Below are 56,301 nucleotides of genomic sequence, written 5' to 3'. Positions count from 1 at the left end.
TCGCCGTCACCGGAAACGAAAACTCCGCGCCCGGGACGCACCTGGATGAGGCCCAGGGCCTCAAGGACGGACAGCGCCTCGCGCAGGGATGCCCGGCTCACCCCGAACCGTTCCGACAGGTCGCGTTGCGAGGGCAGTTGGGATCCCGGTCCAAGCTCCCCATCGGCGATCATCTGGTGCAGGCGGGCGGCGATGGAGCGCGGGACCGGTTCCCGGTTCTCGGCCAGACGCAGCCCCGAGGCGAGCGGACCTGACGGCGACAGGCTCGCCGCGTTCTGCCTCTTGCGCACCATGAGCCCCACCTACGTCAAACGCGCCTAACGGTCGCTCGAACAGGCTTGACGTTGCCGCCGGCTCCCGACATCGTCAAGTGGTCTGGCCGGTCTGACCAGCTACGCCCCGGGCCCGGAGGGAATTCTATGCGCACAGTTTTGAGAGGTGTCCTCGCTGCCGCGACGCTCGTGGTCGGGCTCGGCGCCGCCCAGGCGCAGACCATCAAGGTCGGCGCCAATATCGGCAACGTTCCGTGGGAATTCCAGAACGACAAGGGCGAGACAGTCGGCTTCGAGATCGACCTCATGAAGGAGGTCGGGAAGCGGCTTGGCCAGAACGTCGAGTTCGTGAACATCCCCTTCAACGGCTTGTTCGCGGCCGTGCAGTCCGGCCAGATCGACGCCGCCGTCTCGTCGATCACCATCACCAAGAAGCGCCTTGAGAGCGTATCCTTCGCGCAGCCCTACTACGACAGCGATCAGTCGCTGACCGTGACCAAGGCGTCCGGGGCCAAGAGCATGGCCGACATGGCGGGCAAGACTGTGGGCGTCGATACGGGATCCACCGGCGACATGTGGGCCACGGAGAATCAGGCCAAGACGAAGATCAAGGAGATCCGTCGGTACGAGGGCCTCAATCCCGCCATGCTCGACCTGGCGGCCGGTCGCATCGACGGCTACATCTCGGACATCCCGGCGCTGCTCTATTACGTCAAGGACAAGCCGCAGTTCGCCGTGATCGAGCGGATCAAGACCACCGAGCAGTACTCGGTGATGTTCGCCAAGAACTCGTCCCTGCTTCCCAAGGCGAACGACGCGATCACCGCAATGAAGAAGGACGGCACGCTGGCGAAGATCCACAAGACCTGGTTCGGCACGGACCCAGACCCGGGCATGGCGACGGCGACCGTCCTCGACGTCCCCAAGCTCTGACTGTTGGGCAGCGGGCCGCGCATGGCGCAGGCGGCCCGCAGCCGGGGCCAGCGTTGCTCCGCGCGGCCGCGCGGAGCTCGCCGGTTCGCCGGGCCGAAACGCCACGCCTGTTTTTCGCTGAAGCCGCCGGACCGACGTCTGGCAGCGCACGCGGCTCAAAACCCGGACCCGAGCGACCGCTCCGCGGTCCTGCGCAGATGCGGCTGAGATGTCGATTTTTGAAACGTTCCTCAACTACAAGGTCTTCGTCTCCACACTGCCGCTCATCCTGAGCGGCCTCAGCACGACGCTGCTGCTGGGCGTCACGAGCATCGCCCTGGGGCTCATGCTGGGTCTCGCGCTCGCACTGTTGCGCCTGTACGGGTCCCTGCCCTGGCGCCTGTTGGCCATCGGCTACATCGACTTGTTCAGGGCGATCCCCATCCTCGTGCTGCTGATCGTGGTCTACTACGCGCTTCCCTTCGCGGGCCTCCGACTGCCTGCCTTTGGGGCGGCGGCCACCGCGATCTCCATGGTCGCGGCGGCCTACAGCGCCGAGGTCTTCCGAGCTGGCATCGAGGCTGTCCCGTCTGGACAGTTCGAGGCCGCGCGGGCGCTTGGCCTGCGGCCCTGGCTGGTCATGTCCAAGGTGGTGCTGCCGCAGGCGGTGCGGATCGTCGTTCCGCCCATGACATCCAACGCCATCAACGTGCTGAAGGACACGGCCCTGGCCTCCGTGGTGGCCATGCCGGACCTCCTGAAACAGGCCACGCAGGCGCAGGCGCTGGCGGCCAACCCCACGCCCCTGATCGCGGCGGCGGCGATCTATGTGTTGATCCTGCTGCCGCTCGTGCGCCTCGTGGGGCACATGGAGCAGACATGGGCGCGGGCAAAGCGATGATCCTGCGACCAGGCATCCTCGATCCGCACAGCTTCGCGCCCTTCGGCAGCGCCCGGCGCCTCTCCGGCGGGGTGTCCGTCAACGAGAATCGCGGACGGCGGATCGACCTTGAGGCGCAGCTCCAACACGATGCGGAAGCCCGGCGCGCAGCCCTCGCGCTCTACCGCATGGAGCCCTCGGCGGCGCCGGTGAGCGTCGCCTTCTTCGAGCGGCACCCCTGTTCCGCGCAACTCTTTGTGGCGCCCCCCTCGGCGCGATTCCTGCTCGTCGTGGCGCCCGATGGCGATGCGAGCGAACCCGACCCAGCGCGGGCGCTGGCGTTCCTGGGCGAGGGCGACTGGGAAATCATCTACCACAAGGGCGTCTGGCACTTTCCCCTGATCGCCCTGGGCGCTTCCACCGATTTCACCATGATGATGTGGCAGACGGGGGATCGACGCGATTGCGAGTGCCGCAACCTTGCAGCGCCGCTTTTCGTCCATGTGCCCTGACCCACGTCTTTCCCCCTGGAGCCCGGCCATGACAACGCCTCCCACCCTCGACCTCCACCGCGTGCGCTCCCGCTTCCCGGCCCTCGCCGCGGACGACTGGGCCTATTTCGACAACGCCGGCGGCTCGCTCGTTCTCGGCGGCGTGGCGGCGCGGATCTCCGAATATCTTCTCACCACCAGCGTGCAGACCGGCGCCAGCTACCCGGCTTCCGTGCGCGCCGTCGAACGCCTCGCCGCCGCGCGGGCGCGCATCGCCACCCTGGTCGGCGCGGCCCGCAGCGACGAGATCGTGCTCGGGCCATCAACGACGGTGCTGTTGCGTTTCCTGGCGACCGCGATGGCCGGGCAGCTGGCCGAAGGGGACGAGATCATCGTCACCGACTTCGATCACGAGTCGAACATCGGGCCATGGATGGGCCTGCGCGATCGCGGGGTCGTCGTTCGAACTTGGTCAGCCGACCCTGCCACCGGCGAGATCGACCTCGCCGCGCTTGATGCGTTGCTCACGCCGCGCACCCGGCTGGTCTGCGTGACGCACGCCTCAAATATCCTCGGCACGATCAACCCGATCCGGGAGATCGCGAAGCGCGTGCACGCCGCCGGCGCACGGCTCTGCGTCGACGCCGTCGCCTACGCGCCTCATCGGGCCGTCGATGTCCAGGCCAGCGGGGCCGACTACTACGTATTCTCGTTCTACAAGGTCTACGGCCCGCATTTCGCAGTGTTGTGGGGCCGCCACGAATACCTGCTCGAGCTCGACGGGCTCTACCACTACTTCTACGGAAAGGACGTGGTGCCGGGAAAGCTTGAGCCGGGCAACACCAATTACGAACTCGCCTGGGGCAGCGCCGGCATCGTCGACTACCTGGAGGAAATCGGCGGCGCCTCCGGTCGGGCAGGGGTGGAGCAGGCCTTCGCCGCGATCGCCGCGCACGAGGAGCGGCTTGCGGCCCGTCTGCTGGACTGGCTCAACTCGCGTAACGATGCGCGGGTGGTCGGGCTGCGACGCCCGGACCGCGCGGCGCGCGTTCCGACGATCTCCTTCACCTTCGAAGGCAAGCGCTCGGACGACGTGGTCCGCGCTGTGGAGAAGGACCAAATCGCCATTCGGTTCGGCGATTTCCACTCGCGGCGTCTGGTGGAGCATCTCGGCCTTGCCCGGAACGGCGGCGTCGTCCGCGTCTCCATGGTGCACTACAACACCTTGGAGGAGGTGGACCGCCTGACACGGGCCTTGGAGAACGCGGTCCGCTAGGCAGGCTCCGCTGTCTCCGGATCTCGGCGCCAACTCAGGCCCGCTGGTCTTGACCTCGCCGACGTGGCTTTCCGGGATCTCCTGGCGATCATGGATAACAACCGCAGGTGGTGCGCCCCAGCGGCGCGGGCGCCCGCTACGCACCGCGGGCGGCAACGGCCCGGACCTGCCTGAGCCCGCATGGGTCTAGGCGCTACGGTTGCGCAGGGTCTAGGCGTGATCGACGGCGCCAAGGCCATCATAGTCGGCAAACTCCTGGTCGGGCCACTCCCTCTCCGCGGCGGGAGAGGGTGCGCCTCGGCGAAAAGGTCGGGCGCATGCCCACCCTCCCCTTGAGGGGGAGGGTCGCCGCGCAGCGGCGGGGTGGGGTGAGGCCGGGCGTGAACCTGCAAGCTTTAGTCAAGCCGCACGCGCCCTCGCCGGGCGCGGCGTCACCCCACCCCGCCGGGCTTCGCCCGTCGACCCTCGGGTCCAGCCGAGGGCAGGCTCTCGCCCTGAAGGGGAGGGTGGCGCGTCCGGGGCAGGTTCCTCCCGAGGCGAGGGTGTTCAGCGCGTCGGGCCGTTGCGCGTTGGCCCTGGATCCCCTTCCCGGCGCTTCGCGCCGCCGGGGATGACGCGGGAGAGTTCGCGGCGTTCTGGAGAGGTGCGCGCCAAGGCTGCCCCACCTCCGCCGTCATCCCCGGCGCGCCGCAGGCGCGGGAAGGGGATCCAGGGGCAACACACGCCCACTCTCCGCGCAGCGGGAGAGGGTGCGCCTCGGCGAAAAGCTCGGGCGCATGCCCACCCTCCCCTTGAGGGGGAGGGGCGCCGCGCAGCGGCGGGGTGGGGTGAGGCCGGGCGTGAACCTGCAAGCTTTAGTCAAGCCGCACGCGCCCTCGCCGGGCGCAGCGCCGCCCCACCCCGCCGGGCTTCGCCCGTCGACCCTCGGGTCAAGCCCGAGGGGAGGCTCCTCGCCCTGAAGGGGAGGGGGGCGTCCGGGGCGGGTTCCTCCCGAGGCGAGGGTGTTCAGCGCGTCAGGCCGTTGCGCGTTGGCCCTGGATCCCCTTCCCGGCGCTTCGCGCCGCCGGGGATGACGCGGGAGAGTTCGCGGCGTTCTGGAGAGGCGCGCGCCAAGGCTGCCCCTCCTCCGCCGTCATCCCCGGCGCGCCGCAGGCGCGGGAAGGGGATCCAGGGTCAATACACGCCCACTCTCCGCGGCGGGAGAGGGTGCGCCTCGGCGAAAAGGTCGGGCGCCTGCCCACCCTCCCCTGGAGGGGGAGGGTCGCCGCGCAGCGGCGGGGTGGGGTGAGGCCGGGCGTGAAACGGCAAGCTTTAGTCAAGCCGCACGCGCCCTCGCCGGGCGCAGCGTCACCCCACCCCGCCGGGCTTCGCCCGTCGACCCTCCCCCTCAAGGGGAGGGTGGGGCGTCCGGGGCAGGTTCCTCCCCGTCGAGGCGAGGGTCTTCACGCGTCGGGCCGTTGCGCGTTGGCCCTGGATCCCCTTCCCGGCGCTTCGCGCCGCCGGGGATGACGCGGGAGAGTTCGCGGCGTTCTGGAGAGGTGCGCGCCAAGGCTGCCCCACCTCCGCCGTCATCCCCGGCGCGCCGCAGGCGCGGGAAGGGGATCCAGGGGCAACGGGACGCCCCCTCGTGCGGCGGGAAAGGGGCCGCCTCGGCGGAAAGGTCGGGCGCAAGCCCACCCTCCCCTTGAGGGGGAGGGTCGCCGCGCAGCGGCGGGGTGGGGTGAGGCCGGGCGTAGAGCTCCGGGTTTCCGAAGACTCGAAACCGCCCTCGCCGGGCGCGGCGGATTGACATTTGATAACTTTTAGTACGGGATCAGCGGCATTTCCCGTCCTCGGAATATTAGCCCATGCGATTTGAACACTTTAGAATCTCGCTGTTGCCGACAATACAGATGTCTCTGTTCGAGGATCGATCAGAGATGAGCCGAGAGGAGTGGATCAGAAAAGCATTTGCATCGTCTTATGTTTTTGCAAACCGATCTATATTTTATCATTACGTTCCCCATCCGGCAGATTCGCCGACCTTGATCTCTGGGCGAATTGGGCGTTCCAAAACGTCCGTTGAGAGTACGCCGCCGGAACAAGGCCTCGCGGATGTAGATCGAGAAGCATGGCATTCTATTACACTATTAATTGACCCCACTGAGCATGGAGATGGGCAAAAGCTCATCATCGAATGTGACAAGGCGGTTGGAAACCCCTCTGCGATACTCAAGGGATTTTGCGATGAGATCAATAATTCTGGGCAAGCTCCACTCAATTACAGCATTCACATTGCGCCAATAGCTGATCCAGAGACGTTTTGGGGTTTCGTCCGGGAGAATGAAGGCGATGTTACACTTGTGTCGTTTGAGCTCATCGCTCCGAATATGTTTGGTGTCGCTTCAGAGTTCGATGCGGAGATGAAAGCGCTTCAAGCTTATGAGGGTGCAGAGAAGGCCAGATTTGAAATTCAAAGTAGTAACGGTCTAAATCTCGACACAGAGAGAGTTCAAGAAACGGTTGCTTACTCGCTGAGAGGAGGCGGTGAGATTGTCGCAAAGACGAGAAGCAAACGGGTATACAGAAGCAAAAATAAGGTAAGATCTACAATAAGTAGTGTCTCAAAGAGAGAGTTCAAGGAGATGCGAATTTCCCAAAAAATCAAATATCTAATTGGCCTATTCAGATGACAAAGAGTATGGCGTACTGCATTCTGATTTCTGCTTTCTGCATTTTGGCTTGTATTGTCGTGGTAAGGCCAAGCTGGCTATCTGACGAGAATTTTTTTCTGAAGACAATAGTGTCTCATGAACTCTTGGGTGTGTTGGGAATAATAGTTTCAGTGACAATGGCTACTGTTTCTCAAATTGTATTCGCCCTGAACAGTATAGAGGAAAAGCTTGAGCGTCAGGGTTTTATCAAAACACGCTCCGGCGTGAAGGGGGCGTCTTATGCGCTGATCTACCTGTTTGTTGTGGCCCTTCTCGTCGTTCTAATTAAGCCAATAACAAGCGGGTCGCCAACATCAGAAGCGGGCGTTAACGCACTTGCGTTACTCATTTTGATTTGGAACGTCTTGATTCTGCATTCGATATTGGACCTGATATTTTCTCTAGGACCGATCATAAAAGTAAAATGACCCGCAGCACAATTGTGCTGCGGATACATGTCTCTCACAAACAAGAGGCGGTTGACTACCCCTCCCTCAGCTACACCCCGTCGTGCTCCCGCACGTATTGCACTTCAAACACGTGCCATTCCGCACGAGCGTGAAGTTTCCGCACTCGCCGCAGGCGTCGCCCTGGTAGCCCTTCATCAGGGCTTCCGTGCGCCGGTCGGCGCCGGCGTCGCGGGGGGCGGGGGGCGCGAAGGCGAGGTTGCCGAGGCCGCCCTCGTCGATCACGCGCTCCACCTCGTCCTCCACCTCCTGCTTGAGCGCGGTCGCGCCCTGGGTGGCGTAGGCGGTGGCGGCGGAGCCGCCGGCCGCCGTGGTCGGGCGCTCGCCCGCGCCGCCCGCGATGGCCAGGAAGCTCGTGGCCTTGCCGCGCACCAGGCCCTTGGACACCACGCGGGTCGCCGGGTTGGTGGGCGCCTTGCCCTCCTCGTCGCCCTTGCCGAGGGCGTCGAACACGGTCGCCTCGGGCGCCACATGGGCGAGGTCGTTGCGGCCGAGATACGAGATGGCGAGCTCGCGGAACACGTAGTCGAGCAGCGACGTCGCGTTCTTGATGGCGTCGTTGCCCTGCACGAAGCCGGCCGGCTCGAAGCGGGTGAACGTGAAGGCGTCCACATACTCCTCCAGCGGCACGCCGTACTGGAGGCCCAGCGAGATCGCGATCGCGAAATTGTTCATCAGGCTGCGGAAGGCGGCGCCTTCCTTGTGCATGTCGATGAAGATCTCGCCGAGGCGCCCGTCCTCGTACTCGCCGGTGCGCAGGTAGACCTTGTGGCCGCCCACGATGGCCTTCTGGGTGTAGCCCTTGCGCCGGTCGGGCAGCTTCTCGCGCTCGCGCATCCGCTCGATGCGCTCCACCACGCGCTCCACGATCTTCTCTGAAATCGTCGCCGCGCGCGCCGCCGCCGGCTGGGCCACCAGCGCCTCGACCTCCTCCTCCTCGTCCTCGTCGGCGATGAGCTGGGAGTTCAGCGGCTGGGAGAGCTTGGAGCCGTCGCGGTAGAGCGCGTTGGCCTTCAGCGCCAGGCGCCAGGACAGCATGTAGGCGTTCTTGCAGTCCTCGACGGTGGCGTCGTTGGGCATGTTGATGGTCTTGGAGATCGCGCCCGAGATGAAGGGCTGCGCCGCCGCCATCATGCGGATGTGGCTCTCCACCGAGAGGTAGCGCTTGCCGATGCGCCCGCAGGGGTTGGCGCAGTCGAAGACCGGGTAGTGCTCCTTCTTCAGGTGAGGCGCGCCCTCCAGCGTCATCGCCCCGCAGACATGGATGTTCGCCGCCTCGATCTCGGCCTTGCCGAAGCCGAGGTAAGCGAGGAGCTCGAAGGAGGGATCCGCCAACTTCTCCGCCGGGACCTTCAGGGTCCCGGTGAGGAAGTCCTCCCCGAGCGTCCACTTGTTGAACACGAACTTGATGTCGAAGGCCGACGCCAGGTTCTTCTCCACAGCCGCGATCTTGTCCTCCGTGAAGCCCTTGGACCGCAGCGTGGTGTGGTTCACGCCCGGCGCCTGGGCCAGGGAGCCGTGGCCCACCGCATAGGCCTCGATCTCGGCGATGTGCGCCTCGCCGTAGCCCAGCGTGCGCAGCGCCGCCGGCACCGCCTGGTTGATGATCTTGAAGTAGCCGCCGCCGGCGAGCTTCTTGAACTTCACCAGGGCGAAGTCGGGCTCGATGCCGGTGGTGTCGCAGTCCATGACGAGGCCGATCGTGCCGGTGGGCGCGATCACGGTCGCCTGGGCGTTGCGGTAGCCGTGCTTCTCGCCGAGCTCGAGCGCGTCGTCCCAGGCCTTGCGGGCGTGGTGCACGAGCCGGCCGTCCGGGCAGGAGGCGTGGTCGAGCGGCACCGGCGGGATGCGCAGGCCCTCGTAGCCGCCGGTCTCGCCATGGGCGGCGCGGCGGTGGTTGCGGATGACGCGCAGCATGTGCTCCGCGTTGGCCGCGTAGCGCGGGAAGGCGCCGAGCTCGGCCGCCATCTCGGCCGAGGTCTTGTAGGCCACGCCCGTCATGATCGCGGTCAGCGCGCCGCAGATGGCGCGGCCCTCGGCCGAGTCATACGGGATGCCCGACGTCATCAGCAGGCCGCCGATGTTGGCGTAGCCCAGGCCCAGCGTGCGGAACTCGTAGGAGAGCTGCGCGATCTCCTTGGACGGGAACTGCGCCATCGTGACCGAGATCTCGAGCACGATCGTCCACAGCCGCACCGCGTGCTCGTAGCTCTCGATGTCGAAGGAGCCGTCCGCCTTGCGGAACTGCAGCAGGTTGGCGGACGCCAGGTTGCAGGCCGTGTCGTCCAGGAACATGTACTCGGAGCACGGGTTCGAGGCGCGGATCGGCCCGGACGCCGGGCAGGTGTGCCAGTCGTTCACCGTGGTGTGGAACTGGATGCCGGGGTCGGCGGACGCCCAGGCGGCGTAGCCGATCTTCTCCCACAGGTCGCGGGCCTTCAGCACCTTGGTGGGCTTGCCGGTGATGCGGGCGGTGAGCTGCCAGTCGCCGTCCGTCTCCACCGCGGTCAGGAACTCGTCCGTGACACGTACGGAGTTGTTGGAGTTCTGGCCCGAGACCGTGAGGTAGGCCTCCGAATCCCAGTCGGTGTCGTAGGTGTCGAACTGGATGTCCGTGTAGCCCTGGCGGGCGAACTGCATCACCCGCTTGATATAGTTGTCCGGCACGCTGGAGCGGCGCGCGAGCTTGATCTCGCGCTTCAGGGCCGGGTTCTTCTCCGGGTCGTAGCAGCTGTCGCCGGGCCCGTCGCAGTTCACGCAGGCCTTCATGATGGCCTTGAGGTGCTTCTGGACGATCTTGGAGCCGGTGACGAGGGCGGCGACCTTCTGCTCCTCCTTCACCTTCCAGTCGATATAGGCCTCGATGTCCGGGTGGTCGGCGTCCACCACCACCATCTTGGCGGCGCGGCGCGTGGTGCCGCCCGACTTGATCGCCCCCGCCGCGCGGTCGCCGATCTTCAGGAAGGACATCAGGCCGGAGGAGCGGCCGCCGCCGGCGAGCTTCTCGCCCTCGCCGCGCAGCGCCGAGAAGTTGGAGCCCGTGCCGGAGCCGTACTTGAACAGGCGCGCCTCGCGCACCCACAGGTCCATGATGCCGCCCTCGTTGACGAGGTCGTCGGCCACGGACTGGATGAAGCAGGCGTGCGGCTGGGGGTGCTCGTAGGCGGTCTTCGAGCGCGTCAGCTTGCCGGTCTTGTAGTCGACATAGAAGTGGCCCTGGCTCGGGCCGTCGATGCCGTAGGCCCAATGGAGGCCGGTGTTGAACCACTGCGGCGAGTTCGGCGCCACCATCTGCATGGCGAGCATGTAGCGGTGCTCGTCATAGAAGGCCTGGGCGTCCTCCTCGGAGGAGAAATACCCGCCCTTCCAGCCCCAGTAGGTCCAGCAGCCGGCGAGGCGGTCGAACACCTGCTTGGCCGACATCTCGGAGCCCGTGCGCTCGCCTTCGGGCAGCTGCGCGACGGCCTTGTCGTCGGAAACGGAGCGCCACAGCCAGGAGGGGACGTCGTTCTCCTCCACCTTCTTCAGGCGCGCGGGCACGCCGGCCTTGCGGAAGTACTTCTGGGCGAGGACGTCGGCGGCCACCTGGCTCCACTGCTCGGGAACCTCGATGCCTTCGAGCCGGAACACGACCGAGCCGTCCGGATTGCGGATCTCGCTGGTGGCCGAGCGGAACGGGATGTCCGCGTAAGGCGACTGTCCGGTCTTCGTATAGCGACGTTCGATCCGCATCGTCATCCCCTGTAAGGGAGCGCAATTCGCCCCCGAGCCGGTGGTTGTCCCGGCTCCGCCCACACAATCTGTTTTACGTTCCCTGTCGGCCGCGGCCGGATCTGTTGTCCGGACCTGCGCCCTGGCGCGTCGCTTGCGCCGGTCTCCCCGGGGTTTGACCCCGCCTCGGAGAGGCCGCGCGCCCGGGGCCGAGGGCCCTTCAAGCGAGGGCCGCCGCAAGCCCGTGCGGCACGGTCATGAACCTAGTGGCGGGTCCGGCATAACGTCAAGAACTAGTGTGGGCGCCCACTGCCGGGCGCTACATATTGTGATGACATGTGAACAGTGTGCTGGATGCAACGGTTCCGGTAACCATCGGATTCGGCTTGGATTTTTCGGCCCGCGCAGGGGTTTTCCCCGCAGTTCTCAGCCCTGCCGCCCGCCGGGGCCGTGGACGAATGCCCCGCATGCTCGCGGCGGCGCTTGACTCTCGGCTCGAATTCGGCCGCAGGCGCCACATATGCGGCGAAACTGAGGCAAGGCCTCGCAGTCCCGCAGAATCGCTCCAACGCCTGGCGTCAGCGAATCGGATCGAGCGCCGAATCGGCCGCTGCGCGTTTGCGGAGACCTGACGCGATCTCCCACGAAGCATGCAAGCGAACACAACCTCTGATGGCAGTTTTAGAAAACACCATGTTGGATATCAAAAATCAACTATTGGCATGGATGAATTCAAGCGACGCCTCCCGCGTGCATTGGGGTGAAGGTCCGCTTATGAGCTTCCGGTCGCTGAAATTCAGGATCATTGTCATCCTGGCTCCCGTCCTCACCCTGCTCCTGCTGGGCGCGCTTCTGTTTCTGTTCGTGAAGCAGCAGAGCGCCATCGCGCAGTCGGAAGAGGCCAAGGTTCAGGCGACGGTCCAGATCCTGGCCGAGGCGGCCGCCAACGCCGTGTTGGTGAGCAACCTCACGGCGATGGAATCGCTTCTCAAGGCCGCCCAGCTCGACGCCGACTTCGAAGCGGGCCTGATCGGGGAGTCCGCGCGGTACATGGCCATGAAGATCCAGCGGCCGGGGGCGGAGCCCATTTCCGAAAAGGCCCTGGCCACTCAGATCGGGGGGAAGCCCGAAGCCGTCCTGGCCAAATACCCGGAACGGAAGATCACGATCCCGGGCGACCATTCCAACCTCACCCTGTTCGCGCTCCTCGACGACATGGACCGGAGCAAGATCGTCGGATACGGCGCCGTTCGCCACTCCACCTTGCGGTCCGAGGCCCGGCTGCGCGCCGACGTGGTCGTGGCGGCGGTCACGGCCGGCGGAGTGGTGCTCTCCGTGCTCGGCGCGCTCTACGTGATCGTGGCCTGGCAGACGGGGCCTTTGGCGCAACTCGCCCAGGTCACGCGCAAGCTCGCCGCGGGCGATCACTCCGCCGATGTCGACATGCAGGGCCGCCAGGACGAGATCGGCGCGATGGCCGCCGCTCTCGCCGTGTTCCGGGAGAAAGCGGTCGCCCTGGTCGCGTCGGAACGCGCCCGGGAGGAGATGAGCGAGAGCGCCCGCGCCACGAAGGCGCATATGATGCAGGAGTTGAAGGCGGCCTTCGGCCTGGCGGTCGAGGCGGCGTGCCGCGGCCGTTTCGACGCCATGATCGAGCGCGATTTCTCTGACCCGGAGATGCGCGAGCTCCGCGACGGCCTGAACGCCCTGCTGACGCAGCTCACGGAGCAGTTCCGCGACGTGCTGGCGGTCCTGAGGGCGATCGAGGCGGGCGACCTGGGCGCCCGCGTCGAGGGCGCCCGGGAGGGCGTGTTCTCCGAACTGCAACATGGCCTCAACATGATGGCCGACTCGCTCGCGGCCACCCTGACGCGCGTGCGCGACGCCACCGCCAAAGCGGAGATGTCGGCTTCCGAGATCGCGGCCGGGGCCGCCGATCTCTCCCGACAGTCGGAGCAGCAGGCCGCCCAGATCGCCCAGACGACCGAGATGGCGGCCCGCATCGCCCAGTCCGTGGACGCATCGGCTCGCGCCTGCAACCAGGCGGCGGAAAAGGCGGAAAGGGCCGCCTCGTCCGCCCGGCGGGGCGGCGAAGTGGCGGCTCTGGCCCAGGCCGCCATGGAGCGGATCGAAGGCAACAGCAGCAAGATCTCGGACATCACCAGCGTCATCAACGGCATCGCCTTCCAGACGAACCTGCTGGCGCTGAACGCCTCCGTGGAGGCGGCGCGGGCCGGGGAGGCGGGTAAGGGCTTCGCCGTGGTCGCCGCGGAAGTTCGCACCCTGGCCCAGCGCTCGACGGAAGCCTCGAAACATATCTCCGACCTGCTCTCGAGCTCCGCCGAAGAGGTCGCGCAAGGAGGTGAGTTGGTGCGCCAGGTCGGCGAGGCCCTGGCGCTTCTCGTGGAAGCCGGAGAGGACGTCCTGGGGACCGTGGCGGGATTTGTCCGAAGCGCCCAGGAGCAGGCCCAGGGCATCGGCGCGATCTCGCAGACCATGCGTGACCTCGACGCCATGACGCACCGGAACACGCGGGTCGCGGAGGAGGGGGCGGCCAGCGCGACAGCCCTGCGAGAGCAGATCGTGGCCCTTCAGTCGCTGGTGGAGCGGTACGGCAGCGACAACGGGTTGATCGCATCCAAGGCCGGCCGCCGCCCTCAACGGCCCATGGCTCTCAGCGCCTGAGGGCGCGAGCCGCGCCTCTGCGGGCCGGTCCGTCGGGCTCCGCCCGCGGCGCGTGACGTTCGGCGGGCTGGACAGAAGGCCCCGCCTTCGTATAGTCCGCGCCCACACGCCCGGGCCGGCTGCGGCCCGCACCTCAGGCCCTGCGCAGAGGCCCGCCGATGTCGATGAAGACCTTTCTCCTGCAAGCCCTGACCTGGTGGAGCGGCCAGACGCTCGGCACGCGCTTCTACACCTGGCGCTTCGGCGAGCGGGTGGGCGAGGACGAGTTCGGCAACGTTTATTACCAGACGGCCGGCGGCAAGGTGGACCCCACCATCGGCGTGTGCCGCCGCTGGGTGGTTTACAACGGCAAGACCGAGGCGACGCTGGTTCCGGCCGGCTGGGTCGGCTGGCTGCGCAACACGCAGGCGGAGCCGCCCGTCAGCTACAGGCCGAAGGAGTGGGAGAAGCCCCACATGCCCAACATGACGGGCACGCCCTTCGCCTATCGCCCCCAGGGCTCGATCCTGGGCGCCGCCCATCGCCCGGCCGCGACGGGCGACTACGAGGCCTGGGTCCCCGGGGGCGCGCCGCAGGGACGCCAGATCGAGACCGGCGAAAAAGCCTGAGTTTGAACGCCGCCCCTCGGGGCGGCGTTTTCGTTGGGGCGGGGGCCAGCAGGAAGACGCCATGCGCGAGCACCGCTACCGCACGACCACTGTCTGGACGGGAGACCTGGGCCACGGGACGGTGGATTACCGCTCCTATGGCCGCGACCACGTGATCAAGGCCGAGGGCAAGCCCGAGGTCCTGGGCTCCTCGGACCCGGCCTTCCGCGGCGACGCCGCGCGGCACAATCCCGAGGACCTCTTCGTCGCCTCCCTCTCGGCCTGCCACATGCTCTGGTATCTCCATCTCGCCGCCGTGTCCGGCGTGGTGGTGAGGGCCTACGAGGACGACGCGGAGGGCGTGATGGAGGAGGGCCCGGAGGGCGGCCGCTTCACCCATGTCATCCTCCGGCCGCGCGTCTCCATCCAGTCGGGCGACCCGGCTCTGGCCGTGTCGCTGCACGAGCAGGCCCACCGCTTCTGCTTCATCGCCAACTCGGTCAGTTGCGCCGTGCGCTGCGAACCCGCCATCGAGGTTATGCAAGCCGAGAAATAACAATTGTCATGCGATAGGATCCGAAGCGCGATTCGCTCCGGACCTCGTCATGGCTGTTTCCTCCCTCGCCGCGAAGACCACGCCCCGCGCACTGAACCGGGCCGAGCCGCAGCACGTCGACGCGCTGCTCCGGCTGGCCGACTACGAGCAGTCCCAGCGCCGCTTCGCCGGAGCGATCGGGCTCTACCGCGTCGCGCTGGGCCTGGAGCCTGGCAACCTGCACGCGGCGGCGCGGCTGGCCCGGGCCCTGTTCTGCGCCGAACGCTGGGACGAGGCCTGGCCGGCCTACCACGCCGCGCGGTTTCGCCTGATGCCGGATCCGCCCCGCGTCACCGGGCGGGACGCGGAGGGCAGGCCCCGCGACTTGCCGTGCTGGACGGGCGGGCCTGCTCCCAGGCGGCTGCTGGTGCTCTGCGAACAGGGGCTCGGCGACACCATCCAGTTCGTGCGCTTCCTGCCTGCCCTGGCGGAGCGGGGCGTCGAGATCACCCTGGCCGCGCCGGCGCGCCTGCACGCCCTGCTCCGTTCGGTTCCCTGCCGAATGACGCTGTTGGAGGCCGCCTCTGGCGCCGTGCGCGCCGTGGACGGTTGGACGAACCTCCTGGATCTGCCGCACGCGCTGCGGATGCCGCCTTCGGGCTACCCGGCCCGCAGATCCTACATCTCCCCCGATCCCGCGCGGCTTGCGGCCTGGAGCGAACGCCTGGGGGAGGGGCGCCTGGTCGGCATCCAGTGGCGGGGCAACCCGGCTGCGCCGGGCGACGCGGCGCGCTCCGCCGCCCTGGCCGACTTCGCGCCTCTGGCGGATCTGCCGGGCGTGCGCCTTGTCTGCCTGCAAAAAGACGCAACCCCGGAGGAACTGAACGCGTGTCCCTTCCGTGACCGCATCCTCCATCTCGGGCCCGACTTCGACGCCGGCCCGGACGCGTTCCTGGACGCCGCCGCCGTGCTGTTCCTGCTCGAACGCACAGTGACCGTGGACACCGCCGTGGTTCACCTCGCGGGCGCTCTCGGCCGCCCGGCGGATCTCGTCCTGGCCCCGGAGGCCGACTGGCGCTGGCTGGACCGGCAGGAGGAAACCGTCTGGTACCCCTCGGTTCGCCTGCGGAGGCGGCGGGTGGGCGAGCCCTGGTCGGCGGCCGTGGCCCGCGCCGCAAGGGACTTGGGCGCGCCGGACCTCGCAGGCGCCGTCGCCGAGAGCGCGCCGCCGCTGGCGCCCACCAGCGTGGGCGACCTCGTCGATCGCCTCAGCATCCTGGCCCTCAAGGCGACGCGCATGAGGTCGCCGGCCAAGCGCGCCAATGTGGCGGCGGAGCGCGCCGCGCTGGAAGCCGCTCGCGCCTCCCTGGCCTTGAACGACGCCGATTTCGCGCCCCTGGAGGAGGCCCTGCAACAGGTGAATGCGACTCTCTGGGATGTGGAGGACGCCCTGCGCGCCTGCGAGGCGAGAGGCGACTTCGGCCCCGAATTCGTCCGCCTTGCCCGGATGGTCTACGTGACCAACGACCGCCGCGCCGCCCTGAAGCGCGAGATCAACCTGCGCGCCGGCTCGGCGCTGGTGGAGGAGAAATCCTATGGCTGAGGCGGCGCCGGCCGCGCCGCCCTTTCTCCGCCCACTTTCGCATGTTAAGCAGCCCGCCCGACGGCGACCGCGGTGACGAATCGCGGCGCGACAACCCGCGCGAGTTCATGGCTTCAACCACGATCGTCAAAGGCTCCGCCCGGGGCCGCCGGGGCGGCCTTCGGCTGGCCCTCGCAAGCGGCGCCTGCGCGCTCGCGTTCCTGTCCGCGCCCGCCCACGCCGACAAGATCAAGAACCCGACGGCGATCTTCGCCGGGCTGGACAAGATCACCGGCCGGATCATCTCCTTCGAGGCCCAGGTGGACGAGACGGTCCAGTTCGGCGCGCTCCAGATCACGCCTCGCGTCTGCTACACGCGGCCGCCCACCGAGCCGCAGAACACCACCTCCTTCATCGAGGTGGACGAGGTGACCTTCAACAACGAGTACCGCCGCATCTTCGGTGGCTGGGTCTTCGCGTCGAGCCCCGGCCTGCACGGCATCGAGCACCCGATCTACGATGTCTGGCTGACCAGCTGCAAAGGCGGCAAGGAAGTCATCCCGGACCCGGTGGATCCGGACAAGGTCGACCCGCTCAAGCCGGCCCAGCCCGACGCCAAGGTGTCGCAGGGGCAGCAGCAGCCGCGCCGCGGCGTGGTGAACAAGGGCGACGGCACTGGCGGCCTCTACACGCCTGGCGTTCCCGCCGGCGGCGGCCAGATCGGCGTCGCCGCGCCGCAGGGCGTCCCGGTGGCCCCGCGCCAGCCCACCCAGCGCTTCTTCCCGACCAACGCCGGCCCTGGCCGCGAGCAGGGCGCCGCTCCGCGGTGACCGGAGCCGCTGTCCGCTTGCGTTGCCTCCGTTCGTGGCGAGGTCTATACCGCTCGCGAGCGGCCCCGGGGGCGGCTCGCGGCGATCGAGCAGCCGGCGAGCGGCTATGAGGACGTAAGATGACGGAGCCCACCCGCGTGGCCAAGACCAGCACCACCACCGAGGAAGGCGGCGTCCTCGAGACGATCAAGGTCGTCGTCCAGGCGCTCCTGATCGCCCTCGTCGTGCGCACCTTCCTGTTTCAGCCGTTCAACATCCCGTCGGGCTCGCTCATTCCGACGCTGCTGATCGGCGACTACCTGTTCGTCTCCAAGTACAGCTACGGGTATTCGAAGTACTCGTTCCCGTTCAGCCCGCCGCTGTTCAACGGGCGCATCTGGGCCGCCGAGCCGCAGCGCGGCGACATCGTCGTCTTCAAGCTGCCGCGGGACAACTCGACCGACTACATCAAGCGCGTCATCGGCCTGCCGGGCGACCGCATCCAGATGATCGACGGCATCCTGAACATCAATGGCCAGCCCATGAAGAAGGAGGTCGTCGGCAAGCAGGACGTCTCCGCCGGCGCCGGCTACCGCGACCGCGCCACCTTCTACCGCGAGACCCTGCCGAACGGCGTCAGCTACGTCATCCAGGAGCTGGACATCTACGGCAACAAGCTCGGCCGCAACACGCCGGTCTACCAGGTGCCCGCCGGCCACTTCTTCATGATGGGCGACAACCGCGACAACTCGCTGGACAGCCGCGACATGACCTCGCAGGGCGTCGGCTACGTGCCCTTCGAGAACCTCATCGGCCGCGCCGAGGTGATCTTCTTCTCGGTTTCGGAAGACGGCGCCGCCTGGAAGATCTGGGAGTGGCCCTGGACGGTGCGCTGGAACCGCCTGTTCAAGCCCGTGCACTGACCTGATGGCCGCGCGCCGCCCCAAGCCGGATCTCTCCGCCCTCGAGGAGACGCTCGGGCACAGCTTTTCGGACCGCTCCCACCTGGAGCGCGCGCTGACCCATATCAGCGCTCTGCGTGGCACGCCCTCCAACGGCCCGCACTACCAGCGCCTCGAGTTCCTGGGCGACCGCGTGCTCGGCCTGGTCGTCGCGCAGATGCTGTTCGAGGCCTTCCCCAAGGCCAGCGAGGGCGAGCTCTCGCGCCGCCTTGGCCATCTCGTGCGCAAGGAGACCTGCGCGGAGGTCGCCAAGGGCTGGGACGTGGGGCCCTACATCCGCCTGGGGCCGGGCGAGATCCAGTCGGGCCTGCGCAAGAAGGACGCCATCCTGGGCGACGTCTGCGAAGCCGTGATCGCCGCAGTCTACCTCGACGGCGGGTTCGAGCCGGCCCGCGCCCTGGTCGAGCGCGACTTCGGCCCCAAGATGAGCGAGCCCGGCCGCGCCAAGCGCGACCCCAAGACCATGCTGCAGGAATGGGCCCTGGCCCAGGCCCGGCCGATCCCCACCTACGAGGAGCGCGACCGCTCCGGCCCCGATCATGCGCCGATGTTCCGCATCGCCGCGCGGGTGGACGGCTTCCGCGAATGCGAAGGGGAGGGCCCCTCCAAGCGCATCGCCGAGCAGTCGGCCGCAGAGGCGTTCCTGCGCCGCGAAGGCGTGCTGAAGGACTGAGACCATGACCGACGCCCCCGAAGCCCTCCCGCCGGAGGACGGCGCCCTTCCCGAGCCCACGCGCTGCGGCTTCGTGGCCCTCATCGGCGCGCCCAACGCCGGCAAGTCGACGCTGATCAACGCCCTGGTGGGCGCCAAGGTCTCCATCGTCTCCCGCAAGGTGCAGACGACGCGCTCGGTCGTCCGCGGCATCGCGCTCGAGGGCGCGTCCCAGATCATCGTGGTCGACACCCCCGGCATCTTCGCCCCCAAGCGCCGCCTCGACCGCGCCATGGTGACCTCGGCCTGGGGCGGCGCCGGCGACGCCGACCTGGTCGCCCTGCTGGTCGACGCCCGCAAGGGCGTGGACGAGGAGGTGGAGGCGATCCTTGAGAAGCTGGGCGAGCTGAAGCGCCCCAAGGTCCTGATCCTCAACAAGATCGACACGATCGACCGGAGCCGCCTCCTGGCCCTCGCGCAGGACATCAACGCCCGTCACCCCTTCCGCGAGACTTTCATGATCTCCGCGCTCACCGGGGACGGCGTCGACAAGGTGCGCCAGTCCTTCGCCGCCATGATGAAGCCCGGACCCTGGCTCTACCCGGAGGACCAGGTCTCCGACGCGCCGCTGCGCATCCTCGCCGCCGAGATCACCCGCGAGAAGCTGTTCGAGCGCCTGCACGACGAGCTGCCCTACCAGTCCACGGTCGAGACCGACCAGTGGAAGGTGATGAAGGACGGCTCCGCCCGCGTCGAGCAGACCATCTTCGTGGCCCGCGAGAGCCAGCGGAAGATCGTGCTCGGCAAGGGCGGCGCCACCATCAAGGCGATCGGCGAGATGGCCCGCAAGGAGATCGCCGAGGCGGCCGAGACCAAGGTGCACCTCTTCCTCTTCGTGAAGGTGCGCGAGAACTGGGCCGACGACCCCGAGCGCTACCGCGAGATGGGCCTCGAGTTCCCGCGCGGGTGACCCCAGGTCCTCGCTGGAGAAGCGCCAACCCGCCGGATTGTTCTCCGTCATCCCCGGCGGCCTGCGAAGCAGGCCGGAAAGGGGATCCAGGGGACTGGGCGCCATGAGCAGTCGACTCGGATCAGACGCTGCCCTGGATCCCCTTTCCGCGCCTCCGGCGCGCCGGGGATGACGGCGGTGCGGACGCGGCGCCATGGCCAAGCGACGTTCCCGCGCCTGTGCTAAACCCGCGCCATGGAATGGCGCGACGAGGGCATCGTCATCGGCGTGAAGCGACACGGGGAGGGCGCGGCCCTGCTCGAGTTGATGACGCGCGAACACGGGCGCCATCTCGGACTCGTCCGGGGTGGGCGCTCGGCGCGCATGCAGCCGGTGCTGCAGGCCGGCAATTCGGTGGCGGTCGCCTGGCGCGCGCGGCTGGACGAGCACCTCGGCTCCTTCCAGGTCGAGCCGACCGCCCAGCGCGCCGCGCGGCTCATGGGCTCGCCGGCCGCCCTCTACGGCCTGGGCGTTCTCGGCGCGCTCGTCCGGCTCCTTCCCGAGCGCGACCCGCATCCCGGCCTCTACGAGGGGCTGGAGGTGATCGTGAACGCCCTCGACGACCCGGCGCTCGCCGGCCCACTGGTGGTGCGGTTCGAACTCGCCATCCTGCAGGAGCTCGGCTTCGGCCTGGACCTCGCCCAATGCGCCGCGACGGGCGTCCGCGACAACCTCGCCTACGTGTCCCCGAAAACCGGCCGAGCCGTCTCGGCTGAGGCCGGCGGGCCCTGGCGCGACAAGCTCTTGCCGCTCCCCGCCTTCCTCCACGAAGGGCAGGGCCGCCAGCTGCCCGGCCCGGACCAGTTGGCCGCCGCCTTCCGGCTCACCGGCCACTTCCTCAACCGCCACGTCTACGAGCCGCGCGGCGTTCCCGCGCCGGAGGTCCGCGCCGCCTTCCTGGCGGCGCTGCTGGCCGCCGCGCAGCGCTGAGCGCTTCAGCGCCACCCTCCCCCTCAAGGGGAGGGCGCGCCGCTGCGCGGCTGAGCTCCGCCTTGGGGAAAACCACGGCGCCGGGCCGCCGCGGGTTGCGGCGCGGCGGCTCGTTCGCTAAGCGTTCCCATTGGTCCGCCCCGTTTTGAGCCACTCCCGAACGGACCGCCGAGGATCGCGATGGGCAAGCCGGTCGAGCCGCCGCAAGGCGAAGGCGTTGAGAGCATCGATCTTCGCGAGGCGCTGGAAGAGCGCTACCTCGCCTATGCGCTCTCCACCATCATGCACCGCGCCCTGCCGGACGCCCGCGACGGCCTCAAGCCGGTGCACCGGCGCATCCTCCACGCCATGCGCCTGCTGCGGCTCGACCCGGGCACGGCGTTCAAGAAATGCGCCCGCATTGTCGGCGACGTCATCGGTAAGTTCCACCCGCATGGCGACCAGGCGGTCTATGACGCCCTGGTGCGCCTCGCGCAGGACTTCGCTCAGCGCTACCCGCTGGTCGACGGACAGGGCAACTTCGGCAACATCGACGGCGACGGCGCCGCCGCCTACCGGTACACGGAAGCCCGCCTCACCGAGGTCGCGCGCCTGCTGCTGGACGGCATCGACGAGGACGCTGTCGACTTCCGCGACACCTACAACGGCGAGGAGGAGGAGCCGATCGTCCTCCCGGCCGCCTTCCCGAACCTGCTGGGCAACGGCTCGCAGGGCATCGCGGTCGGCATGGCGACGTCCATCCCGCCCCACAACGTGGCCGAGCTCTGTGACGCCGCGCTCTACCTGATCAGCCATCCCAAGGCGACGTCCGAGCAGTTGCTCACCTTCGTGCCGGGCCCCGATTTCCCCACCGGGGGAATCCTGGTCGAGCCCCGCCACAGCATCGTCGAGACCTACCGCACGGGCCGGGGCTCCTTCCGCCTGCGCGCCCGCTGGGAGAAGGAGGACACCGGCCGCGGAACCTGGGTCGCGGTGGTGACCGAGGTGCCCTATCTCGTCTCCAAGGGCCGGCTCATCGAGAAGCTCGCCGAGCTCATCACCGAGAAGAAGCTGCCGCTGGTCGGCGACATCCGCGACGAGTCGGCCGAGGACGTGCGCATCGTCATCGAGCCGCGCGCCCGCACGGTCGATCCCTCGATGATGATGGAGTCGCTGTTCCGCCTGTCGGAGCTCGAGAACCGCATCGGCATGAACATGAACGTGCTGTCCGGCGGGCTCGTGCCCAAGGTGCTGGGCCTCACGGAAGCGCTGCGCGAGTGGCTGGACCACCGCCGCGACGTGCTGCTGCGCCGATCGCGCCACCGGCTGGCCCACATCGAGAAGCGCCTGGAGATCCTCCAGGGCATGCTGATCGTCTATCTCGACCTCGACCGGGTAATCAAAATCATCCGCGAGGAGGACGAGCCCAAGGCCGAGCTCATGCGCGTCTTCGAGCTCACGGACAACCAGGCCGAGGCGATCCTCAACACCCGCCTGCGCTCCCTGCGCAAGCTGGAGGAGATGGAGCTGAAGCGCGAGCTCGCCTCCTTGCAGGACGAGAAGGGCCAGATCGAGAGCCTGCTGGGCTCTGAGGCCACTCAGTGGAAGACGATCTCCTGGGAAATCCGCGAGGTCCGCAAGAAGTTCGGCCCCGAGACTCCGATCGGCAAGCGCCGCACCACCTTCGCGGACGCGCCGGACGTCTCGAACGTCGACTTCACCGACGCCATGGTGGAGCGCGAGCCGCTGACCGTGGTGGTGAGCCAGAAAGGCTGGATCCGCGCCCTGAAGGGGAACGTGCAGGACCTGTCGAACGTGCAGTTCAAGGGCGACGACGCCCTGCTGACCTCGTTCTTCTCCGAGACCACCGCGAAGGTCCTGGTGCTGGCCGATAACGGCAAGGTGTTCACGCTGGACGCCGCCAAGCTGCCCGGCGGCCGCGGCTTCGGGGATCCCATCCGCCTGCTGGCCGATATCGACGAGGGCGCGGAGATCATCCAGGTCTGGCAGCACAAGCCCGGCGGCAAGCTGCTGTTCTGCACCACGGAGGGGAGGGGCTTCGTGGCCGCCTCCGACGACGTCGTCGCCAACACCAAGAAAGGCAAGCAGGTGCTGAACGTGGACGCGGGGCACAAGGTCGCCTTCGCCGTCCCGGCCGAGGGCGACCACGTCGCCATCATCGGCGAGAACCGCAAGCTCCTGGTGTTCCCGATCGCTCAGGCCCCCGAGATGGCGCGCGGCAAGGGCGTGCGCCTCCAGCGCTACAAGGACGGCGGCGTCTCCGACGCCAAGGTCTTCACCCTGGCGGACGGCCTCACCTGGCTCGACACGTCCGGCCGCACCTGGACGGTGGCGCAGGCCGAACTCGCCGAATGGCTGGGCAACCGCGCCGAGGCGGGACGGCTGCCGCCGAAGGGCTTCCCGAAGAACAACAAGTTCGGGGGGTGATCACGTGCTCGTCAATGGTGACGACGGCCGAGCGAAGCGAGGCCGGACAAAGGGGCGCGGTCAATTGCTGAGCGCCGCCCCCATCACCCTGAAGCGCAAGCGAAGCGTGAAAGAGGACATTTGTGAGTTACACATAGTGTGATATTTTCAGCATTGGTTTCGCTCCGTGAGGATTTACAAGAACAAGTGGTTTCAGCGGTTTGCTCGTCGCGAGAAAATCGGAGACGCCGAACTTTGTGAAGCTGTCGATCGAGCTGCGCAGGGCTTGATCGACGCCGACTTGGGCGGCGGCTTGATTAAGCAGCGGGTCGCAAGGCCGGGCGCAGGAAAATCCGGCGGGTATCGCACCTTGCTGTTCTTCAGGGCAGCAGAGCGGGCCGTTTTCGCGTTTGGTTTCGCCAAGAGCGATCGAGATAACATCGACCATGACGATGCGGCGGATCTCCGGAAAGCAGCGAAGCTGGTCCTGGGGTTCACTCAGGATCAGATCGACAGACTGGTCAAAGCCGGAACGCTGATCGAGGTGAGACGAGATGAGCAAGGCTAGCAGCAAGACATATCGGAGTGAAATCGCCGCCGCGGTTCACGAAATGGTCGAGGGATTTCACGACGCAGGCCTCGTCGACAAACAGACCATGTGTCAATTCGATGCGTCATGCATCGCAACGGCCGAGCCGCTTCCACCCGAAGAGATCAGAGCTCTCCGCGAGCGCGAGCAGGTTTCGCAGCCGGTGTTCGCCCGCTATCTGAACGTGTCCAAGAACTTGGTCTCGGACTGGGAGCGTGGCGTCAAAAAACCGGGTGGGCCAGCGTTGCGCCTTTTGTCTGTGGTCAAGAAGAATGGGCTGAGGTCGATCGCCTGAAGAAGGCAGGTACGATCTTCGGAGCTTAGGCTCCTTCCTCACTCCACCCGCTGCCACCCGTGCGGCATCAGCCGCTCCTGGGGGGTGAAGCGCGCCTTGTAGGCCATCTTCTGGGAGCCCTCGACCCAGTAGCCCAGGTACACATAGGGCAGCCCCATCCGGCGCGCGCGCTCGATGTGGTCCAGGATCATGAAGGTGCCGAGGCTGCGCTCGCCCTCGTCCGGGTCGAAGAACGAGTAGACCATCGAGAGCCCGTCCCCGAGCACGTCCGTGAGAGCGCAGGCCAGCAGCGGACCCACGCCACGGCCGTTGATGGCCGTGTCGGGCCCGCGGCGGCGATACTCGATCACCTTGGTCTCGACGTGGGAGTCCTCGACCATCATGGCGAAGTCGAGCGCGGTCATGTCGGCCATGCCGCCTGAGGCGTGGCGCGAGTCGAGATAGTGGCGGAACAGCGAGTACTGCTCGGATGTCGGCGTGTTGTCGCGCATCTCGCCGATGAGGTTGGCGTTCGCGTCCGTCACGCGGCGCATGTTGCGCGACGGCTTGAAGTCGTCCACCACGACGCGCACGGAAATGCAGGCGCGACAGCCGTCGCACGCGGGTCGGTAGGCGATCGTCTGTGAGCGTCGGAAGCCGCCGTGGGTCAGCACGTCGTTGAGCTCCGGCGCCCTCTTGCCGATCAGGTGCGTGAACACCTTCCGCTCCAGCCGCCCGCGCAGGTACGGGCAGGCGGTCGGAGCCGTGAGGTAGAACTGCGGCTGGTCACGTGACTGCGTCGTCAACCCGCGGTTCCTTGGTGAGGAGCGCCGGCGTCGTGGGACGCCCAGCGCCGATCGGGGCTCAGGATAACATCCGGCCGGGCAGCCTCAAGCTGAAGCGCGACGGTAGGCACATCCCATAAGGGATGCCCCGACGCATGGAAAGTCTGCCCACCTCGAACGAAGGAATCATGCGCCGGCCCATTCGCCCTGGCCTAGGTTCCGCGGCGGACCGCGATCAGGCCCGACAGCAGGTCGTGCAGCATGCGCCTGTCCGCCCGCACGAGACCGAAGAGGAGCACGAACGGAGTCAGCGTCGAGATGCTGACGTAGAAGAACACCGCGTGCACGGCGGCCACGATGAACGGCGCGGTCTGGCCCGAGGTGGTGCGCAATTCGACGCCGAACATGCGTTGCCCGATGGTGCCGCGCGCTGGACCGGACACGGTGACGCCGCTGTAGATCACGGCCACGATCGGCCACAGGGGCGCGAGAAGCATCCAGCTCAGCCCGAAGGTGAGGAAACCCAGGATCACGAGCGCCACGGCGAAGATCGCCCACAGGATGCCGATCACGACGAAGTCGACCAGCCAGGCGCCGATCCGCCCGGCGAGCACGCCGGACGTGTCCCCCTGCGGCAGGGCGGTGTAGATGACGGGTTGAGCAGGCATCGCGGTCCTTTCACGGCCGCAAAGGACGGCCGGCCGATGATGTGGCCCCGGGGAGGGCGCTGTTCAAGATTCCCGTCGCTCACGCCTCATCGCGTCATCGCGAGCGCAGCGAAGCGATCCAGCCGTTGAGCCTCGCCGCTCTGGATTGCTTCGTCGCTGCGCTCCTCGCAAAGACGGGAGGAGGAGCCCTCACGCGCTGCGGCGCTCGATCACCTTGGGGGCGAGCCCGTCGGCGGCGAGCGCCGCCAGCACCTGGCGCGTATGCGCGGCGTCGCGCGTCTCCACGGTCACGTCGATGGTCACGCCCTTCGCCGGCACGTCCAGGAAGAGGCGTCCATGCGACACCTCCAGGATGTTGGCGCCCAACTCGCCCAGCCGCGACGCGATGGCGCCCAGCAGCCCCGGCCGGTCCGCCGTCGTGATGCGGAAGGACGAGATGCGCTCCTCCCGCTCCAGGGTGCGCACCATGATGCCGGCGAGCAGCCGGGCGTCGATGTTGCCGCCGCACAGGATGAGGCCGACGTTCAGGCCGCGGAAGCGCGCCGGCTCCGCCAACAGGGCGGCGAGACCCGCCGCGCCGGCGCCCTCGGCCATGCTGCGCGCCAGGGTGGCGAAGCAGCTCACGCCGCGCTCGATGGCCGGCTCGTCCACGAGCAGGATGTCCTCGACCAGGTCGCGCACGATCGGCAGCGTCAGCTGCCCCACGGTCTTGACCGCGATGCCCTCGGCCAGGGTGGGGCCGCCGATCGGCCGGTTTTCGCCCCGGATGGCGTTCACGAAGGAGGGGTAGAGCGCCGCCTCCACGCCGATCACCCGGATCGAGGGCTTCAGCGCCTTGGCGGCGACCGCGTTGCCGGCGCAGAGCCCGCCCCCGCCGATGGGGATCACCAGGAGGTCCAGGTCGGGATTCGCGGCGAACATCTCCAGCGCGATCGTGCCCTGGCCGGCGATCACGGCCGCGTCGTCGTAGGGGTGCACCAGCACGAGGTCGCGCTCGAGGCGCAGCGCCTCGCAGCGGTCGCGGGCCTCGACCAGCGTGTCGCCGTGCAGCTCCACCGTGGCGCCGTACGAGCGGGTGTTTTCCACCTTCACCAGCGGCGTCGTCGCCGGCATCACGATGGTGGCCGGCACGCCGAGGCGGCTGGCGTGGTAGGCCACGGCCTGGGCGTGGTTGCCGGCCGACATGGTCACCACGCCGCGCGTGCGCTCCTCCGGCGTCAGCTGCAGCAGTCGATTCAGGGCCCCACGCTCCTTGAAGGAGCCCGTGGACTGCATGTTTTCGTATTTGACGAAGATGTTCGCGCCCGTCGCCGCGGAAAGCCTGGGCGATGGCAGCATGGGCGTCTGCAGGATCTGGCCGGCGATGGCGGCGGCGGCGGCCCGGATGTCATTAAGGGAAACGTGTTGCGAAATGGTCATCGGCTTAAACCCGTCTCGGAAGGAGGTCGCGCCAGCCGAACAGCCCTCCGGGGCGCAGCGCCAGCGTGATGCTGAGCAGGGCGTAGATGGCGATGTCCCTGGACTCAAGCGGCATGGTAGCCGACCACAGCGCCTCCGCCAGCCCGATCACCACCCCGCCGGCCAATCCGCCGCCCACCGAGCCGATGCCCCCGATGACAGCCGCCACCAGGGCCTTGAGGCCGAGCGTGAGGCCATAGCCGTAGCCCACCCCGCCCCAGTAGGCGGTGATGATGAAGCCCGCCAGGCCGGCCAGCGCCGCCGACACCGCGAAGGTGAGCAGGAAGATCCCGCGCGGATCCACCCCGAACAGCGCCGCGGTCCGTGGGTCGTCCGCGAAGGCCCGCCACGCGCGCCCGAAGCGGGTGAAGCGCATGGCGAGCAGCAGGGCGACCGCGGCCAGCAGGGCGAGAGCGCTGACGATCAGCGCGATGGGCGTGACCGTGGCGACGAAGTCCCCGCCCCGCACCAGCGGCAGGGGGGCGTTCAGCACCGGCGAGGTCCAGCGCAGGTCGTTGCCCTGGGCCAGCCGCTGGAACTCGGAGAGGCCCATCATCAGCCCGGTGGTGGCGATGAGGATGGGCAGCCCCGGCCCCGAGATCAGCGGCGCCACCACGAGGCGCCCGCTCGCCATGCCGAACACGCCGGCCGCGTAGATGGAGAACACGGCGGCCAGCGCCAGGCCCGCGAAGGGCGTCCGCGCCCCGAGCTGGACCATGAGCGTCATGCCGAGCAGCGCGCCGTAGCCCCCGATCGCGGCGATCTCCCCGAACCCGAACACGATGCGTCCGACAAGGCCGTAGATGAGCGAATAGGCCGCCGCCAGCAGGCCGTAGATGGCGGCCTGGGGCAGGGCCCCCAGCGCCTGCTGGAGGCCGTAGGCGACGGGCTTGGACACGGTCGGCAGGGCAAGGGCGTCGAGGCCGCCGGGGTCGTCCAGCGCGGCGTCGGCCTGCGACAGGTAGAACCGGCGCAGGAAGAACATCGCGGCTTCGCCGAGCTCGCCCTGCTCAGTGGCGACGCCCGTGAGCTCCTGCCGGTTGCGCGACAGCGAGTCCCCGGCGAAGCGGCACTGGATGAAGCGTGTCCGCGGCGGCTCGTCCGGCGGCTGGGCGCGATACACGATCCGCAGCCCGCGCCGGTCCTCCGAAGGCGTGATCCGCCCCAGCGCGAACGTGCTCCCGGCGGGGTTGATGGCCGGGATGACCTCCCGGCACAGGCGCGCCTGGTCGGCGTCGATCAGGGTCGAACAGCTGGCGAGCGCCAGAAGGAGAATCGCCGCGAGGGCGGCGGGCAGGCGGAGCATCCCGGCAGGATAACCGGGCCCGCGGCGCTGTCACGGGCCGGTTGCGGTCGGCCCGCGTCAGCGGTGCTTCAGCTTCTCCGCCACGCGCGGGGCGAAGTAGGTCAGGACGCCGTCGGCGCCGGCCCGCTTGAAGGCGAGCAGGCTCTCCGTCATGGCTTTCTCGCCGTCGAGCCAGCCGTTGTTCGCGGCCGCCATGATCATCGCGTACTCGCCGGACACCTGGTAGGCGAATGTCGGGACCGCGAAGGTCTCCTTCACGCGCCGGACGATGTCGAGGTATGGCATGCCGGGCTTCACCATCACCATGTCGGCGCCCTCGTCGAGGTCGAGCGCGACCTCGCGCAGGGCCTCGTCGCCGTTGGCGGGATCCATCTGGTAGGTGCGCTTGTCGCCCTTGAGCAGCGCGTTGCTGCCCACCGCGTCCCGGAAGGGGCCGTAGAAGGCGGAGGCGTACTTGGCCGCGTAGGCCATGATCTGCACGTCCCCTTTGCCGGCGGCGTCCAGCGCCGCGCGGATTGCGCCGACGCGCCCATCCATCATGTCGGAGGGCGCGACGATGTCGCAGCCCGCCTCGGCCTGGTTCAGGGCCTGGCGCACGAGAACGGCGACGGTCTCGTCGTTGAGGATGACCTCGTCGTCCATAAGCCCGTCATGGCCGTGGCTGGTGTAGGGGTCGAGCGCCACGTCGGTCAGGATGCCGATGTGCGGCACGGCCTTCTTCACCGCCCGGCACGCTCGGCACACGAGGTTCTCGGGGTTGAGCGCCTCGTTCCCCTCGGCGTCGCGCAGCGACTTCTCCGTGTAGGGGAACAGCGCGATGCAGGGGATGTCGAGCGCCGCGGCCCGCTCCGCCTCGCGCACGATCTCCTCCACGCTGAGCCGCTCCACGCCCGGCATGGAGGCCACCGGCACGCGCGTGTTCTGGCCCTCGACGATGAACATCGGCCAGATCAGGTCGTCGGCGGTCAGCACGTTCTCCCGCACCAGCCGGCGCGCCCATTCGGACTTGCGGTTGCGCCGGGGGCGGTGCGTCAGGTCGAGCCTGGCGGACGCTGGAGCCGGTTCGGCCTTCGCGGCAGGGCTCTGGAACGGTGTGACCCGGGACGCCATGGGCGCGGTCCTCCGAGATCTGGGGGTGCATCTTGGAAACGTTCTGAACGGTGGAGTAGCACCGTCGCGCCCCGCCCGGAAGCGGCCATGCGCCGCGCCCGCAATTCTACGCATGGGTGCGTTGACGCCGCGGACGCCGCGGGCTTCACTCCGCGCCCTTCCGCCAGCCTTCAAAGCGAGCCGCCTGCATGTCCGATTCCAAGCCGACGCCGTCCGCCGGGACCGAGCCCGAAGCGATCTGCGAGAAGCGCGGCGCGGCGGGCGTCATCACGCTCAACCGTCCCAAGGCGCTGAACGCCGTCACGCTCGGGATGGTGCGCCTCATCCGGGCCGCGCTGGAGGAATGGGCTCATGACCCTGCGGTCACCCGCGTCGTGATCATCGGCGCGGGCGAAAGGGCCTTCTCGGCCGGCGGCGACATTCGCCAGCTCTACGACCTCGGCAAGGCCGGGCGGCAAGCGGAGGCCCTGACGTTCTGGCGGGAGGAATACGTCCTCAACTGCCTGATCGACGCCTACGCCAAGCCCTACGTGGCGCTCATCGACGGCATCGTCATGGGCGGCGGCGTCGGGGTGTCCCTTCATGGCAGCCACCGGGTGGCCGGCGAGCGCTATCTCTTCGCCATGCCCGAGGTGGGAATCGGCTTCTTCCCCGACGTGGGGGCGACCTACGCGCTGCCGCGCCTGCCGGGAGAAAGCGGAACCTGGCTGGCGCTCACCGGGGCCCGGGTGAAGGCGGCCGACGCCCTGGCGCTGGGCCTTGCGACCCACACGGCCGCCTCGGCGAGCTTCCCGACCATCCTGGACGACCTCGTCGCGGGCGAGCCGGTGGATGCGGTCCTGACCAGGCACGCCAAATCCCCGGGCGAGGCGCCCGCCATGGCGAACTTCGCGGAGATCAACCGCTGCTTCCTGGGCCTGAGCGTCGGCGAGATCCTCGAGCGCCTCGACGGCGCGGCTGCGGCCGGGTCGTCCTTCGCCGAGGATGCGGCGGCCGTGATCCGCTCCAAGTCGCCGACCAGCCTGTCCGTGGCGCTGGAGCAGATGCGCCGCGGCAAGGCCATGAGCTTCGCCGAGGCCATGCGCGCCGAGTTCCGCATCGTCTCCCGGATGGTGGACACGCCCGACTTCTACGAGGGCGTTCGGGCCGCGGTGATCGACAAGGACCAGTCCCCGAACTGGTCGCCGGCTGCGCTGGCGCAGGTTTCGCCCGAGATGGTCGCCCGTTACTTTGCGCCCCTCGAAGAAGAGCTGAAGATCCCGGAGGCCCTGTCGTGAGCTTCGACCAGCAACGCGGATCCTCCGCTCCGGATACGCACCCGGAGGGCAGCTCGATCGCCTGGGATTACGTGCTGGTCGTGTTCATGCGCGTGATGGCGGCCATCTGGGTCGCGAAGGGCCTGTTCTACTGGCTCACCATCCTGGGCGTCGGCCCGCACGGCGCCAGTTTCGACGCCCTGGACCCGGCCGGCCGGGCCGTGGTGATCATCTTTTCCGTGCTCGATCTCGTGGCCGGCGTTGGCTTGTGGCTGACCAGCACCTGGGGCGGGGTCATGTGGCTGCTGGCCGTGATGAGCCACCTGCTCGTCGGCGGCCTCGCGCCCGCCTTGCCGCACCTGCTTGGCGTCATCGGCGTCGCCGCGGAATCCGTGGCGGTCCTGGCCTATATCGCCCTGTCCTGGCTGGCGGCCCGAGATGTTTAAAGATCGTTAGGTAAACGGTCTGTCAAACTAGTCAATGCGCAGCATTTAAGTTCGATTTACCTCGAAATTGTGAACATTCGATTCATCTCGTTGCTTAAGCGGCCTTTTAGAGGATGCGGCTAGTTTTGCTATCAACGAAGCCGGGATCACTCGGCAAACAGGGATAGCAGCGAGGCTCAACATGAATACCGCCGTGAAAGCCTACGAGGTTCAGGACAAGTCTTCCCCGGCCGGCGAAGTTCGTCCGCTCTATATCGAGGCGCTGACGCTGGTGGAGCGTCTTCACCGCCGCCTGCTCGACGTCATCAAGGACGAGTTCGACCGTCGCGGCCGCTCGGACGTCAACAGCGTCCAGGCCCTTCTGCTCTACAACATCGGCGACAAGGAGCTGACCGCCGGCGAGCTGCGCACCCGCGGCTACTACCTTGGCTCCAACGTCTCCTACAACGTCAAGAAGCTGGTCGAGATGGGCTACCTGCACCACGCCCGCTCGCGGGTGGACCGTCGCTCGGTCCGCATCAGCCTCACGGAGCAGGGCCGGGAAGTGCATGACATCGTGAAGGGCCTGTACGACAAGCACGTCCGCACGGTGGAGCAGATCGGCGGCATCTCGTCGGACGAGTTCAAGATCGTCAACACCGCCCTGAGCCGGCTCGAGCGCTTCTGGACGGACCACATCCGCTATCGCCTCTGAGCAGTCGAAAAGGCGAGGCGGTCCGCCGCCTTCCACGACCCGGGGCCGCGCCCCGGCCAAGGCCCCGGTCCCACGCCGGGGCGCTTTCTTTTTGCGTCGCCCGCGAGCATGTGGACGAGCCCCGGGGACATCCAGAAACTTGGATCATCCCAGCTTCCGCCGTCATCCCCGGGCTTGTCCCGGGGATCCACGCCTCGCCAGCGACGTGGATAGCCGGACAGGCCCGGCCATGACTGATGTACGTCCTTGCGAGCGCAGCGAAGCCATCCAGGGGCCGCCAGGCGCAACGGCCCGCTTGGCCACCTGGCTCGCTTCGTCGCTGCGCTCCTCGCGATGACGGGGCAAGGCGTTGCCGCCCATTCAACGCGCGCCTTCCCCTCACCCGTCCCGCCGTCTTTGCGAGCGCAGCGAAGCAATCCAGGGGCCGCCAGGCGCAACGCAACGGTCCCGCGCGGCCCCCTGGATGGCCTCGTCGCTGCGCTCCTTGCAAGGACGGGAGACGGCCCTACGGCCGATTCAGCAAACGACCGCGCCGTTGGCAGGGGGGCTGGCTCCTCGCCAACCCGGGGCCGGGGCGCCCGCCCCTCCCACCGCACTACGTAGACAGCTCCGTAGTCGGCGCGGATTGATGGTCATGGTGAACGAAGTCTTAAACGGACCCAAAAAATTCTACTGAAAGGTTCGTCATGAGCACCAGTTCGGCCTCGCACACGCGCGCCAAGACGACGACGACAGCCGCCTCCCACGTCGCCGCCCCTCAAACTGTGCAGCCCGTAGCCATCAAGCAGCTCGTGGTGCGCGGGGTCCCGCCCCATGGCAAGGTGGTGATCAAGACCGCCGGCGGCGTTATCGCCACAGGCCAGGCCGATGAATACGGGGTGGTCAGGATCAAACCGCCCCAAGGCCAGGCGTTTCCGAAGAGCGCCGTGGTCGAGGTTCACGGACGCGACACGGGCCAGCCTGCTTCATCGTTCGCGTTCAACCATGTGTTTGGAGCCGAAGGCGCCCAAAGCGTCTCGTGGGACGGCGCTCTCTTCAGCGTCGGATCCAGCCTGTCGACCCAGTGGGCGACGGAGGTGATCGACGTCAGCGATGTGCATGCGAAGCTCCGTCGCGGCACACAGGTCGTCGGCTTCAGCCCTCCGCCGCCCGCGGTCGAGTACCTGAAGGTGCTCGGCGTTCCCCGCGGGGGCTCCGTCGAGGTCAGGAACGCGGCCGGGGCCATCGTCGCCCGGGCCGATGGAGTGACGAGCGGCGCCGCCGTGCTGACCCCTATCGGCAAGGGAGCGTTCCCGCCCATGGTCACCGTGCGCATCGTGCCGCACAGCATCGTGGAGGGAGTGAGCGGCGATAAGGCGGCCGTGTCGTTTGGCCATGTCTTCGGCAGCCGCGGACGCCAGGGTGTCCAGTACGATGGCCGCTCCTTCACGCTGAACCAGGCCTCGAGCGGCAAGCCCGGCCAGGCCGGCGGCATGGACACGATCGACTTCCGCGATTTCTACGCGAAGGTCGGCGACAGGAGTGATATCGGCTTCGTTCAGGCGCCCGCCGCCGCAGGAGCCGTGCGCGGCATCAAGGGGCACGGCGATAAAGCCTGGTGGCGGACCATGGAACTCACGGTCGTAGCCTCGTTGCTGCGCCTGACGGCGAACCAGTTTCGGATACAGGTCCACGGTCCACTCGCTAACCTGCTGTTCGGTGCATTCCAACAATCGCCAATCAGTCAGGAGGGGCTCATCAACCTCGAGTTCGCAAGGCTTGGGCGAATTTGGACGGACCACCGTCCGGCCAGTTATGGCCCGCTCGTGGAAACCTATCGCCTACTCGCCTTGCAATTCATGCGCAACAGCCCTGTCGCAGCGAGTGGTCTGATCACGCTGATCAACAATCTCGGGCCCGAGGGGCTCATCCGGCACTATGGCGAACTCCACCCCGAGCAGATGAGTCGGCTAGTTGTGGATTCCATGGTTGCCGCCAATCCCAATTGGTTGAGCGATATGGCCGTGGGACGAACGACCGATGATGAAATTCGGTCTCTCGCTCGGCTGACCTATGCCGCTAGCGGCGGCACGGATGAACGGGCGAATGCAGTCGCCGATGCGTTCATCAGCTGGGCCCGCAACCACCGCGAACTGCGGCCAGCCATGGCCCGGTATCTCGGCGAACACGGCTTCTACCTTCCGATGCGGGCGGCGAGTCCGTTCGACCCCCCTAACCCCCGGACTGAAGTGCTGGCGGCCATTCTGCCCTTTGTTCCGGTGGCGGGATCCGAGTCTCGCGCTTCCACCTCGAGCGCTGTACACCCGGCCAACCCGGTCCCTCTCGATCCGCATACTCTGCAGCTCTATGCGGATACGCTTGCTCGCATTCCGGCTAACCAATCCGGATTGGTCACGCACTTCCTCCGCAGCTTCGCGGCTTCCCCAGGCGCCATGCAGAGCATGCACGGCCCCCAAGCCAGCGTGCAGCTGTTTATGCGCCTTGCCGTTGAGGTGAATCCGAGGTTGCGCAACGATTTCTTTCGAGGATACAGCACCCTTTTTCAAACAATCACACGCGATTTCGCTAGGTTCATGGGGTCGTCAGACCAGGATGCCCGCTGGTGGACCGTGCGGACCATAGATACCTTGAATTGGATCCGTACGGCGATGCCTGCGGCCTTACGGCAGGAAACGATGCAGAGGTTGTGGGACACTGTCATGTCAGATGGTCCTATCCTTCAGGGGTCGAACGCCCTGGCTAGCGTCTTTCCAGCTTGGGAGGAGAGGCGGCGTGAGTTCCATGCAGACCATGCCCAAAGGATCACCGATACGCAACTGAACGGTATGCGTCATCTCTCCCTCCTTTTCGAACGGATCGCGGACTCCCTTCAGCATCATCGCCCGCTTAACGACTTACAAAACCGGTTGCTGAACATGGCTGCATTTCTTTTCGGTCGTAGGACCGACCAGGAACTTGCGGACGCTATGCGGAATGCTTCGCCATATTTCGCGCAGCTACTCATGACGGCGACTGGCCTGCGAATGTTTGGCGTGCAACCCGTAATCGATTTTCTTGGGACGCACCTCGGATACTTGGACGATCAGGAAAAAAGTCAACTCGCCGGGATTCTTCCTTACCGCGACCGGAACCGCTCATAACCGCCCGGCTGATCGGTGATGGTCAGCCGGGGGAGCGCCTCGCTCAATCCGGGCGCTTGTGGATCGGGTCGACCCAATACACGGACTCGGGCTTCTCCACCGGGTCCACGTCGGTGATGTTCACCACGACAGCCTCGTTGTCCGACCGCACGAGCACGCATTGCAGCGGCTCGTTCGGATCGGCGTTGATTTCCTGGTGCGGGACGTAGGGCGGCACGAAGATGAAGTCGCCCGGGCCGGCCTCGGCCACGTATTCGAGCCGGTCGCCCCAGCGCATGCGCGCCTTGCCGCTCACCACGTAGATCACGCTCTCCAGCGCCCCGTGATGGTGCACGCCCGTCTTGGCGTTGGGCTCGATCGCGACCGTGCCGGCCCAGATCTTCTGCGCGCCGACCCGCGCGGCGTTGATGGCGGCCTGCCGGAACATGCCCGGCGTCTGGGCCGTGTTGGCGTCGAGCTGGTCGCCCTTGATCACCCGCACGCCGTCATGCTTCCAGCGCGGGGCCTCGTGGGCGTGGTCGTGGCCGCCGTGCTCGTGATCGTGGTGATGGTTGTGCGAATGGTCGTGGGAGCACATCGGGGGACGCCTGCAGGTTCGGATTCGGCGCGACCCTACGCCGGTCCATTGGGGGTGGCAAACCAGGCTGCCCGCCCGGCCCGCCGGGCCGTCATCCGCGGACGCGTCCCGGGGACCCCCGAACCGCCTTCCCCTTCATTGCGAGCCGAAAGCGAAGCAATCCAGCGGGACCGGGGGCCAGTTCGTCCCCGATCGTGTCCTCGTTGGGCTCCCGGCCCAGAACCGTCCGGCCACCGCCGAGCGATGCGGCCCAGACTGCCTGCGCTTTGCGGGCGGGCGCTGCCGCCTGGGTTCGCGCCGCCCCGGGCAGCGTGGGGATCAGCGCCAGTCCGAAGCCGAACAGGGCGAGGCCTGGCCAGACGGGGAGGGGAGCAAGGTCCAGGGCTTGCGCCCACATCAGGGCCCAGCCAGTCACGGCCGAGCCGACCGCCATCCCGGTCCGGGTGAGGCGCCGCCGCAGGCCGGAGGCGGCCGATCGGGCCACCTGGCGCGGGAACGCTGATAGGGGCTCGCAATCCATCGCAGGGCCGCCGGAAAGGCGCAGGGCGCGCTCGTCGGCATAATCCGGCCGCGGTCGGACCGTTCCGCCGGGCGGCGCCCTGCATGGGTTCTTCTCATGGCTGCGCCACGCCAGGCGCATCGCGCAGGCCGCGGACGTGCGGTATGGGACGACCCCGCGCAAAAACCCACGAGCCCGCCGTGACCGGCGCCTCCATTCCCGTTCCGTCCGCCTTCGCCGCCCAGGCGCTGATCGGTCCCTCCGACTACGACGCCCTGTACCGCCGATCGCTGGACGAGCGTGCTGGGGGCGCAGGCGCGTCAGCGGACGGGGTCGGAGGCGAGCGCGCCCGCGCGGCGGGACACGCCCACGCGCACATAGGCGCGCACCGGGCCCGCCTCCGTCTGGGTGCGCGCGTCCACGAAGGCGCGCCCGGTCACGGCCGTGCCCGTGCTCGCCTGCCCGCGCGCGCGAGGCTGCGCGTAGCCGCCCTCGTAGCGTACGCGCCCGCCCACGCGCGCGCACGCGCCCCCGGGCAGGCTCACGAACCCGGCGCCCATGCTCGCGCAGGCGCGCATGGCCGCAGGGGAGGGCGCGCCCTCGGGCGCCGCGGCGGCCGGCCCCGCGAGCGCGAGCGCGGTCGCAAGACAAGCGAAACGGATCGAAGCGGGCGTCAACGTCATGGCGGCATCGTAGCAGCGGCGCGGAAGCGGGCCAAATTACAAGGTGGACAGGACCGCCCTCGTGTCCTCCGGCCTGGGCGCGGCGATCGTCGAAGGTTTTTCGCAACAGGTTCCGACAATGTTCGGGAACCGACGCCAAGTGTTCTTGTTGATCCACCGGGACGCCGGACAACAACGTCACGGCGCGGAATTGATGCAGAGCGCTGCCATGAGCAATGGTGCCAAGATCATCGTGCAAATCGTGCGGACGCTCGGCCTTCTCGTGTTCATGGCGACGTGCATCGGCGTCGGGTACCTGGCGCTTGTCACCCATTTCCCAAGTTCCGAAGGACCAACCGCGGACGCGGGCAAGATCGGCCCGGTGCTGACCCAGCCCAGGCCTGCCCCCATTGTCCCGGTCAAGACCGAGCCGGCGCCCCGGCAGGACGCCCCCGCCACGCAGGCCGCGGCCATTCCGGCGCAGCCCGCCCCTGGACCCGCCGCCGTCCCGGCCCCGCCGGCGCAGGCCGCCGCGGCTGCTCCCCCGGAGCCTGCTCCCGTGATTCCGGCGGCCCCGGCCGCGCCCTCGCGGCGCGCCTGGATGGCCGCGGACGCGGCTGAGCTCGAGACGGGCGCCCTGGCTCCGTCCGCCGGGACGCCCCGGCTGGAGGAGCTGACCCCCAGGCAGAGGAAGCGCCTGCGCCGCGCCGCGCTCGCCCAGGAAGCCGGACCGGCTCGCCGCTACGCGCCGGGCTCGGCCGGCTGCGAGCACTACAGGTCCTTCGATCCCGTCTCGCAGACCTACAGGAGCTTCGACGGGCGCATCCGGGAATGCCGCGTCCAGTCCGCCTCGCGCTGACGCGGCGGCTGACAGCGTCCGGTCGCCCGCGACCGTCATCCCGCGCCGAAGGCGCGGGAAGGGGATCCAGAGGGGCTGGTGCGCGCCCTCCGCATTCCGGATCCGTCCGCGCGCGCGGCCCCTGGACCCCTTCCCGTCCGCCGCTTCGCGGCTCTGGCCGGGCATGAGGGCACGCTAGAAACCGAGGCGAGGGCTCATTCAACCGTCATCGTGAGCGCAGCGAAGCGACCCAGAATTGAGGCCCCGCAGCCTCTGGATCGCTTCGTCGCTCCGCTCCTCGCGATGACGAAGCAGTGCGTCTGACCGACTCAGTCACGCCGCGGACGACGTCGCCTCGCCCATGCGGCTCTCGATGTGGGCCGTCATGCCGCGGGCGATCTCGGTTTCGCCCACGATGATGAAGTTGGCCCCGTATCTCCGCAGGTAGTCCACCTCGGCGTCCGAATGGGCGCGGGCGATGATCTCCAGCCCCGGGTTGGCGCCTCGCGCCTGTTCCACGAGGTTGCCGTTTTCGAACGGGTTCGGAATGGCGCTGATCAGCCACCGCGCCCGGTCGATGGCGGCGGCCTCCAGCAGGCCCTCCTGGGCCGCGTTGCCGGCGATGGCCTCGATCCCGCGGGCCCGCAGCGCTTCAACAACCTCGCGGCGCTCTTCGATCACCAGCAGCGGCTGCCCCTTGGCGAGCAGGGCTTCGCCGACCAGGCTCCCGACCCGGCCGTAGCCGACCAGGACCGCGTGGTGAGAGAGCGCCGTGCGGGGCAACTCGGCTTTCTCTTCGACGGGCGGCGCACCCGGCTTTTCCGGGCGCCCCTTCTCGGCCGCTTCGTCCTTGCGCTCGATCCAGGGCGCCAGGGCGTCCAGGGCCGCGAACAATAGCGGGTTGGCGACGATGGACAGGAGGGCCGCCGCCAGCACGAGGTCGCGGCCGGCCTCCGACAGCAACCCGAGGTCAACGCCAAGCCCCGTCAGGATGAACGAGAACTCGCCGATCTGGGACAGACTCGCCGCCATGGTGAGCGCCGTGCGCATGGAGCGCCGGAACAGGCGCACGATGACGAAGGCGGCGAGCGCGTTGCCGAGGATGACGACCAGGAACGTGCCGAGCACCGGCAGGGGCTGGCGCAGCAGGATCGTCGGGTCGAACAGCATGCCGACGGAAACGAAGAACAGAACCGCGAAGGCGTCCCGCAGGGGCAGGGTCTCCTGGGCGGCCTGCTGGCTCAGCGTGGACTCGGCCAGGATCATGCCGGCGAAGAAGGCGCCCAGCGCGAACGAGACGCCGAAAAGCTCGGCCGAGCCGAACGCCACCCCGAGCGCGATGGCCAGCACGGCGAGCCGGAACAGCTCCCGCGAGCCCGTGTGCGCCACCCAGTGCAGCACGGCCGGGATCACCCGGCGGCCCACCACCATCATCACGGCCAGGAAGGCGCCGACCTTCACCAGCGTGAGCGCCAGGGCCGCCCACACGCTCTCCGGCTCGAGCCAGGCCACCAGCCCGCCCCCGGCGCCCGTGTGGGTGGCCTTGCCCCCGAGAAGGCCCGAGACGGCCGGCAGCAGCACCAGGGCGAGGACCATGGCGAGGTCCTCCACCACGAGCCAGCCGACCGCGATCTTGCCGCGCTCCGTGTCGATCAGCCGCTTTTCCTGAAGCGCCCGCAGCACGACGACCGTGCTGGCCACCGACAGGGAAAGCCCGAACACCAGCCCGGCGCCGGCCCCCCAGCCCATGAGGTGGGCGAGGCCCCAGCCGACCAGCGTCACGAAGGCGATCTGCCCCAGGGCGCCCGGAACGGCGATGCGCCGCACGGCCATCAGGTCCGACAGGGAGAAGTGAAGCCCAACGCCGAACATCAGCAGGATGACGCCGATCTCGGCGAGCTGGGGCGCAAGCGCCTGGTCGGCCACGTAGCCCGGGGTGAAGGGGCCGATGAGGACGCCTGCCACCAGGTAGCCCACCAGGGGCGACAGTCGCAGCCGGTTGGCGATGGCCCCGAACACGAAGGCGAGCCCCAGGCCGGCGACGATGGTGGCGATCAGGGACGTATGATGCGGCATGCGGGCTCCGGGTCGGTCGGTCGGGGGGCCGGCTTGATTTGGGAAGGCCGAACGCCTATTTCAACCTTTTTGGTGGACTCTTCGGCCGTGTCCCTGACGCTTTCTCCCGCCCTCTGCCGCGCCGCCCGCGGGCTCCTCGACTGGACGCAGGAAGACCTGGCCCATGCGGCGGGCGTGTCCCGCAGCACGGTGCGGGATTTCGAGAAGGGCCGCCACGACCTGCACCGGGCCTCCGAGGAACAGATCCTGGCCGCCTTCGACGCCGCCGGCGTGGCCCTCATCCCCCCCGACGGCGGCGGCCCCGGGGTGAGGCTCGCTGGCTCGAGGGGCTGAGGGGAGCGGGAGAGGCAAGGAGAGCCGAGCGAGAGAGCAAGGAGAGCCAAGGGGAGCGGGAGCGGCGAGGAGAGTGTCGGGGGCCCGCCGCCGTCATCCCCGGCGGCGCGAAGCGCCGGGAAGGGGATCCAGGGCCGCCTGCGCAAGCATTGGGAATAGCCAGCCGGGCAAGGCGGTCCTTGCGTGGCGCAAGATGTGGCTGGCCGTCGCGATTTTTCGAGAGGCGCGCCGACGCCGGCGCGCGTGGCCCCTGGATCCCCTTCCCCTCCGCCGCTCCGCGGCTCCGGCCGGGGATGACGCGAGGGGAACGCCGGCAGGTCGCGTCCCCGTCATCGCGAGGAGCGCAGCGACGACGCGACCCAGTGGCGCCGCGCCCTTCGCCGTCATGCCCGGGCTTGTCCCGGGCATCCACGCCGCGCCGCAGGCCAGGGCGGCGGTGGTCTCGTGGATGGCCGGGGCAAGCCCGGCCATGACGGGCGGAATGCTGCGCCTCAGGAACAGGGGACCGCCCACGTCCGCCGCCGTCATCCCCGGCGGCGCGAAGCGCCGGGAAGGGGATCCAGGGCCGCCTGCGCAAGGATTGGGATGAGGAAGCCGGCAAGGCGGTCGTTGCGGGGCGCTTGAGGGGGCTGGCCGTCGCGATTTTTCGAGAGGCGCGCCGACGCCGGCGCGCGTGGCCCCTGGATCCCCTTCCCCTCCGCCGCTCCGCGGCTCCGGCCGGGGATGACGCGAGGGGAACGCCGGCAGGTCGCGTCCCCGTCATCGCGAGGAGCGCAGCGACGACGCGACCCAGTGGCGCCGCGCCCTTCGCCGTCATGCCCGGGCTTGTCCCGGGCATCCACGCCGCGCCGCAGGCCAGGGCGGCGGTGGTCTCGTGGATGGCCGGGGCAAGCCCGGCCATGACGGGCGGAATGCTGCGCCTCAGGAACAGGGGACCGCCCACGTCCGCCGCCGTCATCCCCGGCGGCGCGAAGCGCCGGGAAGGGGATCCAGGGCCGCCTGCGCAAGGATTGGGATGAGGAAGCCGGCAAGGCGGTCGTTGCGGGGCGCTTGAGGGGGCTGGCCGTCGCGATTTTTCGAGAGGCGCGCCGACGCCGGCGCGCGTGGCCCCTGGATCTCCTTCCCCTCCGCCGCTCCGCGGCTCCGGCCGGGGATGACGGCGGAAGCGCCGGCGAGGTCCTCCCCGTCATCGCGGGGAGCGCAGCGACGAAGCGACTCAGGCGCCGTGGGGAAGCACTGGATTGCTTCGCTGCGCTCGCAATGACGGGCGGCGGGCCTTTGCGCTCAGCCTGTGCCTTCCACCAACAGGTCCAGGACGTTCTCCGGGCCCATCTGGCCGCCCTTGAGCATCAGTTCGAGGCCGTCGCGGGCGGGGTCGTCGAAGCGGGCGAGGCAGAGGGCGACGCCGGGGGAGAGGTCGGCGGCGTGGCCGAGGGCCCAGGGGGCGAGCGCCTGGGCGGCGTGGCTGGAGGTATCGCCGCCGCAGACCCCGACGCGGCGGAGCGGGACGCGGGCGAGGACGTCCGCGAGGAGGCGGGCGGTGGCGGTCGCCACCGCGGCGGGCGGGACGGCCGGGCCTTCGTCCGGACGGTCCGTGATGGCGAGGACGTGGCGGCCATGCCCGAGCAGGGCCGCGATGTCGGCCAGCAGGGCCGCGCGGTAGCCTTCGTCGGCGACCAGCCGCTCGGGACTCACCGCGCGCCGGACATAGGCGGTGGCGGCCTCCACCTGGCGGCGGGTGACGGGGGAGAGGCTCCCGGCCAGAACGAACACCGGGCCTTCGGCCGGCCGAACCGTGGGCCCCTCGGCGACGGGATCGGCCCCCCATGCGGCCGCGAGCGCCTGGGCGACGCTGCTGGCGCCGACCGCGAGCAGGGGCGCACGCTGCGCGGCGGCCCAGAGGGCGGCGCCGATGGGCAAAAGCTCCTCCTGGCGCGAGACGTCCAGCAGGACGCCGGCGGGGTGCTGGGCGGCGAGCCGGTCAAGCGTTTGCCCGAGCCGGTCGGCGCCCGCCGCGTAGGCCGGGTAGGAGACGCGGCCGAGGTCGGCGAGGCCCTGCGCGGCGAGGTGCAGGCCGAGGTCGGCCTCGCCCATGGGCGTCACCGGGTGGCGCGCCATGGTGGGGTGGCGGTCGATGCGGTGCACGGCGCCGCCGGCGCCTGCGGCGGCGAAGAGGTTGCCGAACAGGCAGTAGCGGCCAAGGCTCGGCTGGCCGCCGACGACAGAAACCAGCGGGTTGGGGGCGTGCGGCTTCAGGAGCCGGACGGCCGCCCCAATGCTGCCCACATGGGGGGCGCTGTCGAAGGTGGAGCAGCACTTGTAGTGCAGCACGCGGGCGCTGCTCGCGGCGAAGAAGGCGCCCACGGGCGCAAGCTCGGCCGCCATGTCCTCCGGCGTCATGCCACGGGCCGCGCCAGCGACGCCGACCGCGTCCAGCGGCCCCGCGGCGGCCAGCCGGGCCGGGGAGGGCGCCTGCGGAAACAGCAGCGCCCTCACCCCGTGGCGCGCGAGGGTGGCCAGCGTGTCGGTGGCGCCGGTGAAATCGTCGCCATACCAGACGACGCGCGGGGCGGGCTGGCTCATGAGGCCTTCTTGCCGAAGAACTCCAGGGCGCGGCGCAGTTCAGGCCGCGACCGGGCCGCGGCTTCGAGATCCTCCCCCGCCTGGGCGGCGTCCCAGGCCTGCCGGATGCTGGCCACGCCGGCGGCGGGGCCGTGCGGGTGGGCCATGATCCCGCCCCCGGACATGAACAGCAGGTCCGGGTCGCCGACGGCCGCCCAGGTGGCCGGGACCGTGCCGGCCCACTGGCCCGAGGAGAAGGCCGGCATCACGGGGTCGTTCGCGCCCTCCGCCAGGGGCGCCAGGCAGGCCCGGGCGCTCTCCACCACTTCGTCGTCGGCCTGGGCGAACTTCCCCTGGAGGCCGTGGACGTGCATGTGGTCGACGCCGGCGAGGCGCCAGAGCGTCTGGTAGGCGTGGAAGCCGATGCCGAGCAGGGGCGCCCGGGACAGGGCGCCGAACCCGTTGCGATGGCCGTGGATGGCCAGCGGCGTGCTGCGGCGCAGCGTCTGGATGGCGGAGAACCCGCACCAGTTCAGGCTCGCCATGACGCAGGTCCCGCCCTCGCGCTCGACGAGGTCGGCGTGGCGGCACATGGCGTCCGTCTCGTCCGTGATGTTGAACGCCACCATGACGCGCCGGCCGGCGCGGTCCTGGTAGGCGTGGACGGCGCCCATCACGGCGCGGACGCGAGCCTCCAGCGGCGCATGGGCCGGGTCGGCGCTGATCTCGTCATCCTTGATGAAGTCGAGCCCGGCCTCGCAGAGCTGGGTGACCAGGGCGGCCGTCTCCTCCGGGGAGAGGCCGACATTCGGCTTGATGATGGAGCCGACCAGCGGGCCCTGGGCGACGCCCGTAAGGCGGCGCGTGCCCGCGACCCCGTGGGCGGGCCGGTCGAAGCGCCAGCGATAGTCGAGCGGCAGGCGCACTGATTCGAGCCGCAGGCCCGTGACCTCGCCGAGGTCGAACAGGTTGCCGGCCACGGTCGCGGCCAGCGTGGGCAGGTTGGCGCCCACATTGGCGACCGGATACGCGATGGCGACCCGGGCGCGGCGCCAGGGGCCTCGCCGGCCCTGGCGCTCCAGCCAGGCGTTCGGGAGGCTGGGCGCCTCCGCCGGCTCCAGCTCCTCGATGCGCTCCACGGTGGCGCGGGTGCGGGCGCGGAGGTCGTCCGTTTCGCCATGCACCCGCGTGAAGGTGCCGCTCGACTGCTCGCCGGCCATGACCTCGGCGACCTTTTCGGGGTCGAGCGGAGTCTCGATGAGGTAGGTCGCGCGGATCCGGTCGGTCATCGCGGGCTCAGAGCTTGGAGAGGTCGGGGAAGGGGCGGACGGGGTCCTTGCCGTCCCAGTTCTCCGAGGCTTCCCGGATGAGCTTGAACATCTTGCCCTTGGGGCCGGCGACCTCGGAGAGCTCGATCACCGTACCGGGGTGATATTCCGTGTCGAAGTACACGAAGCGGCCCTTTTCGCCGACCTCGCCGCTCATCACGGGCTTGAAGCCCTGGGCGGCGAGGCGGGCGAGGTCGTCGTCGTAGCTCTCCGTCCAGTAGGCGACGTGCTGCAGGCCGGTGTTCCCGGCCTGCAGGAAGTCCCGGTACATGGACGGGACGTCGTTGCGGACCTGGATCAGCTCCATCTGGAGCGGGCCGGAATTGGCCAGAGCGACGGAGTTGTGCGGCTCGTAGCGCTCGCCCTTGTAGGTGTAGTTCACGATCGGCACGCGCGGATTGTAGAACCACGGGCCGACGCCCAGCACGCGGCTCCAGTAGTCCATGGCGGCCTCGATGTCGCGGACCACATAGCCGGCCTGGCGGATCTGGCCGAAGAAACGGCTCATCGGTGAGCTCCTGGTTGGGGAAAGGGCGGCGCTCAGGCCAGCTTGCCGACGGCGTTCTCCAGGAGGCCCCAGGCCTCCTCGCCGAAGCGGCCCTTCCACTCGCCGTAGAAGCCGCTGTCGCGCAGCTTGGCGCGGAAGCTGTCCGGCGCGGGCTGGTTGAAGACGAGTCCCTTGGACTCCAGGTCCTTCTGCACGGTGGCGTTGAGGCCCTTGATGTCCTCGCGCTGCTTCACCCCGGCCTCGTTGATGGCGTCGGCCACGATCTTCTGCAGGTCGGCCGGCAGGCCGCTCCAGGTGCGGCCGTGGGCGATGAACCAGAAGCCGTCCCAGATGTGGTTGCTGGTGGCGCAGTACTTCTGCACCTCATAGAGCTTGGCCACCTGTATGATGGGCAGCGGGTTCTCCTGCGCATCCACGATGCGGGTCTGCAGGGAGGAGTAGACCTCGCTGAACTGCAGGCTGGTGGGCGCGGCGCCCAACGCCTTGAACATGGCGATGGAGAGCGGGCTCACCGGCACGCGGATCTTCAGGCCGTCCATGTCCTTGGCGGACTCGATCGGCTTGTTCCCGGTGGTCATCTGGCGGAAGCCGTTGTCCCACATCTTCTCGAAGGCGTGGAGGCCGACCTTGGAGATCGCCTGCCGGACATGGGCGCCGAGGCCGCCGTCCATGGCCTTCCACACCTGGTCGTAGTCCGCGAAGGCGAACCCGACTGCGTTGATGGCCGCCACCGGCACCAGGGTGGCGATCACCAGCGCCGAGGGCGTGAAGAACGTGATCGCGCCGCTGCGCACCTGGGCCAGCATGTCGGTGTCGCCGCCGAGCTGGTTGTTGGGGAAGATCTGCACCTCGACCCGGCCGTTGGTGGCCTTGGCGATGCGGTCCGCCGCCTCCTGGGCGCGGACGTTCAGCGGGTGGTTCAGCGGCAGGTTGTTGCCGTATTTCAGGGAGAACTCGGCGGCGCGGGCGACCGCCGGCATGGCCGCGACGAAGCCGGCGGCGGCGGGCGCGGTCGCGAGCGACTGCAGGAGCGTGCGGCGGGTAAGGCCGGTCATGGTGATCCTCCCTGATCGGATTTGATGGTTCGGGCCGTTTTGTTGTGCCGCCGATCTAGTCACCCGAACGAAAGCCGGTCAAACTGCAATCATGATGGTTTTTGATGTGATCTGAGATGGACGACCGGGTCCTTGAAGGCGAGGAGCAGGCCGGCGCGCGGCGACGCGCGGCGGCGCGCATCCCGGACATCGCCCGGCTGGCGGGCGCCTCCACGGCCACGGTGGACCGGGTGCTGAACCGGCGCCCGGGCGTGCGGCCGGCGACCATCCAGCGCGTCCTCAAGGCCGCGGCGGCGCTGGACTACCTGCCCGACGAGGCGCTGGTGGGGGCGGGGCTGAAGCCGCTGCGCATCGTGTTCGTGCTGCCCGAGGGCACGAACCGCTTCCTCTCCATGCTGGGGCGGCTGATCAAGGGCGCGCAGAACCAGCTCGCGCCCATGAACGTGCGCTGCCAGGTGGAGACCATCCGCAGCTTCCACCCGGAGCTGCTGGCCCAGAGCCTGCGTGAGCACGGGCGACGGGTGGACGGCGTCGCCTTCATGGCGCTGGAGCACCCGGCCGTGCGCGAGGCCGTGAACGCGCTGGCGGACCAGGGCAAGCCCACCGTGACGCTGATCTCCGACATCGCCCATTCGCGCCGGGTCGCCTATGTGGGCCTGGACAACCGCTCCGTTGGCCGCACGGCCGGCTACCTGATGGCCCGGCTGCTGGGCAAGGGGCCCGCCAAGGTGGCGATGATCGCGGGCTCCCTCAGCTACCGCGCCCACGAGGAGCGCGAGATGGGCTTCCTCCACATCTTCCAGGAAATGTTCCCGCAGGTCGCCGTGGTGGGCCTGCGCGAAGGACAGGACGACGAAGGCAAGAACTACCGCCAGACCCGCATGCTGCTGGCGCAGCACCCGGACCTCGCCGGCATCTACAACATCGGCGGCGGCCCCGAGGGCGTGGCCCGGGCGCTCCGGGAGGCGCGGCGCGAGCAGGAGGTCGTGTTTATCGGCCACGGCCTGACGGAGGAAACGCGGGCGCTGCTGATCGACGGCGCCATGGACGCCGTGATCACCCAGAACCCGCAGGCGGCCATGATGAGCTGCGTGAACGTCTTCGCGAACCTGCGCGCCGGGCGCGATCCGCTGCACGGGGTCGAGCCGCCCCGCACGGAAATCTTCTTCCGCGAGAATTTGCCCTAGGGACGGCGCCCCGGCGGCCCTTGTCTCGGCCGGCTTCCGTCGTACATAGCGAGGCTCAAGCCCGTTCGCGCCGGCCGTTGGGGATGGAACGACCATGAACGCTCCCGCCATCAAGCTCACGAGCCTCGCCCACGGGGGCGGGTGCGGCTGCAAGCTGGCCCCCTCGGTGCTGCAGGGGCTGCTGACCGGGCTGCCGCAGGCGGCGACGTTCGCACAGCTGCTGGTGGGGTCCGACACGGCCGATGACGCCGCCGTGTGGCAGGTGGACGAGAACACCTGCGTGATCGCCACCACGGACTTCTTCATGCCGGTGGTGGACGACCCCCGCGACTTCGGCCGCATCGCGGCGGCCAACGCCATCTCGGACGTCTACGCCATGGGCGGCAAGCCGGCCATGGCGCTCGCCATCCTGGGCATGCCGCTCGACAAGCTGCCGGTAGAGATCGTGCGCGAGATCCTGGCCGGCGGCGCCCTGGCCTGCGCCGAGGCCGGCATCCCGGTCGCGGGCGGACATTCCATCGACTCGCCGGAGCCCATCTACGGGCTCGCCGTGATCGGCCTCTGCCATCCCTCCAGGGTCCGCCGCAACACCATGGTTCGGCCGGGCGACGCCCTGATCCTGACCAAGCCGCTGGGCGTGGGCGTCTACTCCGCCGCGCTGAAGAAGGGCGCGCTGGACGGCGAGGCCTACGCCGAGATGATCGGCTCGACCACCAAGCTCAACCGGATCGGGGCGGACCTGGCCGAGGACGCCGCCGTTCACGCCCTCACGGACGTGACCGGCTTCGGCCTGCTGGGCCACGGGCTCGAGATGGCGCGCGGCTCCGGGGCGACGGTGGTGATCGAGGCGGCGTCCGTTCCGCTGCTCAGCCGCGCCCGCGAATGGGCCGAGGCCGGCTTCGTGACCGGCGCGTCGCATCGCAACTGGGCGAGCTACGGCGCCGAGGTGGAGCTGCCGCCGGGCGCGCCGGACTGGCAGCGTCATCTTCTGACCGACCCCCAGACCTCCGGCGGCCTCCTGGTGAGCTGCGCGGCCGGCGAGGCCGAGCGAATCCTCGGCCGCATCCGCGAGGCGGGCTACGCCGCCGCCCGCGTCGGACGCGTCGAGGCCGGCGCCCCGCGCGTGCGGGTCGAGGGCGTGATCGCCGGATGACGATCGCGGGCCGCAGCCGCGCCCCGATGCGCTGGACTCCGCAGGGCGCGCGCGCCCTGCTGGCGGCGCTCGTGGTCGCGTGCTGCGCCTGGCTGGCGCTGCAGGCCTCGGGCGGCTCCGACCTCGACCGCGCTCTCCCCGGATGGCGCAGCGGCCACGCCTCGACGGAGACCCTGCGGCCATCGGCCCCCACGCTGACCGCCCGCGCCGGCCAGGACGGCGCGGCCTCGCTGCGCCGGGACGGACCGGCGCCCGCCGCTCTCGCCGCCGAGGTCGAGGCGGCCCCGTTGGCGCGCTCGCACTGCGCCGCTTGCGTTCAGGACGATCCACCCGCCGCGCGCCGAACCTGGACCGGCTGGGCCCGGGCGCCGCCGTCCTTGGCGGCCTGACCCTTCACCGACCACGCCCCCCAGGGGCCTTCGATTCTCCGGGCCGCCGACGCTCGCGGAGCGCGCGGACCCGCATCCAGGATTCATGTCATGAAACGCTTTCGCGCATGGGCGAGCGCCGCCGTGCTCTTCGTCGGGATCATCGGCAGCATGGGGACGTTCGGCGCCCTGATCTTCGAGGAAACCCTCTCGCTCGCCCTCTACGGCGCCGGCGTCACCGCCGGCGCCGCCTGGCTCTCGCTTGGCGCCTACCGCCACGAAGTGGCCGCCCAGGAGGGCCGCGGCTAGGCCTGCATGTCCCTTTAGCGCTCCGACCGTCATCCCCGGCCGGAGCCGCGAAGCGGCGGAGGGGAAGGGGATCCAGGCGCGGCGCGCCGTCGCCGGCCAGTGCGCTCGTGATCACCGCGCCGTCATGCCCGGGCTCGACCCGGGCATCCACGCGCTTGGCGCAGAGCGCGACCGCCGCCGACCCGTGGATGGCCGGGACGAGCCCGGCCATGACGGAGAGAAGCAGTCTAAGGCCTGTTGGTCCGGGGCGGTTTTCCGTCATCGCGAGGAGCGCAGCGACAAAGCGATCAGGCAACGCCGGGCCCTGTGGGTCGCTTCACTGCGCTCGCACGACGGGGACCGCGTGGCTCGCATGTCCCTCGGCGCTCCGGTCGTCATCCCCGGCCGGAGCGCCGCAGGCGCGGAGGGGAAGGGGATCCAGGGCCGCGCGCGCGCCGTTCTAGCCGCCCGGTGCTCGCGCCCGGTCCCCCCTGGATCCCCTTCCCGGCGCTCCGCGCCGCCGGGGATGACGGCTGAGGTGTTCTGGCGTCGCGCCAAGGCTCGGGCCTGCCCCGGCCGTCATCGGTCCGCGCGCGTCTCCGCGATCGGGAGGAGCGCAGCGACGAAGCGATCCACGGGTGCGCGCTGGCCCCTGGATTGCTTCGCTGCGCTCGCAAAGACGGAGGTGAACTGGGGGCGCTGGAGGCCCTTGTGCGCCACCCTCAGATCACGTTGCGAAGCGTGCCGACCCCGTCGATCACAACCTCGACGGTGTTCACCGGTCCCTTCATGGTCCCGACGCCGAGCGAGGTGCCCATGCAGATGAGGTCGCCGGGCAGCAGCGTCATGTCGCGGGACAGGAGGCTGACGAGCCGCGCGGGCTGGAACACCGCGTCGGAGAGCGCGTAGTTCTGCCGCTCGGCGCCGTCGAGCAAGGTGCGGACGACGACCTTGCCCAGGTCGAGCTCCGTGGCGATGGCCGGGCCAAAGGGGCAGAAGCCGTCGAAGCTCTTGGCGCGCGCCCATTGAGGGAAGCTCGGGTCCCGGTTGAGGATGTCCGCCGCCGTGATGTCGTTGACGCAGGTGTAGCCCAGGATGGCCTGCCGGGCCTCGTCCTCGCTCGCCTCCTTGCAGGAGCGTCCGATGACGATGCCGAGTTCGCCCTCGAACACGATGCGGCCGTCATAGGTCCGCGGCCGCCGGATCTCCGCGCCGGGGCGGGCGACGGTGGTGGGCGCCTTCAGCAGGTAGAGCGGCTCCTCCGGGACCGGCTGGTTGAGCTTGGCGGCGAGCTGCCGGAAGTTGTTCCAGAGCGCAATGATCTTGCCGGGCTGGCAGGGGGCGAGGAGGTCCACCTCGACGAGCTGGAGCGTCCGGCCCGTGGGCTCGGCCCCCGAGAAGGGGTCGCCCCGATGGGCGTGGACGACGTCGCCCTCCAGGGTTCCGTAGGCGGTCTGGCCGTTGTGGGCGTAGCGCATCCAGCGGGGCATTCGGGTGTCCTCCCTTAATTGGTCATTCGCCGTCATCCCCGGCCGGAGCCGCGAAGCGGCGGAGGGGAAGGGGATCCAGGGCCGCGCGCGCCGTTCTGGCCGCCCGGGTCTCGCGCCTTGTCCCCCTGGATCCCCTTCCCGGCGCTGCGCGCCGCCGGGGATGACGGCTGGGATGTTCTGGCGTCGCGCCCGGCTTTCCGGGCTTCGACAAGGTGGCGACAGCGCCGTCATCCCCGGCCGGAGCCGCGAAGCGGCGGAGGAGAAGGGGATCCAGGGCCGCGCGCGCCGTTCTGGCCCGCCCGGGTCTCGCGCCTTGTCCCCCTGGATCCCCTTCCCGGCGCTGCGCGCCGCCGGGGATGACGGCTGGGATGTTCTGGCGTCGCGCCCGGCTTTCCGGGCTTCGACAAGGTGGCGACAGCGCCGTCATCCCCGGCCGGAGCCGCGAAGCGGCGGAGGAGAAGGGGATCCAGGGCCGCGCGCGCCGTTCTGGCCCGCCCGGGTCTCGCGCCTTGTCCCCCTGGATCCCCTTCCCGGCGCTGCGCGCCGCCGGGGATGACGGCTGGGATGTTCTGGCGTCGCGCCCGGCTTTCCGGGCTTCGACAAGGTGGCGACAGCGCCGTCATCCCCGGCCGGAGCGGCAAAGCCGCGGAGGGAAGGGAATCCAGGGCCGCGCGCGCCGTTCTGGCCCGCCCGGGTCTCGCGCCCTGTCCCCTGGATCCCCTTCCCGGCGCTGCGCGCCGCCGGGGATGACGGCTGCGGGTTTCCGACGTCATGCCCGGGCTTGCCCCGGGCATAGCCGTTCGGGACGTTTCCAGCGATGACGGGCTGGTGAAGGGCCTCCCCCCTTAGTGCCGCACGGCCGTCTGGGCGCGTTGCTTCACCAGGGCCAGGACCGTGTCGAGGGTGGGCGTGGGCACGCCGACGAGCTTGCCCATTTCCTGGACCACCGTAACCAGCGGGTCGATCTCCATGGGACGGCCGCGCTCCAGGTCCTGGAGCATGGAGGTCTTGTGGGCGCCGACCGCCCCGGCGCCGTTGATGCGGCGCTCCACGTCGACGCGGAAGTTGACCCCCACGGCGTCGCCGATGGCCTTGGCCTCCAGCATCATGGCCTTGGCGACCGCACGGGTGCCGGGGTCCTCGCAGATCACGTCCAGGGTGGCGTGGGTGAGCGCGCTGATCGGATTGAAGCAGAGGTTGCCCCAGAGCTTCAGCCAGATCTCGTCGCGGATGTTCTCCAGCACCGGGGCGCGCAGGCCCGCCTGGGCCATCAGGGCCGAGAACCGCTCGACGCGCTCCGAGCGCTCGCCGGTCGGCTCCCCGATGGGGAACTTGTCGCCATAGATGTGCTGGATGACGCCGGGCTCCACCACCTCCGTGGCGGGATAGACCACGCAGCCGATAGCGCGCTCCGGCCCGAGCTTGCGCCACTGCTCCGCGCCGGGGTCGACGCTCTCCAGCGTGGCGCCCTCGAAGGGGCCGCCGTGCTTGTGGAAATACCAGTAGGGGATGCCGTTCACGGCCGTGACGATGCCCGTCCCGTTGCCGAGCAGCGGCTGCATGGCGTCCACCACACCCGGGACCGAATGGGCCTTCAGCGCCAGGATGACGTAGTCCTGCGGGCCGAGCTCGGAGGGGTCGTCCGTGCAGTGCGGCCGGGCGACGATCTCATCATCTTCGCGGATCACCCGGACGCCGTTGCGGCGCATGGCGTCGAGATGGGCGCCGCGGGCGATGAAGCTGACATCCGCTCCGGCGTTCGACAGCAGGGCTCCCATGTAGCCGCCGATCGCGCCGGCGCCATAGACGGTGACTTTCATGGCTGTGCTCCTTCAGCGTGGGGGATTTTCGGGGCAAGAAGGGTCAGGCGAAGGCGCGGGCAGGGGCGCGGTAGCGGTCGAGCCAGCCGAGGCCGTCCTGGGTGGCGGCGGCGGGCTTGTACTCGCAGCCCACCCAGCCGGCGTAGCCGGCGCGGTCGAGCTCGGCGAAGAAGAAGTCGAAGTTGATCTCGCCCGTGCCTGGCTCGTGACGGCCGGGGTTGTCGGCGACCTGCACGTGGCCGATCCGGTCGAGGTTGTTTCGCACCGTGCGGGCGAGATCCCCTTCCATGATCTGCATGTGATAGGCGTCGTACTGGATGGCGACGTTGTCCGAGCCGACGCGCTCGATGAGACGCCGCGCGTGGAGCGTCCCGGTGAGCACGTAGCCGGGCGCGTCGAAGGTGTTGAGCGGCTCCACCAGGAGCCGGATCCCGTGTTCGCCCAGGCGGCCCGCGGCATAGCGCAGGTTGTCGACGAGGGTGGCCGTGAGCAGGCGCGGGTCCGCGTCCGGGGGCGCGACGCCGACCAGGCAGTTCACCTGGCGGCAGTGGAGGGCCGTGGCGTAGCGGATGGCCTCGTCCACGCCGGCGCGGAACTCGTCCACCCGGTCGGGCAGGCAGGCGACGCCGCGCTCGCCCTTGTCCCAGTCGCCCGCCGGCAGGTTGTGCAGCACCTGCGTGAGGCCGAAACGGCGCAGGCGGCTGACCAGCGGATCGATCTCGTGGGCGTAGGGGAACAGGAACTCCACGCCCTTGAAGCCGGCCCGCATGGCCGCCTCGAACCGGTCGAGAAAGGGCAGCTCCGTGAACAGCATCGTCAGGTTCGCAGCGAATTTGGGCATGACCGCCTCCCTGTCGGCGTTTGCTGGTGGGTTCAGAGCGCCGGATCGGGCGCGGGCACGGCGAGGTTCACGACCTCGTCGAACTCGACCACCTGGTCGATCTCGGCTCCCATGGCGATGTTGGTGACGCGCTCGGTGATGACCTCGACCACCACGGGCACGCGCTGGGCGCGGGCCTCCTCGCGGGCCCATTTCAGCGTGGGGCCGAGATGGGCGGGGTCGAACACGCGGGCGGCGATGCAGCCGAAGGCTTCCACGGCCTTCACGTGGTCCACGCCGTAGTCGCCGATCTCCGGCGCGTTGACGTTCTCGAAGGAGAGCTGGACCTGGTAGTCCATCTTGTAGCCGCGCTCGGCCTGGCGGATGAGGCCCAGATAGGCGTTGTTCAGGATCACCATCACGAACGGCACGCGGTATTGCGCGGCGACCGCCAGCTCCTCGATGAGGAACTGGAAGGAATAGTCGCCGACGACGCCCACGACTTCCTTCTCGGGGTTGGCGAGCTTGGCCCCGGTGCAGGCGGAGATCTCCCAGCCGAGCGGGCCGGCCTGGCCGCAGACGATGTAGTTGCGGGGCTTGTAGATCTTCTGGAACTGCCCGGAGGCGATCTGGTAGAGGCCGATCGCCGTCACGAACTGGGTGTCGCGGTCGAAGGCCTGGTTGATCTCGTGGAACACGCGCTGCGGCTTGATGGGCTTGTCGTCGAAATCCGTCCTGCGCAGCATCGTGCTCTTGCGGACGCGGCATTCTTCCGGCCATGAGCGGCGCGGCCGCTGGCGCGTGCGGGCTTCCGCGACGAGCGCCTCGAGCGCCAGCTTCGCGTCGGCCACGATGCCGAGGTCGGGGCAGAACACGCGGCCGATCTGGGTCGGCTCGATGTCCACGTGGATGAACTTGCGGCCCTTCCGGTAGACGTCCGTGCTGCCCGTGTGGCGGTTGGCCCAGCGGTTGCCGATGCCGAGCACCACGTCGCTCTGAAGGAAGGTGGCGTTGCCGTAGCGGTGCTGCGTCTGCAAGCCGACCATGCCGGCGTTGAGCGGGTGGTCGTCCGCGATCGTGCCCCAGCCCATGAGGGTCGGCACGACCGGCGTGTCGGTGAGCTCGGCCAGCTCGACCAGCAGGTCGGACGCTTCTGCGTTGATCACGCCGCCGCCGGCGACGATGAGCGGGCGCTCGGCCGCGAGCAGCATGTCCACGGCCTTCTTGATCGCCTTCGGGTTGGGCGCCGGCCGCGTGACGGGGAGGGGGGCATCGACCTCGGGGTCGTACTCGATCACCTCCTTCTGCACGTCGATGGGCAGGTCGATGTGCACGGGGCCGGGCCGGCCCGAGCGCATGATCCGGAAGGCCTCGCGGAAGGCCCAGGGGACCTGCGCGCCCTCCATCACGGTGATCGACCACTTGGTGACGGGCTTGGTGATGGCGGCGATGTCGACCGCCTGGAAGTCCTCCTTGTGCAGCTTGGCGCGGGGCGCCTGGCCGGTGATGCACAGGATCGGGATAGAGTCGGCGATGGCCGAGTAGAGGCCCGTCACCATGTTCGTGCCGGCCGGGCCGGAGGTGCCGATGCAGACGCCGATCTTGCCGGCGCGGGCGCGGGTGTAGCCCTCGGCGGCGTGGGTGCCGCCCTCCTCGTGGCGGACCAGCACGTGCTGGATCCCGCTGTCCTTCATGGCCTCGTAGAACGGCAGGATGGCGGCCCCCGGCACGCCGAAGACGAGGTCGACGCCTTCGCTTTCGAGCACATGGATAGCGGCCTGCATCGCGGTCATGCGCGGCATGGTGGTCCTCCCCGGTCGCCCCGGATTGTCCGAAGCGAGAATTATTTTCGCGATGTGGGAAGTCTGGCATGCCAGTTTTGGACGCGTCAACCGGAAATTTATCCCGCATGGCGGAAATTCTCCACGGGGTTGCAGGGCCGTGGTAATCAGGAGGGAAAGGAGCCCGCATGGTCGACCTGTCCTCGCCCGTCCTCACGCCGCGCAAGCGCGGCCGGCCCGCGTCCGCCACGGCTGCGGAAGGGGGAGAGATCCAGTCGCTCGACCGGGCGATCGGCATCATGGAGCTGCTGGCCAGCGTGGACGGCCTGTCGCTGAGCGACATCGCCCGCAACGCCGAGCTGCCCACCTCCACGGCCCACCGGATGCTCGCGACGCTGCAGCGGCGCGGGCTCGTGGCGCAGGACGCCGAGACCGGGCACTGGACCATCGGCCTGGGCCTGTTCCGCATCGGCTCTGCCTACCTGCGCATCCGCAAGCTGCCGGACATCGGCCGGCCGGTCATCCGCGAGTTGCTCCGGCAGGTGAACGAGACCGTGAACCTCTCCATGCTGGACGGCGAAGAACTCGTCTGCGTCGCCCAGGCCGAGAGCCACGCGCCGGTCCGCGCCTTCTTCCGCCTGGGACGGCGCCTGCCCATGCACGCCTCCGCGGCCGGCAAGGCGATCCTGGCCGCCATGGACGAGCGCGAACGCGCCCGCCGGCTCGACGGCATGCGGCTGGAAGGCTTCACGGCCAACACCCACACCGACCGCAAGGCTCTGGAGGCGGACATCGCCGCCGTGCGGGAGCGCGGCTACGGCATCGACAACTCCGAGCACACTGTCGGCATGCGCTGCGTGTCGGCGGCGATCTTCGACGAGAATCGCGAGCCGATCGGGGCCGTGTCCATCTCCGCGCCAGCCGTGCGCATGCCGGACGACGCCATCGCCGGCCTCGGCGCCAAGGCGGCCGAGACGGCGGGCGTGCTCACGGCCCTCTACAGCGGTCGCGGCGGCCACGCCGTGCTGGAGCGGCTGCAAAAGTAGCGCGCGGGATGGCGTCGAATCAGTCGCTGTCTTCGCGCCCGGACGGTCCGCCGCCCGCGGGGGATCGAATCGCGGCGCGACTTCGTTTCAGCCTCGGGCGCGCCTGAAGCCGCGCGCCGAAGCGGAGGCGAACGCGTGGACCAAAGGGCCGGGACGCTTTCCATCGAGACGAGCCGCAACCTGCTGCTGCGCCGGCTCGCCCCGCACGATCGCGACCTCCTGCGGCCCCATCTGGAGCCCTGCGTCCTCAAGAGCCGCCAGATCCTCCACCACGCCAAGCTGCCGATGCAGCACGTCTACTTCATCGAGTCGGGCCTCGTGTCGGTGTCGGCCCGCATCAGCCGCGACCGCTGGGTCGAGGTGTGGCTCATCGGATCGGAGGGAATGACCGGCATCCCGATCGTGCTGGGCGACGACGCCGAGCCGCCGCTGCGCCGCATCGTCCAGGTGGGAGGGACCGCGCTGCGCCTGCCCAGCGAAATCATGCGGCAAGCGATGGCCGAGAGCGCGTCCCTGCGCCGGCTGCTGTCCCTCTATGTCCAGGTGGTGCTGCTGCAGACCTCGCAGTCGGGCGCCTGCAACTCGCACCACACCCTGAAAGAACGCCTCTGCCGCTGGCTGCTGCTGGCCCGCGACGGCCTTCAGGACAACTCGCTGCCGCTCACGCACAGCGTCCTGGCGCGGCTGCTCGGCGTGCGCAGGCCCAGCGTCACCAGCTGCCTCGGCGTGCTCGAGGATATGGGCGCCATCCGCAACACCCGCGGCATGGTGACCATCACGGACGCGCACCGGCTGGAGGACGCGACCTGCGATTGCCACCGCATCATCACGCGCGAGCAGCGGCGGTTGCTCGCCGACTAGCCGTCGCGCGCGGTCTTCTCCTGCTTGCGCGGACCCCTAGTGGGTGTCCTCGCGCCACCCATCCCGCGGCTGCCTTACGGATTTCACGAAATCCAGCAGCGCCGCCGCTTCGAGGGTGGCCATGGGCATGTCGGTCCCGCAGCGCTTGCAGATGAGCATTTCGCGCTGCTTGGCCCAGGCCACCAGCCGCGGATTGCGGTTGCCGCAGGTCGGGCAGGATCGCGGGAGTTCGGCGAACTCGAACATGACAAGACGTTCCCGTTCAGCCCCCAGGGATGAAGAATGGCGCCGCCCGCTTGGCTGCGCGACTCTTTTCGTCAGGCCGAGTTCGGGAGAAGACCAAGTACCCGGGCGGGATTGGAAATCCGTCATCGCGAGCGCAGCGCAGCGATCCAGGGGAGGCGCAGGCCTTGGACGCCGGCGCGCATGGCCCCTGGCTTGCTTCGTCGCTGCGCTCCTCGCAA

The 56,301-nt window shown here is 69.1% G+C and carries 50 protein-coding genes (1 of these 50 only partly in view); 30 read left to right on the top strand and 20 right to left on the bottom strand.

The features are described from left to right. Positions 1-293, bottom strand: the start of a protein-coding gene (locus SLNSH_RS20100; RefSeq protein WP_106339291.1) for a FadR/GntR family transcriptional regulator. The gene continues 448 nt to the left of window position 1, outside the view; the window shows 293 of its 741 coding nt (coding positions 1-293); its start codon is at positions 291-293; its stop codon lies beyond the left edge, outside the window. A gap of 126 nt (positions 294-419) precedes the next feature. Here SLNSH_RS20100 and SLNSH_RS20095 point away from each other — a divergent pair, with 126 nt between their 5' ends. The 6 genes from SLNSH_RS20095 (at position 420) to SLNSH_RS24665 (ending at position 6,952) form a co-directional block, all read left to right on the top strand. Beyond that, on the top strand, positions 420-1,205 hold the full coding sequence (locus SLNSH_RS20095) for a basic amino acid ABC transporter substrate-binding protein (protein ID WP_106339289.1): 786 nt from the start codon (positions 420-422) through the stop codon (positions 1,203-1,205). Positions 1,206-1,413: 208 nt separating this feature from the next. After that, entirely contained in the window at positions 1,414-2,085 is a 672-nt protein-coding gene (locus tag SLNSH_RS20090) for an amino acid ABC transporter permease (RefSeq protein WP_106339287.1), read from the top strand. Further along, the gene (locus SLNSH_RS20085) at positions 2,064-2,576 is read left to right on the top strand and encodes an ureidoglycolate lyase (protein WP_106339285.1); all 513 of its coding nucleotides are present in this window, start codon (positions 2,064-2,066) and stop codon (positions 2,574-2,576) included. The genes SLNSH_RS20090 and SLNSH_RS20085 overlap by 22 nt, the downstream gene beginning before the upstream one ends. A gap of 28 nt (positions 2,577-2,604) precedes the next feature. Beyond that, entirely contained in the window at positions 2,605-3,831 is a 1,227-nt protein-coding gene (locus tag SLNSH_RS20080; RefSeq protein WP_106339283.1) for a cysteine desulfurase-like protein, read from the top strand. Positions 3,832-5,723: 1,892 nt separating this feature from the next. Further along, positions 5,724-6,503: a hypothetical protein gene (locus tag SLNSH_RS24670; protein WP_146140322.1), complete on the top strand. Its 780-nt coding sequence runs from the start codon at positions 5,724-5,726 to the stop codon at positions 6,501-6,503. Between the two features lie 110 nt (positions 6,504-6,613). After that, entirely contained in the window at positions 6,614-6,952 is a 339-nt protein-coding gene (locus tag SLNSH_RS24665; RefSeq protein WP_210202547.1) for a hypothetical protein, read from the top strand. Between the two features lie 66 nt (positions 6,953-7,018). On the opposite strand, the gene SLNSH_RS20075 is transcribed toward SLNSH_RS24665, so the two are convergent. Continuing rightward, a complete protein-coding gene (locus SLNSH_RS20075) occupies positions 7,019-10,723 on the bottom strand; it encodes a vitamin B12-dependent ribonucleotide reductase (RefSeq protein WP_106339309.1) in 3,705 nt (1,234 codons plus the stop codon). 753 nt (positions 10,724-11,476) lie between these two features. Between SLNSH_RS20075 and SLNSH_RS20070 the strand changes: the two genes are divergently transcribed. The 12 genes from SLNSH_RS20070 to SLNSH_RS20015 all read left to right on the top strand — a co-directional run bounded on the left by SLNSH_RS20070 (position 11,477) and on the right by SLNSH_RS20015 (position 23,743). After that, entirely contained in the window at positions 11,477-13,387 is a 1,911-nt protein-coding gene (locus SLNSH_RS20070) for a methyl-accepting chemotaxis protein (protein ID WP_146140320.1), read from the top strand. Between the two features lie 164 nt (positions 13,388-13,551). Then, positions 13,552-13,995, top strand: coding sequence for an NADH:ubiquinone oxidoreductase subunit NDUFA12 (locus SLNSH_RS20065; protein WP_106339307.1), 444 nt, complete (start codon positions 13,552-13,554; stop codon positions 13,993-13,995). 61 nt (positions 13,996-14,056) lie between these two features. After that, positions 14,057-14,530 (top strand): OsmC family protein, encoded by a 474-nt coding sequence (locus SLNSH_RS20060; protein ID WP_106339278.1) that lies wholly within the window; start codon positions 14,057-14,059, stop codon positions 14,528-14,530. Between the two features lie 49 nt (positions 14,531-14,579). Then, a complete protein-coding gene (locus tag SLNSH_RS25425; protein WP_106339276.1) occupies positions 14,580-16,112 on the top strand; it encodes a DUF4254 domain-containing protein in 1,533 nt (510 codons plus the stop codon). A 107-nt stretch (positions 16,113-16,219) separates the two neighbouring features. Next, complete coding sequence (locus SLNSH_RS20050; RefSeq protein WP_106339305.1) at positions 16,220-16,921, top strand: DUF2155 domain-containing protein; 702 nt, start codon at positions 16,220-16,222, stop codon at positions 16,919-16,921. A 119-nt stretch (positions 16,922-17,040) separates the two neighbouring features. Continuing rightward, the gene (gene lepB / locus SLNSH_RS20045) at positions 17,041-17,823 is read left to right on the top strand and encodes a signal peptidase I (RefSeq protein WP_106339274.1); all 783 of its coding nucleotides are present in this window, start codon (positions 17,041-17,043) and stop codon (positions 17,821-17,823) included. Between the two features lie 4 nt (positions 17,824-17,827). Further along, positions 17,828-18,535, top strand: coding sequence for a ribonuclease III (rnc, locus tag SLNSH_RS20040; RefSeq protein WP_106339272.1), 708 nt, complete (start codon positions 17,828-17,830; stop codon positions 18,533-18,535). 4 nt (positions 18,536-18,539) lie between these two features. Beyond that, a complete protein-coding gene (gene era / locus SLNSH_RS20035; protein WP_106339270.1) occupies positions 18,540-19,484 on the top strand; it encodes a GTPase Era in 945 nt (314 codons plus the stop codon). A 234-nt stretch (positions 19,485-19,718) separates the two neighbouring features. Beyond that, positions 19,719-20,453, top strand: a complete 735-nt coding sequence (gene recO, locus SLNSH_RS20030; RefSeq protein WP_106339268.1) for a DNA repair protein RecO — start codon at positions 19,719-19,721, stop codon at positions 20,451-20,453. A gap of 180 nt (positions 20,454-20,633) precedes the next feature. Beyond that, the gene (gene parC, locus SLNSH_RS20025) at positions 20,634-22,880 is read left to right on the top strand and encodes a DNA topoisomerase IV subunit A (protein ID WP_106339266.1); all 2,247 of its coding nucleotides are present in this window, start codon (positions 20,634-20,636) and stop codon (positions 22,878-22,880) included. 166 nt (positions 22,881-23,046) lie between these two features. After that, entirely contained in the window at positions 23,047-23,427 is a 381-nt protein-coding gene (locus SLNSH_RS20020; RefSeq protein ID WP_106339264.1) for a type II toxin-antitoxin system RelE/ParE family toxin, read from the top strand. Then, positions 23,414-23,743, top strand: a complete 330-nt coding sequence (locus SLNSH_RS20015; RefSeq protein ID WP_106339262.1) for a helix-turn-helix domain-containing protein — start codon at positions 23,414-23,416, stop codon at positions 23,741-23,743. Before SLNSH_RS20020 ends, SLNSH_RS20015 begins: the two co-directional genes overlap by 14 nt. Positions 23,744-23,781: 38 nt before the next feature. Here the strand turns inward: SLNSH_RS20015 and SLNSH_RS20010 are convergent, their stop codons facing one another. The 5 genes from SLNSH_RS20010 to hemB form a co-directional block, all read right to left on the bottom strand. Next, entirely contained in the window at positions 23,782-24,528 is a 747-nt protein-coding gene (locus tag SLNSH_RS20010; protein WP_106339260.1) for an arginyltransferase, read from the bottom strand. A 191-nt stretch (positions 24,529-24,719) separates the two neighbouring features. After that, the gene (locus tag SLNSH_RS20005; protein WP_106339258.1) at positions 24,720-25,175 is read right to left on the bottom strand and encodes an RDD family protein; all 456 of its coding nucleotides are present in this window, start codon (positions 25,173-25,175) and stop codon (positions 24,720-24,722) included. A 189-nt stretch (positions 25,176-25,364) separates the two neighbouring features. Beyond that, positions 25,365-26,594, bottom strand: a complete 1,230-nt coding sequence (locus tag SLNSH_RS20000; RefSeq protein WP_106339255.1) for a threonine ammonia-lyase — start codon at positions 26,592-26,594, stop codon at positions 25,365-25,367. A gap of 4 nt (positions 26,595-26,598) precedes the next feature. Next, positions 26,599-27,939: a branched-chain amino acid ABC transporter permease gene (locus SLNSH_RS19995; protein WP_106339253.1), complete on the bottom strand. Its 1,341-nt coding sequence runs from the start codon at positions 27,937-27,939 to the stop codon at positions 26,599-26,601. A 57-nt stretch (positions 27,940-27,996) separates the two neighbouring features. Continuing rightward, the gene (gene hemB, locus SLNSH_RS19990) at positions 27,997-29,049 is read right to left on the bottom strand and encodes a porphobilinogen synthase (protein WP_106339251.1); all 1,053 of its coding nucleotides are present in this window, start codon (positions 29,047-29,049) and stop codon (positions 27,997-27,999) included. 188 nt (positions 29,050-29,237) lie between these two features. Between hemB and SLNSH_RS19985 the strand changes: the two genes are divergently transcribed. From SLNSH_RS19985 to SLNSH_RS19970, 4 genes are all read left to right on the top strand, one after another. Beyond that, positions 29,238-30,326, top strand: a complete 1,089-nt coding sequence (locus SLNSH_RS19985; RefSeq protein ID WP_106339249.1) for an enoyl-CoA hydratase/isomerase family protein — start codon at positions 29,238-29,240, stop codon at positions 30,324-30,326. Then, positions 30,323-30,751, top strand: coding sequence for a DUF6163 family protein (locus SLNSH_RS19980; protein ID WP_106339247.1), 429 nt, complete (start codon positions 30,323-30,325; stop codon positions 30,749-30,751). The genes SLNSH_RS19985 and SLNSH_RS19980 overlap by 4 nt, the downstream gene beginning before the upstream one ends. A 181-nt stretch (positions 30,752-30,932) precedes the next feature. Then, positions 30,933-31,445 (top strand): transcriptional regulator LdtR, encoded by a 513-nt coding sequence (gene ldtR, locus SLNSH_RS19975; protein WP_106339245.1) that lies wholly within the window; start codon positions 30,933-30,935, stop codon positions 31,443-31,445. Between the two features lie 686 nt (positions 31,446-32,131). Then, a complete protein-coding gene (locus SLNSH_RS19970) occupies positions 32,132-34,585 on the top strand; it encodes a hypothetical protein (protein ID WP_106339243.1) in 2,454 nt (817 codons plus the stop codon). Positions 34,586-34,628: 43 nt separating this feature from the next. Here the strand turns inward: SLNSH_RS19970 and SLNSH_RS19965 are convergent, their stop codons facing one another. The 3 genes from SLNSH_RS19965 to SLNSH_RS19955 form a co-directional block, all read right to left on the bottom strand. Continuing rightward, on the bottom strand, positions 34,629-35,162 hold the full coding sequence (locus SLNSH_RS19965) for a cupin domain-containing protein (protein WP_106339241.1): 534 nt from the start codon (positions 35,160-35,162) through the stop codon (positions 34,629-34,631). 91 nt (positions 35,163-35,253) lie between these two features. Further along, a complete protein-coding gene (locus tag SLNSH_RS19960) occupies positions 35,254-35,682 on the bottom strand; it encodes a hypothetical protein (RefSeq protein ID WP_106339239.1) in 429 nt (142 codons plus the stop codon). 299 nt (positions 35,683-35,981) lie between these two features. Continuing rightward, complete coding sequence (locus tag SLNSH_RS19955) at positions 35,982-36,344, bottom strand: porin (protein ID WP_106339237.1); 363 nt, start codon at positions 36,342-36,344, stop codon at positions 35,982-35,984. A gap of 208 nt (positions 36,345-36,552) precedes the next feature. On the opposite strand from SLNSH_RS19955, the gene SLNSH_RS19950 reads away from it, so the two are divergent. After that, the gene (locus SLNSH_RS19950) at positions 36,553-37,182 is read left to right on the top strand and encodes a BA14K family protein (protein ID WP_146140319.1); all 630 of its coding nucleotides are present in this window, start codon (positions 36,553-36,555) and stop codon (positions 37,180-37,182) included. A gap of 312 nt (positions 37,183-37,494) precedes the next feature. Here the strand turns inward: SLNSH_RS19950 and ybaL are convergent, their stop codons facing one another. After that, a complete protein-coding gene (gene ybaL, locus SLNSH_RS19945; RefSeq protein ID WP_106339233.1) occupies positions 37,495-39,237 on the bottom strand; it encodes a YbaL family putative K(+) efflux transporter in 1,743 nt (580 codons plus the stop codon). A 93-nt stretch (positions 39,238-39,330) separates the two neighbouring features. On the opposite strand from ybaL, the gene SLNSH_RS19940 reads away from it, so the two are divergent. Further along, positions 39,331-39,570 (top strand): helix-turn-helix transcriptional regulator, encoded by a 240-nt coding sequence (locus SLNSH_RS19940; RefSeq protein ID WP_245422425.1) that lies wholly within the window; start codon positions 39,331-39,333, stop codon positions 39,568-39,570. A 1,284-nt stretch (positions 39,571-40,854) separates the two neighbouring features. On the opposite strand, the gene SLNSH_RS19930 is transcribed toward SLNSH_RS19940, so the two are convergent. The 4 genes from SLNSH_RS19930 to SLNSH_RS19915 are packed head-to-tail and all read right to left on the bottom strand — an operon-like array spanning position 40,855 to position 45,023. Next, positions 40,855-42,153, bottom strand: a complete 1,299-nt coding sequence (locus tag SLNSH_RS19930; RefSeq protein WP_106339229.1) for a four-carbon acid sugar kinase family protein — start codon at positions 42,151-42,153, stop codon at positions 40,855-40,857. Then, positions 42,150-43,421: a ribulose-bisphosphate carboxylase large subunit family protein gene (locus tag SLNSH_RS19925; RefSeq protein WP_106339227.1), complete on the bottom strand. Its 1,272-nt coding sequence runs from the start codon at positions 43,419-43,421 to the stop codon at positions 42,150-42,152. The genes SLNSH_RS19930 and SLNSH_RS19925 overlap by 4 nt, the downstream gene beginning before the upstream one ends. Before the next feature lie 7 nt (positions 43,422-43,428). After that, a complete protein-coding gene (locus SLNSH_RS19920) occupies positions 43,429-43,968 on the bottom strand; it encodes a VOC family protein (RefSeq protein WP_106339225.1) in 540 nt (179 codons plus the stop codon). Positions 43,969-44,000: 32 nt separating this feature from the next. Then, on the bottom strand, positions 44,001-45,023 hold the full coding sequence (locus tag SLNSH_RS19915) for a TRAP transporter substrate-binding protein (RefSeq protein WP_106339223.1): 1,023 nt from the start codon (positions 45,021-45,023) through the stop codon (positions 44,001-44,003). Positions 45,024-45,139: 116 nt separating this feature from the next. Here SLNSH_RS19915 and SLNSH_RS19910 point away from each other — a divergent pair, with 116 nt between their 5' ends. The 4 genes from SLNSH_RS19910 to SLNSH_RS19895 all read left to right on the top strand — a co-directional run bounded on the left by SLNSH_RS19910 (position 45,140) and on the right by SLNSH_RS19895 (position 48,040). Further along, positions 45,140-46,210, top strand: coding sequence for a LacI family DNA-binding transcriptional regulator (locus SLNSH_RS19910; RefSeq protein WP_106339221.1), 1,071 nt, complete (start codon positions 45,140-45,142; stop codon positions 46,208-46,210). A 94-nt stretch (positions 46,211-46,304) separates the two neighbouring features. After that, positions 46,305-47,363, top strand: a complete 1,059-nt coding sequence (gene selD, locus SLNSH_RS19905; RefSeq protein WP_106339219.1) for a selenide, water dikinase SelD — start codon at positions 46,305-46,307, stop codon at positions 47,361-47,363. Beyond that, a complete protein-coding gene (locus tag SLNSH_RS19900) occupies positions 47,360-47,752 on the top strand; it encodes a hypothetical protein (RefSeq protein ID WP_106339217.1) in 393 nt (130 codons plus the stop codon). The genes selD and SLNSH_RS19900 overlap by 4 nt, the downstream gene beginning before the upstream one ends. 90 nt (positions 47,753-47,842) lie before the next feature. After that, entirely contained in the window at positions 47,843-48,040 is a 198-nt protein-coding gene (locus SLNSH_RS19895; RefSeq protein ID WP_106339215.1) for a hypothetical protein, read from the top strand. A gap of 701 nt (positions 48,041-48,741) precedes the next feature. Here SLNSH_RS19895 and SLNSH_RS19885 read toward each other — a convergent pair. The 4 genes from SLNSH_RS19885 to gcl all read right to left on the bottom strand — a co-directional run bounded on the left by SLNSH_RS19885 (position 48,742) and on the right by gcl (position 53,951). Then, positions 48,742-49,509 (bottom strand): fumarylacetoacetate hydrolase family protein, encoded by a 768-nt coding sequence (locus SLNSH_RS19885; RefSeq protein WP_106339211.1) that lies wholly within the window; start codon positions 49,507-49,509, stop codon positions 48,742-48,744. A gap of 845 nt (positions 49,510-50,354) precedes the next feature. Then, positions 50,355-51,329, bottom strand: a complete 975-nt coding sequence (locus SLNSH_RS19880; protein ID WP_106339209.1) for a 2-dehydropantoate 2-reductase — start codon at positions 51,327-51,329, stop codon at positions 50,355-50,357. 43 nt (positions 51,330-51,372) lie between these two features. Further along, complete coding sequence (hyi, locus tag SLNSH_RS19875) at positions 51,373-52,170, bottom strand: hydroxypyruvate isomerase (protein ID WP_106339207.1); 798 nt, start codon at positions 52,168-52,170, stop codon at positions 51,373-51,375. A gap of 32 nt (positions 52,171-52,202) precedes the next feature. Then, positions 52,203-53,951 carry a glyoxylate carboligase gene (gene gcl / locus SLNSH_RS19870; RefSeq protein WP_106339205.1) on the bottom strand — a complete coding sequence of 583 codons (1,749 nt, stop codon included), beginning with the start codon at positions 53,949-53,951 and terminating at the stop codon, positions 52,203-52,205. 167 nt (positions 53,952-54,118) lie between these two features. Between gcl and SLNSH_RS19865 the strand changes: the two genes are divergently transcribed. Both SLNSH_RS19865 and SLNSH_RS19860 read left to right on the top strand, forming a co-directional pair. Next, on the top strand, positions 54,119-54,976 hold the full coding sequence (locus SLNSH_RS19865) for an IclR family transcriptional regulator (RefSeq protein WP_196240289.1): 858 nt from the start codon (positions 54,119-54,121) through the stop codon (positions 54,974-54,976). Positions 54,977-55,111: 135 nt separating this feature from the next. Continuing rightward, a complete protein-coding gene (locus SLNSH_RS19860) occupies positions 55,112-55,837 on the top strand; it encodes a Crp/Fnr family transcriptional regulator (RefSeq protein WP_106339203.1) in 726 nt (241 codons plus the stop codon). Between the two features lie 36 nt (positions 55,838-55,873). On the opposite strand, the gene SLNSH_RS19855 is transcribed toward SLNSH_RS19860, so the two are convergent. Continuing rightward, positions 55,874-56,083 (bottom strand): hypothetical protein, encoded by a 210-nt coding sequence (locus tag SLNSH_RS19855; protein WP_106339201.1) that lies wholly within the window; start codon positions 56,081-56,083, stop codon positions 55,874-55,876. Positions 56,084-56,301: the final 218 nt, after the last annotated feature.

Origin of the sequence: Alsobacter soli (assembly GCF_003004785.1) — a bacterium.
Taxonomy (GTDB): domain Bacteria; phylum Pseudomonadota; class Alphaproteobacteria; order Rhizobiales; family Beijerinckiaceae; genus Alsobacter; species Alsobacter soli.
The sequence above is the reverse complement of the archived record's forward strand: the minus strand, read 5'-3'. Positions and strand labels throughout refer to the sequence as shown.

What these genes read in the sequence shown, in the direction of transcription:
- SLNSH_RS20070 (WP_146140320.1), top strand. Translation starts at nt 11,477, where the DNA reads ATGAGCTTCCGGTCGCTGAAATTCAGGATCATTGTCATCCTGGCTCCC.
- SLNSH_RS20085 (WP_106339285.1), top strand. Translation starts at nt 2,064, where the DNA reads ATGGGCGCGGGCAAAGCGATGATCCTGCGACCAGGCATCCTCGATCCG.
- SLNSH_RS19855 (WP_106339201.1), bottom strand. Translation starts at nt 56,083, where the DNA reads ATGTTCGAGTTCGCCGAACTCCCGCGATCCTGCCCGACCTGCGGCAAC.
- SLNSH_RS19955 (WP_106339237.1), bottom strand. Translation starts at nt 36,344, where the DNA reads ATGACGTTGACGCCCGCTTCGATCCGTTTCGCTTGTCTTGCGACCGCG.
- SLNSH_RS19995 (WP_106339253.1), bottom strand. Translation starts at nt 27,939, where the DNA reads ATGCTCCGCCTGCCCGCCGCCCTCGCGGCGATTCTCCTTCTGGCGCTC.
- SLNSH_RS19880 (WP_106339209.1), bottom strand. Translation starts at nt 51,329, where the DNA reads ATGAAAGTCACCGTCTATGGCGCCGGCGCGATCGGCGGCTACATGGGA.
- SLNSH_RS20080 (WP_106339283.1), top strand. Translation starts at nt 2,605, where the DNA reads ATGACAACGCCTCCCACCCTCGACCTCCACCGCGTGCGCTCCCGCTTC.
- ldtR (WP_106339245.1), top strand. Translation starts at nt 30,933, where the DNA reads ATGAATACCGCCGTGAAAGCCTACGAGGTTCAGGACAAGTCTTCCCCG.
- SLNSH_RS25425 (WP_106339276.1), top strand. Translation starts at nt 14,580, where the DNA reads ATGGCTGTTTCCTCCCTCGCCGCGAAGACCACGCCCCGCGCACTGAAC.
- parC (WP_106339266.1), top strand. Translation starts at nt 20,634, where the DNA reads ATGGGCAAGCCGGTCGAGCCGCCGCAAGGCGAAGGCGTTGAGAGCATC.
- SLNSH_RS20060 (WP_106339278.1), top strand. Translation starts at nt 14,057, where the DNA reads ATGCGCGAGCACCGCTACCGCACGACCACTGTCTGGACGGGAGACCTG.
- SLNSH_RS20095 (WP_106339289.1), top strand. Translation starts at nt 420, where the DNA reads ATGCGCACAGTTTTGAGAGGTGTCCTCGCTGCCGCGACGCTCGTGGTC.
- SLNSH_RS19920 (WP_106339225.1), bottom strand. Translation starts at nt 43,968, where the DNA reads ATGAGCCGTTTCTTCGGCCAGATCCGCCAGGCCGGCTATGTGGTCCGC.
- lepB (WP_106339274.1), top strand. Translation starts at nt 17,041, where the DNA reads ATGACGGAGCCCACCCGCGTGGCCAAGACCAGCACCACCACCGAGGAA.
- selD (WP_106339219.1), top strand. Translation starts at nt 46,305, where the DNA reads ATGAACGCTCCCGCCATCAAGCTCACGAGCCTCGCCCACGGGGGCGGG.
- SLNSH_RS19910 (WP_106339221.1), top strand. Translation starts at nt 45,140, where the DNA reads ATGGACGACCGGGTCCTTGAAGGCGAGGAGCAGGCCGGCGCGCGGCGA.
- SLNSH_RS20000 (WP_106339255.1), bottom strand. Translation starts at nt 26,594, where the DNA reads ATGACCATTTCGCAACACGTTTCCCTTAATGACATCCGGGCCGCCGCC.
- SLNSH_RS19950 (WP_146140319.1), top strand. Translation starts at nt 36,553, where the DNA reads ATGAGCAATGGTGCCAAGATCATCGTGCAAATCGTGCGGACGCTCGGC.
- SLNSH_RS19900 (WP_106339217.1), top strand. Translation starts at nt 47,360, where the DNA reads ATGACGATCGCGGGCCGCAGCCGCGCCCCGATGCGCTGGACTCCGCAG.
- SLNSH_RS19885 (WP_106339211.1), bottom strand. Translation starts at nt 49,509, where the DNA reads ATGCCCCGCTGGATGCGCTACGCCCACAACGGCCAGACCGCCTACGGA.
- SLNSH_RS19970 (WP_106339243.1), top strand. Translation starts at nt 32,132, where the DNA reads ATGAGCACCAGTTCGGCCTCGCACACGCGCGCCAAGACGACGACGACA.
- SLNSH_RS20065 (WP_106339307.1), top strand. Translation starts at nt 13,552, where the DNA reads ATGAAGACCTTTCTCCTGCAAGCCCTGACCTGGTGGAGCGGCCAGACG.
- SLNSH_RS19930 (WP_106339229.1), bottom strand. Translation starts at nt 42,153, where the DNA reads ATGAGCCAGCCCGCCCCGCGCGTCGTCTGGTATGGCGACGATTTCACC.
- SLNSH_RS19925 (WP_106339227.1), bottom strand. Translation starts at nt 43,421, where the DNA reads ATGACCGACCGGATCCGCGCGACCTACCTCATCGAGACTCCGCTCGAC.
- SLNSH_RS19965 (WP_106339241.1), bottom strand. Translation starts at nt 35,162, where the DNA reads ATGTGCTCCCACGACCATTCGCACAACCATCACCACGATCACGAGCAC.
- SLNSH_RS24670 (WP_146140322.1), top strand. Translation starts at nt 5,724, where the DNA reads ATGTCTCTGTTCGAGGATCGATCAGAGATGAGCCGAGAGGAGTGGATC.
- hemB (WP_106339251.1), bottom strand. Translation starts at nt 29,049, where the DNA reads ATGGCGTCCCGGGTCACACCGTTCCAGAGCCCTGCCGCGAAGGCCGAA.
- SLNSH_RS20005 (WP_106339258.1), bottom strand. Translation starts at nt 25,175, where the DNA reads ATGCCTGCTCAACCCGTCATCTACACCGCCCTGCCGCAGGGGGACACG.
- SLNSH_RS19865 (WP_196240289.1), top strand. Translation starts at nt 54,119, where the DNA reads ATGGTCGACCTGTCCTCGCCCGTCCTCACGCCGCGCAAGCGCGGCCGG.
- SLNSH_RS19985 (WP_106339249.1), top strand. Translation starts at nt 29,238, where the DNA reads ATGTCCGATTCCAAGCCGACGCCGTCCGCCGGGACCGAGCCCGAAGCG.
- rnc (WP_106339272.1), top strand. Translation starts at nt 17,828, where the DNA reads ATGGCCGCGCGCCGCCCCAAGCCGGATCTCTCCGCCCTCGAGGAGACG.
- recO (WP_106339268.1), top strand. Translation starts at nt 19,719, where the DNA reads ATGGAATGGCGCGACGAGGGCATCGTCATCGGCGTGAAGCGACACGGG.
- gcl (WP_106339205.1), bottom strand. Translation starts at nt 53,951, where the DNA reads ATGCCGCGCATGACCGCGATGCAGGCCGCTATCCATGTGCTCGAAAGC.
- SLNSH_RS20075 (WP_106339309.1), bottom strand. Translation starts at nt 10,723, where the DNA reads ATGCGGATCGAACGTCGCTATACGAAGACCGGACAGTCGCCTTACGCG.
- SLNSH_RS19960 (WP_106339239.1), bottom strand. Translation starts at nt 35,682, where the DNA reads ATGGATTGCGAGCCCCTATCAGCGTTCCCGCGCCAGGTGGCCCGATCG.
- SLNSH_RS20090 (WP_106339287.1), top strand. Translation starts at nt 1,414, where the DNA reads ATGTCGATTTTTGAAACGTTCCTCAACTACAAGGTCTTCGTCTCCACA.
- hyi (WP_106339207.1), bottom strand. Translation starts at nt 52,170, where the DNA reads ATGCCCAAATTCGCTGCGAACCTGACGATGCTGTTCACGGAGCTGCCC.
- SLNSH_RS19895 (WP_106339215.1), top strand. Translation starts at nt 47,843, where the DNA reads ATGAAACGCTTTCGCGCATGGGCGAGCGCCGCCGTGCTCTTCGTCGGG.
- SLNSH_RS20015 (WP_106339262.1), top strand. Translation starts at nt 23,414, where the DNA reads ATGAGCAAGGCTAGCAGCAAGACATATCGGAGTGAAATCGCCGCCGCG.
- ybaL (WP_106339233.1), bottom strand. Translation starts at nt 39,237, where the DNA reads ATGCCGCATCATACGTCCCTGATCGCCACCATCGTCGCCGGCCTGGGG.
- SLNSH_RS20050 (WP_106339305.1), top strand. Translation starts at nt 16,220, where the DNA reads ATGGCTTCAACCACGATCGTCAAAGGCTCCGCCCGGGGCCGCCGGGGC.
- era (WP_106339270.1), top strand. Translation starts at nt 18,540, where the DNA reads ATGACCGACGCCCCCGAAGCCCTCCCGCCGGAGGACGGCGCCCTTCCC.
- SLNSH_RS19915 (WP_106339223.1), bottom strand. Translation starts at nt 45,023, where the DNA reads ATGACCGGCCTTACCCGCCGCACGCTCCTGCAGTCGCTCGCGACCGCG.